General features: G+C 66.5%; 40 protein-coding genes (2 of these 40 running past the window's edge). 17 read left to right on the top strand and 23 right to left on the bottom strand.

What is annotated here, in order from left to right; translation table 11 throughout:
* Both N0D28_RS15615 and tgt read left to right on the top strand, forming a co-directional pair.
* Window positions 1–31, top strand: the 3' portion of a protein-coding gene (locus N0D28_RS15615; protein ID WP_376777645.1) for a putative immunity protein. Its footprint begins 452 nt before the window's first position; the window shows 31 of its 483 coding nt (coding positions 453–483); its start codon lies off the left edge, out of view; its stop codon occupies window positions 29–31.
* A 35-nt stretch (window positions 32–66) separates the two neighbouring features.
* Window positions 67–1,254: a tRNA guanosine(34) transglycosylase Tgt gene (tgt, locus tag N0D28_RS01690; protein ID WP_260560685.1), complete on the top strand. Its 1,188-nt coding sequence runs from the start codon at window positions 67–69 to the stop codon at window positions 1,252–1,254.
* Here the strand turns inward: tgt and N0D28_RS01685 are convergent.
* Complete coding sequence (locus N0D28_RS01685; protein WP_260560684.1) at window positions 1,175–2,152, bottom strand: DMT family transporter; 978 nt, start codon at window positions 2,150–2,152, stop codon at window positions 1,175–1,177. The genes tgt and N0D28_RS01685 overlap by 80 nt on opposite strands.
* Before the next feature lie 122 nt (window positions 2,153–2,274).
* Between N0D28_RS01685 and N0D28_RS01680 the strand changes: the two genes are divergently transcribed.
* Window positions 2,275–3,447, top strand: coding sequence for a tetratricopeptide repeat protein (locus tag N0D28_RS01680; protein WP_260560683.1), 1,173 nt, complete (start codon window positions 2,275–2,277; stop codon window positions 3,445–3,447).
* 75 nt (window positions 3,448–3,522) lie between these two features.
* On the opposite strand, the gene N0D28_RS01675 is transcribed toward N0D28_RS01680, so the two are convergent.
* The 4 genes from N0D28_RS01675 to N0D28_RS01660 form a co-directional block, all read right to left on the bottom strand.
* The gene (locus N0D28_RS01675) at window positions 3,523–4,173 is read right to left on the bottom strand and encodes a class I SAM-dependent methyltransferase (protein ID WP_260560682.1); all 651 of its coding nucleotides are present in this window, start codon (window positions 4,171–4,173) and stop codon (window positions 3,523–3,525) included.
* Between the two features lie 29 nt (window positions 4,174–4,202).
* On the bottom strand, window positions 4,203–5,138 hold the full coding sequence (locus N0D28_RS01670) for a carbon-nitrogen hydrolase family protein (protein WP_260560681.1): 936 nt from the start codon (window positions 5,136–5,138) through the stop codon (window positions 4,203–4,205).
* A 68-nt stretch (window positions 5,139–5,206) separates the two neighbouring features.
* Window positions 5,207–5,854, bottom strand: coding sequence for a lysophospholipid acyltransferase family protein (locus N0D28_RS01665; RefSeq protein ID WP_260560680.1), 648 nt, complete (start codon window positions 5,852–5,854; stop codon window positions 5,207–5,209).
* A gap of 64 nt (window positions 5,855–5,918) precedes the next feature.
* Window positions 5,919–6,893 carry a sugar-binding transcriptional regulator gene (locus N0D28_RS01660; RefSeq protein ID WP_260560679.1) on the bottom strand — a complete coding sequence of 325 codons (975 nt, stop codon included), beginning with the start codon at window positions 6,891–6,893 and terminating at the stop codon, window positions 5,919–5,921.
* A gap of 159 nt (window positions 6,894–7,052) precedes the next feature.
* Here N0D28_RS01660 and glpK point away from each other — a divergent pair, with 159 nt between their 5' ends.
* The 5 genes from glpK to N0D28_RS01635 all read left to right on the top strand — a co-directional run bounded on the left by glpK (window position 7,053) and on the right by N0D28_RS01635 (window position 14,635).
* Window positions 7,053–8,567, top strand: coding sequence for a glycerol kinase GlpK (glpK, locus tag N0D28_RS01655; protein WP_260560678.1), 1,515 nt, complete (start codon window positions 7,053–7,055; stop codon window positions 8,565–8,567).
* Window positions 8,568–8,685: 118 nt separating this feature from the next.
* Complete coding sequence (locus N0D28_RS01650) at window positions 8,686–10,248, top strand: glycerol-3-phosphate dehydrogenase/oxidase (protein ID WP_260560677.1); 1,563 nt, start codon at window positions 8,686–8,688, stop codon at window positions 10,246–10,248.
* A 260-nt stretch (window positions 10,249–10,508) separates the two neighbouring features.
* Window positions 10,509–12,854, top strand: coding sequence for a penicillin acylase family protein (locus N0D28_RS01645; RefSeq protein WP_260560676.1), 2,346 nt, complete (start codon window positions 10,509–10,511; stop codon window positions 12,852–12,854).
* A 66-nt stretch (window positions 12,855–12,920) separates the two neighbouring features.
* Window positions 12,921–13,922, top strand: a complete 1,002-nt coding sequence (locus N0D28_RS01640; RefSeq protein WP_260560675.1) for a DHH family phosphoesterase — start codon at window positions 12,921–12,923, stop codon at window positions 13,920–13,922.
* Between the two features lie 362 nt (window positions 13,923–14,284).
* Complete coding sequence (locus tag N0D28_RS01635; protein ID WP_260560674.1) at window positions 14,285–14,635, top strand: metallophosphoesterase family protein; 351 nt, start codon at window positions 14,285–14,287, stop codon at window positions 14,633–14,635.
* 121 nt (window positions 14,636–14,756) lie between these two features.
* On the opposite strand, the gene N0D28_RS01630 is transcribed toward N0D28_RS01635, so the two are convergent.
* Window positions 14,757–15,434, bottom strand: coding sequence for a hypothetical protein (locus tag N0D28_RS01630; RefSeq protein ID WP_260560673.1), 678 nt, complete (start codon window positions 15,432–15,434; stop codon window positions 14,757–14,759).
* A gap of 60 nt (window positions 15,435–15,494) precedes the next feature.
* The gene (locus N0D28_RS01625) at window positions 15,495–16,061 is read right to left on the bottom strand and encodes a GNAT family N-acetyltransferase (protein ID WP_260560672.1); all 567 of its coding nucleotides are present in this window, start codon (window positions 16,059–16,061) and stop codon (window positions 15,495–15,497) included.
* 281 nt (window positions 16,062–16,342) lie between these two features.
* On the opposite strand from N0D28_RS01625, the gene N0D28_RS01620 reads away from it, so the two are divergent.
* On the top strand, window positions 16,343–16,603 hold the full coding sequence (locus N0D28_RS01620; RefSeq protein WP_376777681.1) for a putative glycolipid-binding domain-containing protein: 261 nt from the start codon (window positions 16,343–16,345) through the stop codon (window positions 16,601–16,603).
* Between the two features lie 3 nt (window positions 16,604–16,606).
* On the opposite strand, the gene N0D28_RS01615 is transcribed toward N0D28_RS01620, so the two are convergent.
* The 7 genes from N0D28_RS01615 to clpS all read right to left on the bottom strand — a co-directional run bounded on the left by N0D28_RS01615 (window position 16,607) and on the right by clpS (window position 25,657).
* Complete coding sequence (locus N0D28_RS01615; protein WP_260560671.1) at window positions 16,607–17,998, bottom strand: YdgA family protein; 1,392 nt, start codon at window positions 17,996–17,998, stop codon at window positions 16,607–16,609.
* A gap of 219 nt (window positions 17,999–18,217) precedes the next feature.
* A complete protein-coding gene (locus N0D28_RS01610; RefSeq protein WP_260560670.1) occupies window positions 18,218–18,934 on the bottom strand; it encodes an ABC transporter ATP-binding protein in 717 nt (238 codons plus the stop codon).
* Window positions 18,931–20,694: a branched-chain amino acid ABC transporter ATP-binding protein/permease gene (locus N0D28_RS01605; RefSeq protein WP_260560669.1), complete on the bottom strand. Its 1,764-nt coding sequence runs from the start codon at window positions 20,692–20,694 to the stop codon at window positions 18,931–18,933. Before N0D28_RS01605 ends, N0D28_RS01610 begins: the two co-directional genes overlap by 4 nt.
* Window positions 20,691–21,731, bottom strand: coding sequence for a branched-chain amino acid ABC transporter permease (locus tag N0D28_RS01600; protein WP_260560668.1), 1,041 nt, complete (start codon window positions 21,729–21,731; stop codon window positions 20,691–20,693). The genes N0D28_RS01605 and N0D28_RS01600 overlap by 4 nt, the downstream gene beginning before the upstream one ends.
* 110 nt (window positions 21,732–21,841) lie before the next feature.
* On the bottom strand, window positions 21,842–22,981 hold the full coding sequence (locus N0D28_RS01595; RefSeq protein ID WP_260560667.1) for an ABC transporter substrate-binding protein: 1,140 nt from the start codon (window positions 22,979–22,981) through the stop codon (window positions 21,842–21,844).
* 116 nt (window positions 22,982–23,097) lie between these two features.
* Window positions 23,098–25,290: an AAA family ATPase gene (locus N0D28_RS01590; RefSeq protein WP_260560666.1), complete on the bottom strand. Its 2,193-nt coding sequence runs from the start codon at window positions 25,288–25,290 to the stop codon at window positions 23,098–23,100.
* 34 nt (window positions 25,291–25,324) lie between these two features.
* The gene (gene clpS / locus N0D28_RS01585; protein WP_260560665.1) at window positions 25,325–25,657 is read right to left on the bottom strand and encodes an ATP-dependent Clp protease adapter ClpS; all 333 of its coding nucleotides are present in this window, start codon (window positions 25,655–25,657) and stop codon (window positions 25,325–25,327) included.
* A 153-nt stretch (window positions 25,658–25,810) separates the two neighbouring features.
* Here clpS and N0D28_RS01580 point away from each other — a divergent pair, with 153 nt between their 5' ends.
* Complete coding sequence (locus N0D28_RS01580) at window positions 25,811–26,683, top strand: DUF4384 domain-containing protein (RefSeq protein WP_260560664.1); 873 nt, start codon at window positions 25,811–25,813, stop codon at window positions 26,681–26,683.
* A gap of 66 nt (window positions 26,684–26,749) precedes the next feature.
* Here the strand turns inward: N0D28_RS01580 and N0D28_RS01575 are convergent, their stop codons facing one another.
* From N0D28_RS01575 to def, 7 genes are all read right to left on the bottom strand, one after another.
* Window positions 26,750–27,199, bottom strand: coding sequence for a CHRD domain-containing protein (locus N0D28_RS01575; protein WP_260560663.1), 450 nt, complete (start codon window positions 27,197–27,199; stop codon window positions 26,750–26,752).
* Window positions 27,200–27,247: 48 nt separating this feature from the next.
* Entirely contained in the window at window positions 27,248–27,985 is a 738-nt protein-coding gene (locus N0D28_RS01570; protein WP_260560662.1) for a cupredoxin domain-containing protein, read from the bottom strand.
* A gap of 72 nt (window positions 27,986–28,057) precedes the next feature.
* On the bottom strand, window positions 28,058–29,497 hold the full coding sequence (locus N0D28_RS01565; protein WP_260560661.1) for an ATP-binding cassette domain-containing protein: 1,440 nt from the start codon (window positions 29,495–29,497) through the stop codon (window positions 28,058–28,060).
* A 14-nt stretch (window positions 29,498–29,511) separates the two neighbouring features.
* Window positions 29,512–30,471 carry a CdaR family protein gene (locus N0D28_RS01560; RefSeq protein ID WP_260560660.1) on the bottom strand — a complete coding sequence of 320 codons (960 nt, stop codon included), beginning with the start codon at window positions 30,469–30,471 and terminating at the stop codon, window positions 29,512–29,514.
* Complete coding sequence (gene cdaA, locus N0D28_RS01555) at window positions 30,468–31,202, bottom strand: diadenylate cyclase CdaA (RefSeq protein WP_260560659.1); 735 nt, start codon at window positions 31,200–31,202, stop codon at window positions 30,468–30,470. Before cdaA ends, N0D28_RS01560 begins: the two co-directional genes overlap by 4 nt.
* Window positions 31,203–31,319: 117 nt before the next feature.
* Window positions 31,320–32,267, bottom strand: a complete 948-nt coding sequence (gene fmt / locus N0D28_RS01550) for a methionyl-tRNA formyltransferase (RefSeq protein ID WP_260560658.1) — start codon at window positions 32,265–32,267, stop codon at window positions 31,320–31,322.
* Entirely contained in the window at window positions 32,264–32,899 is a 636-nt protein-coding gene (gene def / locus N0D28_RS01545; protein ID WP_260560657.1) for a peptide deformylase, read from the bottom strand. Before def ends, fmt begins: the two co-directional genes overlap by 4 nt.
* 83 nt (window positions 32,900–32,982) lie before the next feature.
* On the opposite strand from def, the gene N0D28_RS01540 reads away from it, so the two are divergent.
* The 4 genes from N0D28_RS01540 (at window position 32,983) to N0D28_RS01525 (ending at window position 35,927) form a co-directional block, all read left to right on the top strand.
* The gene (locus N0D28_RS01540) at window positions 32,983–33,510 is read left to right on the top strand and encodes a DcrB/PsbP domain-containing protein (RefSeq protein ID WP_260560656.1); all 528 of its coding nucleotides are present in this window, start codon (window positions 32,983–32,985) and stop codon (window positions 33,508–33,510) included.
* Between the two features lie 167 nt (window positions 33,511–33,677).
* A complete protein-coding gene (locus N0D28_RS01535) occupies window positions 33,678–34,157 on the top strand; it encodes a hypothetical protein (RefSeq protein WP_260560655.1) in 480 nt (159 codons plus the stop codon).
* A 102-nt stretch (window positions 34,158–34,259) separates the two neighbouring features.
* Window positions 34,260–35,321, top strand: coding sequence for a M20/M25/M40 family metallo-hydrolase (locus tag N0D28_RS01530; protein ID WP_260560654.1), 1,062 nt, complete (start codon window positions 34,260–34,262; stop codon window positions 35,319–35,321).
* A 225-nt stretch (window positions 35,322–35,546) separates the two neighbouring features.
* Window positions 35,547–35,927 (top strand): hypothetical protein, encoded by a 381-nt coding sequence (locus N0D28_RS01525; RefSeq protein ID WP_260560653.1) that lies wholly within the window; start codon window positions 35,547–35,549, stop codon window positions 35,925–35,927.
* A 16-nt stretch (window positions 35,928–35,943) separates the two neighbouring features.
* Here N0D28_RS01525 and ilvA read toward each other — a convergent pair whose 3' ends face one another.
* Both ilvA and N0D28_RS01515 read right to left on the bottom strand, forming a co-directional pair.
* Window positions 35,944–37,449: a threonine ammonia-lyase, biosynthetic gene (gene ilvA / locus N0D28_RS01520; RefSeq protein ID WP_376777680.1), complete on the bottom strand. Its 1,506-nt coding sequence runs from the start codon at window positions 37,447–37,449 to the stop codon at window positions 35,944–35,946.
* A gap of 202 nt (window positions 37,450–37,651) precedes the next feature.
* Window positions 37,652–38,797: an FAD-dependent oxidoreductase gene (locus N0D28_RS01515; protein WP_260560651.1), complete on the bottom strand. Its 1,146-nt coding sequence runs from the start codon at window positions 38,795–38,797 to the stop codon at window positions 37,652–37,654.
* Between the two features lie 93 nt (window positions 38,798–38,890).
* On the opposite strand from N0D28_RS01515, the gene N0D28_RS01510 reads away from it, so the two are divergent.
* The 3 genes in view from N0D28_RS01510 to N0D28_RS01500 are tightly spaced (at most 24 nt apart) and all read left to right on the top strand, a layout consistent with a single transcriptional unit that may run on beyond the window.
* Window positions 38,891–40,177, top strand: a complete 1,287-nt coding sequence (locus tag N0D28_RS01510) for a SpoIID/LytB domain-containing protein (RefSeq protein ID WP_260560650.1) — start codon at window positions 38,891–38,893, stop codon at window positions 40,175–40,177.
* Window positions 40,174–43,062, top strand: a complete 2,889-nt coding sequence (locus tag N0D28_RS01505; protein ID WP_260560649.1) for an LPS-assembly protein LptD — start codon at window positions 40,174–40,176, stop codon at window positions 43,060–43,062. Before N0D28_RS01510 ends, N0D28_RS01505 begins: the two co-directional genes overlap by 4 nt.
* Window positions 43,063–43,086: 24 nt before the next feature.
* Window positions 43,087–44,017, top strand: the 5' portion of a protein-coding gene (locus N0D28_RS01500) for a hypothetical protein (protein WP_260560648.1). 104 nt of this gene lie beyond the right edge of the window; only the first 931 of its 1,035 coding nucleotides appear in the window; the start codon lies at window positions 43,087–43,089; the stop codon falls past the right edge of the window.

Here is a 44,017-nt window from a genome sequence, read left to right as displayed (position 1 = left end):
TGGCTCGGCAGGTTCAAACGGGAAGCGGTAGCCAGATGTTTTGGCCGCCCGTGAAAGAATAGGGTAATGTCTGACCTCGCTCCTTTTGAATTTAGAATTCACAGTCGGGATGGCCATGCCCGAACGGCCACCTTCACCACGCCGCACGGCACGGTCCAGACGCCAATGTTCATGCCGGTGGGCACCCAGGGCAGCGTCAAGGGCATCAGCGCTCAGGAGCTGACCGAGATCAAGTCGCAGATGATTCTGGGCAACACCTATCACCTGATGCTGCGGCCCGGCGCTGAGATGGTGGCGGCCCACGGCGGCCTACCGGGCTTCACCGGCTACCCTGGCCCATTTCTGACCGATTCCGGCGGCTTTCAGGTGATGAGCCTGGGGCATATGCGAAAGATTTCCGAACATGGCGTGGTGTTCAAAAGTCACCTCGATGGCTCACTCGTCGAGCTGACGCCGGAGCGCAGCGTGGAGGTGCAGCAGAGCCTCGGCGCGGATGTGATCATGGCCTTTGACGAGTGCCCACCGTTTCCCGCTGAGGTGCCGTACATTCGGGCCAGCCTGGAGCGCACCGTCCGCTGGCTGGAACGGTGTCTGAATGCCAAAACCAGGGCCGATCAGGCGCTGTTCGCCATCGTGCAGGGCGGTATTCACCCCGAATTGCGCCAGCAGAGCCTGGATGCCACGCTTCCGTTTCAGACGCCGGGGTTTGCGATTGGCGGGCTGGCGGTGGGCGAAAGCAAGGACGAGATGTTTCCAGCGGTGGCCTACACGGCGCGCGGCCTGCCCGAGAACAAGCCGCGCTACCTGATGGGCGTGGGCCACCCCGAGGATCTGGTGGCAGGCATCGCGCTGGGCGTGGACATGTTCGACTGCGTGTACCCGACGCGCACAGGCCGCTTCGGCTACGCCCTGACCGACGATGGTCGGCTCAACATGAACAGCGCCGCGCCGAGGCAGCAGCTCATCCCGATTGACCCCGATTGCGACTGTTACGCCTGTACCCACCACACCCGCGCGTACCTGGCCCATCTGGTCAAGGCCGAGGAGATGCTGGCTCCCCGCCTGCTGTCGCTGCACAACCTGCGTTACCTACACCGGCTGGTGGAGCGCGCGAGAAGCGCCATCCGGGCGGGCGAGTATCAGGCGTGGGCCAGCGAGTGGGGCGAGCGCTATTTCAGGACCCAGGCGACGACCCAGACTTGGGCGGGTCCGCTTCCGGCGTGGTTTGCCCGTGCGGTGCGTGGGGAGGATTGACCAGGTCAGCCGTCTCAGGAGTCGTCTGAGAGTTGCCGCGCCACTGACTCAGCACCGTGGCGAACACCACCAGCGCGCCGCCGAACAGGCCCCGCAGGCCCACCCTTTCCCCGATCAGCACGAAGCTAAAGAGGCTGGCACTGACGGGTTCCAGGGCGTAGATGATGCTGGCCTCGGCAGCGCTGACCCAGCGTTGGCCCACGGTTTGTAGCAGGGTGGTGACGGTGGTGGCGACGATGCCCAGGTAGATCAGGCCGGACCACTGCGGGGCGGGCGGCCACAGCGCCGCGCCAGAGAGCAGCGCCCACAGCCAGGCCAGCGCCGTGACGCTGACGAGTTGCAGCAGGGTAAACGGCAGGGCAGCGTGGTGGGGCGCGGTGCGCTCCAGGGTCAGGATGAAGCCCGCGTAACTGACGGCGCAGCCCAGCGCCCAGGCGTCGCCGACGACCAGTGCCCCACCTTCCCAGGAAAGCAGGGCCAGGCCTGCCACCGCCAGCGCCGCCGCCGCCCAGAGGAACACGCCCAGCGGACGGCGGGCCACCAGTGCCTGCCACAGCGGCACCAGCACCACGCTCAGCGCCGTGATGAAGGCTGCCCGGTTGGCCGAGGTGGTTTGCAGGGCGATGGTTTGGGTGCCGTAGCCGACGATCAGCCACGCCCCCACCAGCAGACCGTCTTTCCAGAGCGAACGGGGCCGGTCTGGGCTGGCGTGTGGGGGTGCGGTCTGTCTCCAGAACAGTAGCAGCGGCAACGTCGCCAGCGTGCCGATCAGGAATCGCCAGGCGATCAACACCTGCGGCTCCAGCGTTTCGGTCAGGGTTTTGACGACGGCGAAGGTGCTGCCCCAAATCCCGGTGACCAGGATCAGCAGCAGAAGTCCGAGGGTATGGCGCGGCATTCCCGTGAGTCTAGCGGCTGTGGGCACAGTTGCCGGTTCGTTTCTTAAGGTCTGATCGGCTGGGCATCATGTGGGTCATCTGGGAGTTTCTAGACTGGCAGGAGTTTTGCCGGAGGTTTTCAATGAACAGAACCACATTCAGAATGGCGGCCCTGGTGTCGCTGGCGCTGCTGACGGCCCAGACCGCCGCCGCCCAGACGACGGATGCCCAGCCTGCCGCCCCCACGACTCAGGCCGCCCCCGCTACCCCGATGAGTGCGGCCCAGTATGCCCAGCAGGCCACCGATCTGGCGGCCCAGGCCCGCACCAAGTTGCCGAGAGCCGACTGGAACGTGGACCGTACGCCCTGGAAGCAGGCTGCCGCCGCCGCTGACCAGGCCGTGAATGCCGAGCCGAACAACCCGGATTACTTGCTGCTGCGCGCCACGATCTACACCGACGTGGGCTTCTGGAAGCAGGCCGAGCGCTCCTGGGACGCCTACCTGGCCATCAAGCCGAACGACAACGCGGCCCGCACCAAGGCCGCCACCGTGCAGTACAACATCGGTTACGCCGCCTACGTGCGCGGCGATCTGGTCAGCGCGCCGCTGTTCTTTCAGAAGTGCAGCCAGTTGCAGCCGGACAACGTGGCCTGCGTCATCTGGAACGCCCGTGTGGCCCTGGAGGGCGGCAACTATAACGACGCCACCCGTCTGTATCAGCAGGCGGCCCAGCTCGCGCCGAATGACAAGACGGTGCCGTATTTCCTGCAAGTCTCGCAGAACGCGGGCAAGTACGGCCCCGCCGCCACCACCGCCTTCAGCCGGGCTTACGAGGCAATCGACAAGGGCGACAAGGCCGGGGCACTGAAGCTCTATCAGCAGGCCACTGCCGCTGCGCCTAACTTCATTGAGGCCTGGCGCGAGCAGGGCCGCCTGGGACTGGAACTCGGCAACTTGCCCGCCGCCACTGCCGCCTACACCGCCGCGACCCAGTTGCCGGGCGCGAGCGCCGCCGACCGTTACAACCTCAGTGTGGTGCAGGAAGCCCAGGGCGTGGGCCTGCCCGCCGTGCAGGCGTTCCGGGCGGCCTACACCAAGTACGCGTCGGGCGACAAGGCAGGGGCCGAGACCGGCTTTATTCAGGCCACCCAGCTCAGTCCCAGCTACGCCAAAGCCTGGGCCTGGGCAGGCCGGGTCGCCTACGAGAACAAGGATTACCCTGCCGCCGCTTCAGCCTACGGGCAGGCCGTGTCACTCGACCCCAACGACAAGTCCAGCGCCTACTACCTGAAACTGGCCCAGCAGGGCAAATAAGCATAAGTACTGAGCAATAGCGAGCGGCGGGCCACCCTGTGAAGAGGTGCCCGCCGCTCGCTGTTTGGTCGCTTTCTATTGTGCGGCGGCGAGAACGGTGTATCTCTCTTCCCAGTAGGCCCGGCCCCGCTCCTCGGCCTCGCGTTCCCAGCGCTCCGGGTCGTGGGCTTCTCCCAGAAATTCGGAGCGGGCGCGGTCATCGTCCTCAGTGGGAAGCCAGGCGCGCACACGGGTGCGCCACTCGCCCAGCACCTGCCAGCCGATGGTGCTGAGTTTCTCCGGCACGCCGGGCACATCCAGTGCTGGGCCGACGTACAGGAAGCGGGCTTCCGGGGCGGCCACTTCCGGCAGGTGGTCAATGACGCTGGTCGGTCCCCGGCGCGACACCACCAGGTCGTAGGGGCCGCGCAGCATCAGCGAGAGTTCGCTCTTGCCGTCCCAGACCGCGAACGCCGCTTGCGGAACCTTCTGGCGGGCCAGCTTGATGAATTCTTCTTCCTGGTCATAGCCGGTCCAGGCCGCCGCGTGGCTGCTAAAGCGGGCCGCGTCCCTGCCGTCGGCGCAGCCCGCTTCCAGCACCCACATGCCGCCTGCCAGCAGATTCGAGAGCAGCGCATCGTAGATCAGCTCCGGGTCGGGGCCGTCGATGTGGCGCGTCCAGGGATGGCTGTAGGTTCCCAGTTCGCGGGCCATTTTGGCGTACCACTCGCGGGAATGAGGCTCCATCACAGTTCGGAGTCTAACAGTTCAAAACCTCACAGTCCGGCGGGTCGGTTGCTCCGCTTGTCCGGTGTGCTGTCAAAGCTCAGCCGACTCACTGCGCCCGCCGCCTGCCGCGCGGCCCAGAGATGATCGCGGGCATTGAGCACCTGGCCGCTGCGCCGCACCTCGCGGACCAGGGCCAGGTCGAGGTCATGGCACAGCCAACCGGGTGCGCCGAACTCGCCCTCGGCCACCACTCCGCTGGCCGGAAAGCCGGTGTCGGGCGGCGCGTAAACAGCGGGTGCGCCCACCGCTGTCTCGATGGCGTAGCTCCACGGCGCGTCGGCCAGGCACGGCGCGTGAACGGTATAGATCTGATTTTCCAGGGCGCGGGCCATGCTGCCCACCCGCACCCGCTGGTAGCCGTGCAGGCTGCCGGTGAAGCTGGGCACCAGCAGTACGTCGCAGCCCGCCGCCGCCTGGGCGCGGGCAAAATCGGGAAACTCGGCGTCGTAGCAGATATTGATGCCCAGGGTGCCGTAGGCCGTCTCGAAGACCTTGAGGCCCTCGCCGCTCTCGATCAACCACTCCTCGGCCTCGAAACGGGTCATGACCAGCTTGTCCTGAAAGTGGCGCTCACCGCCTGGGCCGAAAAAGTGGGCGCGGTTGACATAGCGCCCCGCCGCCGCTTCGACGATCAGGCTGGCCGCCAGCAGATAGACGCCGTGCTGCTGCGCCAGTCGGGCGTGCAGCTCCAGAAAAGCAGGCAGAAAGACCTGCAATGCGCCGCGCTGGGCCTGCACATCGTCCCACAGAGCGGCAGGCAGCAGGCCGACAAGTTCCAGGCTGGCGTACTCGGGCAGTACCAGCACCTGAGCGCCGCTGGCCACGCCTGCCGCCACGAAGTTGCTCAGCGCGGCCTCGTAGTCGTCCCAGTCAGTCGGTTGACGGCACAGATAGGCAGCGGCGGCCACGCGCAGAACGGTCATTGGCCAAGTCTAGGGTTTCCTGGGTGATCTTGACACTCAGCGCTCAAATTGCTCAATCGAGATCAATCTCAGGAACCCAGCGGTGCGCTGAGACGCAGAATTTCCTCACCGACCTGTGCCGTGAGGGCCTTGATGCTGCCTTTCGGCTCGATGACGGGGCCGAAGCGTACCAGCCAGCGTTTGCCGTCGCGTCTTAAGCCCACCGGCAACACTGGGGCGCGCCCGCGCAGGGCGATCAGGGCCACGCCGCCCTGCATCTGGCCGCCGCCGCGTGTGCCCTCAGGAAACAGGCCGAGGGTGCCGTCCTCCTTGAGAATCCTCAGGGCGGTGCGAATGGCTGCCACATCGTTGCCGCTGCGGTCTATGGGGAAGCTGCCGCCCGCCTTGATGATGTCACCCATGATCGGCTTGAACAGCTCTTTTTTGGACATGAACTGCACATGGTGGCCCGGCATGACCTTGGCGATGATGAATGGATCGAGTGCCGAGACGTGCGCCCCGGCGACCACCAGTTTGTGTCCGGGCGGCGGGATGTGTTCGCGCCCCAGCGTGTGGATGTACTCGCCGCGCAGCAGCCGGGGCATATTCATGGCCGTGACGACCAACTGGTACACCAGCGGGTTGACCGGCGGCGCGTGGAGCTCTTCGGCGTGTCCAGGCGCAGCGGGTCTGGCCGCAACGAAACTGGGCTGCGGTTCGGGCTGAGGCGCGGTCATGGCGTCAGGATACAGCGGGGCTGGGCGGCGGCCCTGCACTCCATTCTCTTCGGCCCGCTCCCGTTCAGTCCAGTTCCAGCACCGCCCGCGCCGCCCGCTCGTCAACCACCAGTGTTTTTGCCAGACCTCCCTGCAAGGCGGCGTGCAGGGCATGGGTCTTGCCGACGCCCGCCACCACGCAGATGGACTGCTCAGCGGCCCTGACTTTTTCCAGATCGGGGCCGCTGGCGCGCTCGTTGATCGGAATGCCCCGGAAGCTACCGTCAGCGCGGTAAAACACGGTGGCGAGGTCGCCCACCACGCCCTGGGCGTCCAGCTCGGCCTGCTCCTGCGCGCCCAGATAACCTGCCGTGTAGACGTGGCTCGGAGAATCGGCCTGGATGCTGCCCAGCGAGTAGAGCAGCACCTCGGCCCGGTCTTGCAGGTCCAGCACGTGCCGGACGCTGCGCTCCTGCCACATCAGATGCTTGGTCTGGGGATTGTCGAAGAAGGTCGGCACCGGAAAGAGGTGCGCCCGGCCTCCGTAGGCGCGGGCGAAGCGCAGCAGGGTGTCGGTGACGAAACCGCTGACGAAATCGTGGGCGTTGGCCGAGCCGTTGAGCTGCACAAAGGTCAGCTCAGGAATGGCGCGCGGCTTCAGGGCGCGGCTGACGGCGTCGAGGGTGTTGCCCCAGGCCAGGCCCACCGTCTGCCCAGGTTGCAGGGTATTGCCCAGCAGGTTGGCGCTGTAGGCCGCCACCCGCTCCAGGCTGAGGGCCTCGCTGCTCCCGGGCGGCACATCCACCACATGTGGCGAGAGGCCGGGAAAGCGCGCCCGCAATTCGGCTTCCAGCACCTGTGGATGCTCGGCGGGGTCGTGAATGCGGATCTCAACCAGGCCGCTGCGCCGTGCCAGCGTCAGCAGCCGCGAGACGCGCGGGCGCGAAACGCCGAGTTCGGCGGCAATCTCGCCGGTGGTCAGGCCCTGATAAAAATACAGCCGCGCCACCTGCACTGCCTGGGCTGCCTGATCGGGAGAAGCGCTGAGGTCGCTGGTCATTGCCGCTCAGCATAGCGAGGCGGCGCGGCTGGAAAGAGGAACGGCAGACTTGAACGGCTGTTCAATGGCGGCTTGACATTTGTTCAGTTGCTGCCAAGACTAGACTGAACGTCAGACCCCAGCCACAGTCTTGTTCCGCACGGCCTTCAAGGAGAACCGATGAGCGAACCCTACATTCTCGCGCTCGATCAGGGCACCACGTCCAGCCGCGCCGTCGTGTTCGACCGGGCGGGCAACATCAGGGCGCAGGCCCAAAAAGAATTTCGTCAGATCTTTCCCGAACCGGGCCAGGTTGAGCACGATGCCCAGGAACTCTGGAGTACCCAGATTGGCGTGGCACAGGAAGCCATTTCGCGGGCCGGGCTGCGTTCCAGCGACATCGCTGCCATCGGCATCACCAACCAGCGCGAAACGGTGGTGCTGTGGGACCGGGCCAGCGGCCAGCCGATCTACAACGCCATCGTCTGGCAGGACCGCCGCACGGCCAGCGAGTGTGACCGGCTGCGGGCGGCGGGCTACGAGGCGCTGATTGAGCAAAAAACCGGTCTGAGGCTCGACGCTTACTTCTCCGGAACTAAAGTCCGCTGGCTGCTCGACCACGTGCCGGGCGCGCGCGAGAAGGCCGAGCGCGGCGAACTGGCCTTCGGCACCGTCGATTCGTGGCTGGTCTACAACCTCACCGGCGGCGAGTTGCACCTCACCGACGCGTCCAACGCCTCGCGTACCCTGCTCTATAACATCCACACCGGCGAATGGGACGACGAACTGCTGGCCCTCTTCGGTGTGCCGCGTGCCGTGCTGCCGCAGGTGCGGGCCTCCAGCGAAGTCTACGGCGAGACCGCCGAGGGGCTCCTCGGCAGCCGCATCAGGATTGCCGGAATCGCCGGGGACCAGATGGCGGCCACCTTCGGTCAGGCTTGCCTGGAGCGCGGCATGGCCAAGAACACCTACGGCACTGGCTGTTTCATGTTGATGAATACGGCAGGGGAGGCGGTGCCGAGCCAGAACCGGCTGCTGACCACGGTGGCCTGGCAGTTCGGCGAGGGGGCACAGGCCCAGCGGACCTATGCGCTGGAAGGCTCGGTGTTCGTGGCGGGCGCGGTGGTGCAGTGGCTGCGCGATGGCCTGGGCATTATCCGCAGCAGCGGCGAGGTGGAGGCGCTGGCCCGCAGCGTGCCGGACAGCGGCGGGGTCTATCTGGTGCCCGCCTTCGTGGGCCTCGGTGCGCCCTACTGGGACCCCTACGCCCGCGCCGCCCTGCTGGGCATGACACGCGGCACCACTGGGGCGCATATCGCCCGCGCCGCGCTGGAGGCGGTGGCCTTTCAGAGTGCCGAGTTGCTACTGGCCATGCAGAAAGACAGCGGCGTGATGGTGAGTGAGCTGCGGGTGGACGGCGGCGGCAGCACCAACGACCTGATGATGCAGTTCCAGGCCGATCTGCTGGGCGTGCCGGTGGTGCGGCCCCGCATCACCGAAACCACCGCGCTGGGAGCAGCCTATCTGGCGGGCCTGGCGGTGGGCTACTGGCAAGATACCCAGGAGATTGCCGCCCAGTGGCAGGAGGGGAGACGCTTCGAGCCGCAGATGACGGAGGATGAGCGGGCTGCCCGCATGAACCGCTGGAAGAAGGCCGTGGAACGTTCGCGCAACTGGGCTGAGGACGACGCCTGAGCCGCCGTCTGAAGCTACTGACACTCTGTAATCCAGATCGTTGAACATCCGTTCGATAAATGAGAACATCCGTTCAAGCTTTGCTGCTACTCCTCTCGCCACTCCAAAGGATGTGCCCATGACCTCACCCGCAACAGATTCCCGCCCTCAACTTCTTCAGGCCGCCAGCCAGGACATACTCTGGGACGTGCTGGTGATCGGCGGCGGCGCTTCGGGCCTCGGCGCGGCGCTGGAGGCGGCCACGCGCGGCTACCGCACCCTGCTGCTGGAAGCCCACGACTACGCCAAGGGCACGTCGAGCCGCAGCACCAAGCTGGTGCACGGTGGGGTGCGGTATCTGGCCCAGGGCAATGTGTCGCTGGTGCGCGAGGCGCTGCACGAGCGCGGCCTCCTCAAGAAGAACGCTCCCCACCTCGTTCACGATCTGGGCTTTCTGATCGCCGCCTACACGTGGTGGTCCAAGCCCTTTTACGGCATCGGGCTGAAGATGTACGACGCGCTGGCGGGCAAGCTCAACCTGAAGCCCAGCCGCCTGGTCGGGCGAGACGAGGCGCTGTCCCTCGCGCCAACCCTCAAGAAAAGCGGACTCAGCGGCGGCGTGCTGTATTTCGACGGCCAGTTCGACGACTCGCGCCTGGCGATTACCCTGCTGCGGACCTTCGAGGACTATAGCGGTGTGGCCCTCAACGCGGCTCCGGTGGTGGGCCTGACCAAGTCCGGCGGAAAAATCTCCGGCGCGACCTTCCGGGACTCGGAAACGGGCCGCGAGTACACCGTGCGGGCCAGGACCGTCATCAATGCGACGGGTGTGTTCGTGGACAGCGTGCGCCGGATGGACGATGCCAAAGCCAAGCCGATGCTCTCGCCGAGTCAGGGCGTGCATGTGGTCGTGGACCGCCGCTTCCTGCCGGGCAACAGCGCCCTGATGGTGCCGCGTACCGACGACGGGCGGGTGCTGTTCGCGGTCCCCTGGCACGACCACGTGGTCATTGGTACCACCGACACCGCCGTGCCGGAAGTCAGCCTGGAGCCGCGCGCCCTGCCCGAGGAAATCGAATTCATTCTCCAGACGGCGGCCCAGTACCTTGACCCGGCCCCCACCCGCGCCGACGTGCGTAGCGTGTACGTGGGTCTGCGACCGCTGGTCAAGGCCGCCGAGGGCAGCGACACCAAAGCGCTCTCACGCGACCACGTTATTCGCATCTCGGAAAGTGGGTTGCTGACCCTGACCGGCGGCAAGTGGACCACTTACCGCCGGATGGGCGAGGACGCCGTGAACCGCGCCGCCGAACTGGCGGGTCTGCCGCCGCGCCTGACCCTGACGCCGGGTCTGCCGCTGCACGGCTGGAGCCAGGCCGACATTGCAGACCACTGGAAGGTCTACGGCACCGACGCCGCCAGCATTCAGGCGCTGGAGGGCGCGAAGACCCTGCTGCATCCGGAGTTGCCTTACAGCGAGGCCGAGGTGCGCTGGGCCGCCCGCATGGAGCAGGCCCGCAGCGTTGAGGATGTGCTCTCGCGCCGCCTGCGGGCGCTGCTGCTGAATGCCAGGGCCAGCGGTGAGGCCGCACCGCGCACTGCCGCACTGCTGGCTGAGGAACTGGGCAAGGACGCCACCTGGCAAGCCGAGCAGGTCAGGGCTTACCGGGAACTGGCGGCGGGCTACATGCTGCCGGGCTGAAGCGGCTCAGCGCACGGGGGCTGGGGCTGAGGCTCTGGCTCCCCATCTTGTTTCATCTGACGTGCTGGCACGGCCCAGGTCAGGGAAGGATGGCCATAAAAAATCCGCCTCACAGGCGGCTGTCGTTTGATTGATAGGAAAATTATAGCGCAGTATGCGGGCGAAGTCAAATTCATGCACCCGGTCCAAACTCCGCTCAGACGCGCTAGCTTGAGCAGCAAGGCAACTCAAGGTCAACTGTTCGTCTGGAGGAAGTGGATATGCGTATCTTGCGCGGGTTTGGCGTTTTTCTATTGGTGCTGTTTGTGGCGGTGGCAGGGGCGCTGATCTATTTCAATGGCGTCACCAACCCGAAACTGACGGGCGAACTCAGACTGCCGGGGCTGACTGGGCCGGTAACCGTCACCCGTGACCGCTGGGGCGTGCCGCACATCGTGGCTGAGAAGTCCGACGCCGACGCTGTGGAGGCGCTGGGCTTCGTTCACGGCCAGGACCGCTTGTGGCAGATGGAGTTTCAGCGCCGGGTGGCCCAGGGACGCCTGAGCGAGGTGCTGGGCAAGGCCGCGCTGGATCAGGACAAGTTCCTGCGGACCTGGGGCTTTGAGCGGGCCGCCCGGAGCATTCTCCCGGCCCTCTCGCCGCGCAGCCGCGAGCTGGTCAGTGCCTACACGCGGGGCGTCAACGCCGCCATCGCCCAGAACCGCCTGCCGCTGGAGTTCCGCATTCTGGGCTTCAGGCCCGAACCCTGGACGGACGTGGACAGCGTGTCGTGGAGCAAGCTGCTGGCCTACGACCTCGGTGGCAACTGGGACGACGAGTTGCTGGGAGCGCAGGTGGCGCAGAAACTCGGTCCGAATGCGCTGGGTGAGGTGATGCCGCCGTATCCCAAAGACGCGCCGACCATCCTCAGCGCGGACGAGCTAAAGACCGGGGCGCACCGCACCGTACCGACCGAGAGTGCCCGGCTGCCTGCGGTGACCATCCGTCAGCTCCAGGCCCAACTGGCGGCGGCCCGCTCGCTCGGCTTCGTCAATGTGCCGGGTAAGGGGAGCAACGACTGGGTCATCGGCGGGCAGCACACCGTCAGCGGCAAGCCGATTCTGGCCGACGACCCGCACCTGGCCCTCAGCGCCCCGATGCTGTGGTATCTGGCCGACCTCAAGGGGCCGACCCTGCACTCCATTGGGGCCACACTGCCGGGGCTGCCCGCCGTGGTGATTGGCCGAAATGACCGCCTGGCCTGGGGCGTCACCAACGTCAACCCCGACGTGCAGGACCTTTACATCGAGCCGCCGAGCGCCAAACTGACGACCCGCACTGAGGTCATCAAGGTGAAGGGTGAGCCGGACGTGAACCTGATAGTGGCCGAGAGCGCCCACGGCCCGATCATTTCCGGCGTGAGCGGCGACGCGGCAGCCGTCGGCCCGCGTGTGGCCCTCAAGTGGACGGCCCTCGCGCCCGGCGACACCACCCTGGACGCTTTCCTGGGCCTGAACTACGCTAAAAACTGGACCGACTTCACCAGCGCCCTCAAGTTCTACGTGGCCCCCAGCCAGAATTTCGTCTACGCCGACCTGGACGGCAATACCGGCTACTACGCCCCCGGCAGGGTGCCGATCCGCCAGGGGAAAGACTGGGACGGCAGCCTGCCGGTTCAGGATGACGGCCAGCACGAGTGGACCGGCTTTATTCCTTTTGACGCCCTGCCGCACACCTACAACCCCGTAGACGGCCTGATCGTCAGTGCCAACAACAAGGTCGTGCCGGACAGCTACCCCTATTTCCTCGCCAACATCCGCAACTGGGCCGAGCCGTACCGCGCCGAGCGCATCACCGAGTTGCTGACGGCCAAGGACAAGCTGAGTGTGGACGACGTGAAGGCGACCCAGCTCGACACCGTCAGTCTGGTATGGCGCGACCTCAAGCCGTACCTGCTGGCGGCCAGACCCGACGGCGACCTCAGTACCAGGGCGCTCGACCTCCTCAAAGGCTGGGACGGCAACGAGCGGGCTGAGGCCGTGCCGCCGCTGATCTTCGAGGCGTGGCTGATGCAGCTTCAGACGCTGGCGCAGGATGAACTCAAAAATACCGGTCACGTCAACAGTCTGGCCGTGCTGAACGCCCTCAAGACCAACAGTAAGCTGTGCGCGGTGAACGGCCAGGGCGACTGCGCGGCGTGGCTGACCCGCAGTCTCAAGGCGGCGGTGACCGACCTCAGCGCCCGTCTCGGCCCTGATCCCGCGCAGTGGGTGTACGGCAAGCTGCACCAGGTTGCCAACAACCACCAGGCCTTCGGCGGCGTCAAGGCCATCGGCTGGCTATTCAACCGCCACACACCCACGTCCGGCGGCACCGACACGGTGGACGTGGCCCGCCCCGACCCCGGCACCTATCAGCAGACCCACGCACCGAGCTACCGCCAGATTGTGGACTTCTCCGATCTCAACAAGAGTCTGTTTGTCGGCACGCTGGGGCAGGGCGGCAACCCGATTGGGCCGCACTACGCCGACCAGATGCGGATGTGGAAGGAGGGCGACTACATCCCTATGAGCAGCGATCCTGCCGACTGGGGCCGGACGCGGGTGCTGAAGCTGACGCAGCCATAAACTGAATTGACCGGGTCGGCGACACTTCTGACCGATTTCTTAAGATGGGTGCTTATACTCGGCGCTATGACCCAAAACGCCGCCGAACCCCGCTATGCCCAGCTCGTGCAGGAGGCGGCAGCCTGCCTGAAGTTGCACCCCGGCCCCATCGTGATCCTGGCGCACGTTGATCCTGACGGCGACGCACTGGGCAGTTGCCTGGGCCTCCAGCGGGCGCTGAGATCGCTCGGCCAGGACGCCCAGACCTACATGGATGTGCCGCGCTACCTGACGTTCCTGCCGCACGAGGGCGAGGTACTGCCGCGCCTGGAGGGCTGGCCTGAGGGTGCGCTGGCTGCTGTGCTGGACGTGGACAACACCGATCTGGCGCGGGTGGCTGGGGCCGATATCACGGCGTTTAAGGGGCAGGTCGTCAACATTGATCACCACGGCACCAACCGCCGCGAGGCCACTGTCAGTCTGGTGGACCCCTCGCAGGCGGCGGCGGCCATGATGATCAAGGACGTGGTAGACGCGCTGGGCGTTCCCTGGACCGGTGAGATCGCCACGCCGCTGCTGCTCGGCACCAATACTGACACCGGCTCGTTCCGTTTTTCCAACACCACTCCGCAGGTGCTGAGAACTGCCGCCGACCTCGTCGAACACGGCGCGGACCTGGCCTGGATCAACGACCAGCTGGCCCGCAACCCGCAGCGCTACTACGCCCTGCTGCGCGAGGTGCTCGATCAAATGGCCTTTTCCAGTGACGGCCTGATCGTGCGCTCGCGGGTGGACGAGGCGGCCCTGGCGCGCACCCAGGCCGAATGGGAAGATGTGGAATCGTATGTCAACACCATCCGCAACGCCGACGGCGCGGAACTGGCGGTGATGTTCAAGGATTACGGCGAGCGGGTCAAGGTGTCGCTGCGCTCACGGGGCCGGGTCAGCGCCCAGAACGTCGCGGTGGCGCTGGGCGGCGGCGGGCACGTGGCAGCAGCGGGGGCCTCGGTGGACGCACCTTACAAAGAAGCGTTCTCGCGCTTCAACGCGGCGGCGGACGCCGAACTGCGGCGGGTGGGTCTGCGCTAATAGCAAAGAGGGCGAACTGGCGCTGGCTGATCGTGGGCGCTGCCGCGGCCTCGCTATGGCTGGGCATTGAGACCCACTGGCTGCGAACCGAGCGGCTGAATGCCGGTCGTGGGCCGTGGCCGCGCCGTGCGGGTGGTGTAGCTCAGTGATCTGCATGGCCGGACCCGCTTGCCGAACGGCTGCATTTCAAATCGGGTCAATGCCCTAAGCCAGATGGGGTGTGCGCCATGGGCGATCTGGTCAGCCACCTGCGTGATCTGGAGCGGGTGCTGGCTGAGCTGGGGCGCATGACCTGCCCGCATATTTATTTCGTGCCGGGCAACTGAGCGTGCGAGACACTGGAGCGGGGCTGCAAACGCCTGATGACCCCACTGGAAACGGACGCGGTGCTGCGGCGTGTATCCGGGGTGGAGCGGGTGCTGCTCAACGCGGGCGAGAGCATCACGTTTGGTGACCTGCGCCTGCAAATCTACGGCTACGACAACAGTGTTGACGGGCTTGAGCGTCCTGAATGCTTTCGTGGCGAGGCCGATGTGCGGCTGCTGACCAGACATACCCACGGCGGACAGATTCGCCTGTTCGGCCTGACGGTAGCGCGTGGGCGGCGCTGGCACACTGGAGCGCGGCGTGAACCTGATAACGGCGTCTTCTACATCTCGCGTGGCCTGGGCAGCCCGCCGGAAGTGCTGTGCGCCGATTTGATTCCCCGCTAAGTACAACCAGATTGCCGTTTCGGGATTCTGCAAAAAGCGCTTCATCCCTATACTCTTGCCTAGTTGTACTTTTTCACCTTCTCACTCCGCTCGGTTTATCTCAAGATAAACGTTGTTCTACTTAATCCCAGTCCCACTTGCGCCAGTCGGCGGGTTTGGCCTGGCCCGTTTTCGTCCGGCCAGCCTTCTTCGCCTCCACCTCGTCAGGGTCGGGAAACCAGGTATAAACCGCTGCCAGTGCGGTGTCCAGTCGCCGCAGCAGGGCGGCGCGCAGCTCCTTTTCCTCTGACTCGGTCAGCGGTCTGGGTGTGCTGGCCTTGGGGGGCTTGCCAGACCTCGGCGCTCTGGGTTTTGCTTTTGGCGGCTCGGCGGCAAAGCCCTGTTTCATCTGGCCCAGAAACTGCTCCAGGCCGTTTAGGTAAGGTGCGCGGGCTTTTTTGACTGCGCCCTTGCGGAGCGTTTCCGGCACGATCTGAGGACGGTAGGCTTCGGCGGCGGCGTCGAGTCGGGCGGCGCGTTTGGCCTGGCGCTCAGCTCTGGCCGTTTCCAGACGTTCGCGCGCCTGCATGGCGCGGTGCTGGGCCAGCAGAAAGCGTTCCGCTCGCTCGGCCTCCTCCACCCGCGCCTCCAGATACAGCTTGACCGGCGGCAGTCGGCGGCGACCCATCATCAGGCCGTTGGGCCGGGTCTGATCGTGCTGGCCCAGAAATTCGGTGATCAGGCGCGGGGTCCAGCCCCGGTCCTTGAGGTCCTGGGTGGCCACAAAGCCTACTGGATTGAGAAACGCTCCTCGGTTCACGGCCCACCCGTCATACTCCTGAGCTTAAGCCTGCGCTGCGCCCGGCGACTTGAGCAGTTCTTAGGCGAGTGGTCCTTCAGGCTCACCGAGGTCGGCCCACTCGCGGCGCAGCAATTCCATCTGCACACTGTCGTAGCGCTGGCCCTGCCACAGCCGCGCCTCACGCACGCGGGCGCACTCATGGTAGCCGACCCGCCCGGCAGCCCGCAGCATCCGGGTGTTGCCGCTCCAGGTGCTCAGAGTCAGCAGATGCGCGTCGGTTTCCTCGAAGGTCAGCGCGCTCCAGCTTCTCAGCGCCCGCGTGCCCAGCCCGCCGCCCCAGTGCCGGGGGTCATAGATCAGAATGCCCACTTCCCACCAGCCGCCGCTGCTCGGCGCTTCCGGGCGGCGCGTCACCAGCCCAATCGGCTCCCCCTTCGTCTCAGTGCCCAGCACGATCAGGCGCTCGTGCGCCGTCTGGGGGTCCAGCTCACCTTGCCCACTGAAATCGCCCTGCCCCTGCATAAAGGGCGCGTCCCACTGCCGCCACTCGGCCTGCGGATCGGTGAGCCAGACAGCCAGGCGCAGGGCGTCTCTGGCCGTCTGGGGGCGTAGGGTCAATCCTGCCGGGTCGGTGAGGTCAGCCATCCGCGTTCAGCTTGCCACAGCTTGCCAGGCTGGGCGCTATGGCAACCTGTCGACAGCTTCTGCTGGACCGGGGACCGCTGGGTCAGCAGCACTGTGGTCGAGGTGGCCCAGGGCGCGCCATTTATCCTGGCTACCCGCTGGAAGTCGGCGCTGAGGGCGTTTTGCGGGTCGAAGTGCTGTGCGCGGTTTGGAGCAGGCATCGCTGACCCCGACCCGCATCCCGGTGGGCCGCTGCCAGGCCAACAACAGCGAGGTGCGCGACCTCAGCCGCTGCACCGACCCTGGGTGTCACGCCCTACGCCAATCCCCTGGCGCTGCGCCGCCTGAAATTGCGGCCCGGCCAGTTCGGCGAACTGCTGGCCGCCCTGATCGAGGTGCCGACCCTGACACGCCGGGTGATGCGGCAACGCTACACCCGCCTGGGCCCGCACACCTACCGCTACGAGAACCTCAGCGGCGGCAACAGCACCGACCTGACGGTGGACGACGCCCCATACGTGCGTGACGATCCGGGGGAGTTTACCCTGATCGAGAACCGCTGAGACTCAGAAACCCCCGCCCAGCGCCTCGCCGTTGACCGTGCCCTTGCCGTTCCCGAATGCCAGATCGCTGGTCAACGTGTTGCCCTGACGCTTGAGGTAGCCCGCGTCGATCAGGCTCTGGAGGCTGGCTGCCGCGTCCGGCGCGAAGCTGCCCAGGAGTTCGCGCAGGGCTGGTTCTGCGGCGCTCAGGCGGGCTTGCAGCTTGACCATGCCCAGGGCGGCCATCGGCACCTTGCTGAGCATCTGGGCCGTTTCGGCGCTCAGATCAGCCGCGCCCGGCAGCTCGGCTTTGCCGCTCAGCACGATGTCGCCGCTGGGTTGCGTCAGGCTCAGGCGGTCAACCGAGAAGACCGGCTGCGCTTTGAGCAGCGCCAGCGCGTCGTCCATGAGGGCCTGCTCCTGTGCCTTGCTCAGTTTCGCTCTTTCGGGAGCGCGACTGAGCTGTTGGTTGAGGTTAGTCAGCGTGTTCACGATTCGGGCCAGCGGCTCCCGGCTGAGGTGATTCATGCCCAGGTGAAGCTGCACGTTCCTGAAGTTCTGCGCACTGCTGCCGGGCATCTCGAAATCGAGCTGGCCAATGTCGTACTGGAGACTGCCGCCGTAAAAGCCGCCGACGAGCGTGCTCTTGCCGCCCACCTTGAGGTCACTCAGGTTGAACTTACCCTGCGTTTCGCCGGACGTTCCGGTGTAGGTCATCGATTTGAGGGTGAACATCTGCTCGCCCACGCCCAGCGGATCGCCCGCCTGCTGCTTCTGGGTGCTGCCGCTGACGCTCAGCCCGTTCATGGTCAGGCTGTCACCGTCCGAGGTAACTTTGAGTTCGGGCCAGGACATCTGGGTGGTGGCGCTCAAGCCGCCGTTGTGTACATTTCCCCTCAGCGCCTGCCAGCTCAGGGTGGTGCCGCTGTCGGTGAGCTGACCACCAGGCACCTCGATCTGCGTGTCGGTGCTGCCGCTCAGGCCCACGACGGTGCGGATGGTGGGCTTCTGGCCGCCCAGGGCGTCCTCCACCTTTTTCTGGAGCGCTGGATCGGCAAACCTGACCTCGGTGTCGATCAGGGCGTTGCCCACCGCTTTGAAGCCCGGCAGCGGCCCATGCTGGATGTGGTTGACGACAATCATCGGCACGGCGTTGGCTGCACCTTCCTTGCCGATCACCACGTTCAGGGTCTGGGTGCTGCTCAGGAAACCGCGCTGGTAGGTGCTGCTGATCACGCGGGCGTAGCCGGTAGCGTTGACCTGCGCTTTCAAGGTCTGGGCCAAGTCCTGCTGGGTCTGCACCGTCTGGCTGCCGGTGTAGGCAGTGGCCCCGGCGAGCGCGCCGACCACGATCAGAACGCCGATACCGAGGGCAGGGAGGCGGGAACGGCGCGGGCCAGTACTGGGGCGGGTCATACTTTCATCTTAACGTTAGGACGTCAAACGAATGTCAAAAATTTGGCCGCCCGAGTGTGCCCCTGAAGTCTTCAGTTGAGTCAGGAGGTTCTTTGATGCCCGTTAGACGCGGCGACCTGGGCGTTGTGGACAGCACTGATCACACTGACCGAGTGCCGCCAGACGGACGCGGTGAAGGCGGCTGAGGTACGGCGGGCTGGCGACAGTGGCGAACGACGCTCAGCTCTCCTGGCTGCCCAAGTAAGCGCTCGTCACCGCTGGGTCGTCGGCGAGTTGCTGGGCGGGGCCGCTGAGCTTCACGTCCCCCGTTTCCAGCACGTAGCCGTGATCGCTGCACGCCAGTGCCGCCCGCGCATTCTGCTCGACCAGCAAAACCGTGACGCCGCCCTCACGCAGCGACTCCACGATCTTGAAAATCTCGCGCACGATGATGGGGGCCAGGCCCAGACTCGGTTCGTCCAGCATCAGCAGCTTCGGTGAAGTCATCAACGCCCGCCCAATCGCCAGCATCTGCTGCTCGCCGCCCGACAGGGTCCCGGCCAGTTGCTTGCGGCGTTCCAGCAGCCTTGGAAAGCGGACGTATACACCGTCCAGATCAGCCCCAACGCGGCTGCGGTTGGCCCGCGAATAGGAGCCGAGCAGCAGGTTGTCGGCCACCGTCATCGAGCCGAACAGCTCGCGCTTCTCCGGCACCATCACCAGACCGCGCCGTACCCGCTCTTCCACGCTGACGCCCCGCAGGGACTCACCCTGATATGTCGCCTCGCCGCGTGAGGGCAGCACGCCCGCCAGCGCCGAGAGCAGGGTGGTTTTGCCTGCGCCGTTGGGGCCGATGACGCTGACGATCTGGCCCGCGTCCACGTCCAGCGAGACGCCGTGCAGGGCTTCCACCCGGCCATAGTTGACATGCAGATCCTGAACAGAAAGGAGCGTCACGCTGCGCCGCCCAGGTACGCCTCGCGCACGGCGGGGTGCTGCTGAATCTCGCGGGGCGTGCCCTCGGCCAGCTTCTCGCCGTAGTTCATGACGACCAGGCGGTCCACCACATTCATCACCAGGTCCATGTCATGTTCCACGATCAAGATGGTGACACCCTCGCCCTGTAACTTGCGCAGCAGCGCCGAGAGTTCGCGCTTTTCACCAACCCGCAGGCCCGCTGCCGGTTCGTCGAGTAGCAGCAACGTCGGGTCGGCCACCAGCGCCCGCGCAATCTCCAGAATGCGCTGCTGGCCCAGCGGCAGGTTGCCCGCCAGTTCGAAGACGTTGCCCAATCCCACCCGCGCCAGTTGCCGAGCCGCGTCGTGTTGCAGTGCCGCCTCCTCGCCACGTTCCAGATGCAGCAAACTGCGGGTCATTCCGGCGTGGGCGCGGGCATAGCCGCCCATCATGGCGTTGCCGAGCAGTGTCATTTCGGGAAAGAGCCGGACGTGCTGGAAGGTGCGGGCCATGCCCAGGCGAGCGATCTGGCGCGAGGCGAAGTGCGAGATGTCCTTGCCGCGCAGCGTGACTTTTCCGGACGTCGGCGGCAGCACCCCGGAAATCACGTTGAAGAGGGTGGATTTGCCCGCGCCGTTGGGACCGATCAGGCCCAGAATCTCGCCGCTTCGGAGGCTGAACGACACCTCACTGACCGCTTTGAGGCCGCCGAAATGCTTGGAAACGCCTTCCAACTTGAGCAACTCCTCGCCGGAAGCAGGTTTGGCATGCAGGGGGAGGCGTTCAGTTCCCGGCATCAGGGTTTGCGGGGGCCTGGGCAGCACCCGTTCCAGCAGCGGCCACAGTCCCTCGCGGGCCACCTGAAGCATCAGAATGACCAGAATGCCGAACACGGGGGTCACGAAGTCGCCGGATTGCCCCAGCAGTTTGGGCAGGAGGTTTTGCAACTGGTCGCGCAGCAGGGTAATCAGCCCCGCGCCCAGAATCGCCCCGCCCACCGAACCGGAACCGCCCACCACCGCCATGAACAGAAATTCGATGCCCTGCGGCAAGCCGAACGGCGTGGGATTGATGAAGCCCTGCCCGTGCGCGTAGAGCCAGCCCGCCACCGCTGCCAGCACCGCCGAGAGCAGGAAGGTCTGCACCCGCAGGGCGTAGGTGTTGACCCCGAAACTCTCGGCCACCGTGACGCCGCCCCTGAGGGCACGCATGGCCCGCCCGGTGCGGCTTTGCAATAAGTTTTGAGTGACCCAGGCGCACAGCGCCAGCACTGCCCAGACCAGCCAGTAAAAGCGGCTGGGCGTGTTGAGCGCGAGGCCAAACAGCGAGATCGGTGGCACGCCCGTCAGGCCGGTAAAGCCGCCCGCGAACGGCGCGTTGCCGAAGGTGTAGTAGAGGCTCAGGCCCCAGGCAATCGTTGCCAGTGGCAGAAAGTGGCCCTGCATCCGTAGCGTGATGGCTCCCAGAATCAGCGCCACCATCCCCGTGACGACCACTGCCGCGAACAGGGTCAGCCAGGGCGAGAGGCCGAAGCGCAGGCACAGCACGGCGCTGGTGTATGCTCCAACGCCCATGAAGGCCGCCTGTCCGAAGCTGGTGCTGCCCGCCACGCCCGTCAATAGCACCAGGCCCAGTGCCACCAGCGCGTAAATGCCGACGTTGCCGAGCAGGGTCAGGTAAAAGGTGGGCAGGAGGAAGGGCAGTAGGGCAATGACGGCGAAGAAGGCCAGGGCCAGCCAGGTGCGGGAACCTAGTCTCATTCTTCTTCCTCGGCGTGGCGGGTGGTGAGCGACCTCCACAGCAGCACCGGCAGAATCAGCCCAAAGACGATGACTTCCTTCCAGGCGCTGAAGCTGAATGAGGCGAAGCTCTCCAGCAGGCCCACCAGCACCGCGCCGAGCGCCGCCACCGGATACGACACCAGCCCACCGATAATGGCCCCCACGAAGCCCTTGAGGCCGATGATGAAGCCGCTGTCGTAGCTCAGCGGGGTGGAGGGACCGATCAGCAGGCCGCTGAGCGCGCCGATGGCAGCGGCCAGCGTGAAGCTGACGTAGCCTGCCCGCACCGGACTGATGCCGCTCAGGCGTGCCCCCAGCCGGTTAACGGCGGTGGCCCTGAGCGCCTTGCCCGCCAGGGTGCGGTCAAAGAAGAAATAGAGGGCCAGCATCAGCACCGCACTGACCAGAATGGTCACGAGGCTCTGGGCGCTGAGTTGCACCTGCCCCAGCGTGACCTGGCCCTCGGCAAAGGCAGGCGTGCGCGACCCCTCCGCTCCGAAGAAGGCCAGTCCCAGGCCGCTGAGAATCAGGTGGAGGCTGACGGCAGCGATCAGGAGAACGAGCGTGCTGGCTTCCCGCAGCGGCATGAAGGCCAGTCGGTAGGACAGCGGCCCCAGCGGCACGACCAGCAGCAGGGTGAGCAGAACTTGCAGCGGCAGCGCCAGCTTGAGCGGAGCCAGCCAGGTCAGCAGCGCCCACAGCCCTGTGCCCACCGCCACCGCCGACAGCAGCACCAGCCCGGCCCGGCGGCCCTGCCCCTGCCTCACCTGCGAAATACCCTCCACCACCGCGCTCATCGCCAGCAGCGCCAGCACCAGCCACAGCGTGCCCGGCACCCTGCCGAGTTGCAGGCTGGCGAGGGTGAGCGCTCCAAACGAGACGAACTCGCCCTGCGCCACGAAGATGACCCGCGTGACGGCGAAGACCAGCACCAGAGCGAGGCTGAGCAGCGCGTAGACCGCGCCGTTGGTCAGGCCGTCAGCGGCCAGCACGGGAAAGATGGCGGGGTCAAACATCTGGGCTAAGTCCAAGGTAGGTGGCCTCCAGGTAATGGGGTGGTGAGCAAAGCGTTGATCCAGACTCAAAAAAAGGGCGGCCCGCAAGCCGCCTCTTTTGAACCGTTGACTTACTTCAGCAGCTTCCAGGTTCCGTCCTGCACGACAACCATCACGCGGGAGCGGGCGTCGAGGCCCAGGTGGTCGGTGGCCGACATGTTGAAGATGCCGTGTACGCCGATGACGTTGCGGGTGCCCTCGATGGCCGTGCGAAGCGCCTCACGGAATTCCGGCGTGCCGGGTTTGGCGACCTTGAGCGCCTTGGGAATGGCTTTTTGCAAGATCAGTCCGGCGTCGTACATATGCCCCCCGAAGGTGCTGACCGAGTCCTTGCCGTACAGGGATTCGTACTGATTGGTATAACTCAGGCCGACTTTCTTGTCGGGGTTGGTGTCGGGGAGCTGGTCGGCCACCAGAATCGGGCCAGCGGGCAAAATCGCGCCCTCCACGTCCTTGCCGCCAACGCGCAGAAAGTCGGGATTGGCGACGCCGTGCGTCTGGTAGATCTTGCCCGCATAGCCCCGGTCACGCAGCGCCTTTTGCGGCAGCACCCCCGGCACACCCGACGCGCCGATCAGCACGGCGTCGGGTTTGGCGGCAGCCACCTTGAGGGCCTGGGCCGTCACGCTGGTGTCGGTGCGGTTGTAGCGCTCGGAGCCGACGATCTTGATGCCCTTGGCGGCGGCGTTCTTCTGCAACTCGGCAAACCAGCCCTCGCCATAAGCGTCGTTGAAGCCGATGTAGCCCACCGTCTTGACGCCGTTCTTGGCCATGTGGTCCACGATGGCAGCGGCCATGATGGCGTCGGTCTGCGGCGTCTTGAAGACCCAGCGCTTCTTGTCGTCCACCGGTTTGATGATGCTCTCGGAAGCGGCCAGGCTGATCATCGGCACCTTGGCCTGCACCACCACGTCGATCATGGCCAGGCTGGCGGGCGTGGTGGTGGTGCCCAGAATCAGGTCCACCTTGTTGTCCTGAATCAGCTTGCGGGTGTCGGTGACGGCGGTGGTGGTGTCGGACGCGTCGTCGAGGATGATGTAGGTGATGTCTTGCCCAGCGATTTTCTTGGGCAGCAGGGCCACCGTATTTTTTTCGGGAATGCCCAGGCTGGCGGCGGGGCCGGTGGCGCTGATGACCACGCCGATTCGGACTTCGGCGCTGGCCGACGAGAGCAGCAGGGCGGTCAGGGAAAAGAGCAGGGTACGCTTCATGAATCTCCTTGGGGTCAGGGCGGCTGGGAAGGGTGCGCCCACCGCTGGGTTGTGGATACGGGGAGTATAGCCTAACGGGTGTTAGGGCGTGCGGCGGGGAGCCGGATGGGTCGCCCTCAGCGCACCTCCAGCTCTCCGTCTTTGACGCCCACCGTCGCCTTGCCGCCGCTGCTGAGCCGCCCGAACAGCAGTTCGTCGGCCAGCGGGCGCTTGAGCTTTTCCTCGATGACGCGGGCCAGCGGACGCGCGCCCATCGAAGGGTCGTAGCCGAGTTTGGCGATCAGGGCGCGGGCGGCGGGCGTCACCGTGAGCGTCACGTTGCGCCCGCTGAGCTGGGCGTCCAGCTCCTTCAGGAACTTGTCGACCACCTGCGCCATCACGGTTTCGGAAAGTGGAGAAAAGGCGATCACCGCGTCCAGCCGGTTGCGGAACTCGGGCGCGAACATCCGCTTGACCGCTTCGAGCATCTCGCCCTGACGGCTGACCTTGCTGAAGCCCAGGCCGGGCCGCGAGGCGTCGGCGGCCCCGGCGTTGGTGGTAAACAGCACCATCAGGCCACGTCCATCGATCTTCTTGCCCGCATGGTCGGTCAGCGTGCCGTGGTCGAGCAGTTGCAAGAACAGGTTATAGACGTCGGGATGGGCCTTCTCGATCTCGTCGAGCAGCAGCACCGCGTTGGGCTGCCGGGCAATCGCGTCGGTCAGCAGGCCGCCCTGATCAAAACCCACGTAGCCGGGGGGCGCACCGATCAAGCGGGCCACCGTATGTGCTTCCTGGTACTCGCTCATGTCGAACCTGAGCAGTTCCACGCCCAGCCGCTCAGAGAGGGCGCGGGCCAGTTCGGTCTTGCCCACACCTGTCGGCCCGGCGAACAGAAAGGCTCCCTGCGGTTTGCGCGGGTCGCGCAGGCCAGCGCGGGCCAGCTTGACGGCGCTCGATAGGGCCTTGACGGCGGCGTCCTGGCCGTAGACACGCTGGCCCAGGTCGGCCTCCAGTGTGGCCAGCGACTGCACTTCCTCGGCCTTGACCTGCCCCACTGGCACGCGGGCAATGCGCGCCACCGTCGCCTCGATGTCGGCCCTGCTGATCTCGCCGCCCTCGCCGCGCACTGACCTCGCCGCTCCCGCCTCGTCAATGACATCAATGGCCTTGTCCGGCAAAAAGCGGTCGCGGATATAGCGGGCCGAGAGCTTCACGGCGGCGTCCAGCGCGGCGTCGGTGTAGCTGACGTGGTGGTGGTCGGCGTAACGACTTTGCAGCCCGCGCAGAATCGCCAGCGCATCTTCCTCGCTCGGCTCCGGCACATCCACCACGCCGAAACGCCGCCACAGCGCCCGGTCTTTTTCGAGGAGGCGCAACTCCTGCGGCGTGGTCGCACCCAGTACCCGCAGCCCACCGCGTGCCAGTGCCGGTTTCAGCAGGTTGGCCGCGTCCATGCTGCCGCCTTCGGTGGCTCCGGCCCCGACCAGGGTATGCAGTTCGTCGATAAACAGCACGCAGTTCTGGCTGTCCAGGGCCTTCAGCACGGCCTTGAGGCGCTGCTCGAAGTCGCCCCGGTAGCGGGTTCCGGCGATCAAGGCTCCCATGTCCAGCGCGTAGATACGTGCCCCTTTCAGGAAGCCGGGAACCTCATTGCCGATAACATGCTGCGCCAGCGCCTCGGCCAAAGCGGTTTTGCCCACGCCCGGCTCGCCCACCAGCACCGGGTTGTTCTTGGTGCGGCGGGCCAGGATATGCAGCATCCGGGTCAGTTCGTCCTGGCGGCCAATCACCGGGTCAAGTTCGCCGTCCTCAGCCTGCTGGGTCAGGTCGGCAGTGTAGGCGGCCAGCGGGTCGGGTGCGGCCTCTGCTTCGGGAGCCGTGCCCTCGATGCCCGCGACTTCCTTTTCACCGTTGCCGCCGTGACTCACATACTCCAGCAGTGCCAGCCGGGTCACGCCCTGGGCCTCCAGCGCGGCGCGGGCGAAGCTGTCGGGCTGCTCCATCAGTTCGATCAGTACCAGATCGCCGGTCACGGCCTCGCTGCCCTTGCCGCTGGCGTGGCGCTGGAGCAGGGCGTCCTGCACCACTTCCTGCACGCTGAAAGTCAGTTCCGGGGGTTCGTCCACCGTCTCGAAAGTCTCCAGCACGCCGTCCAGATCGCGCTTCAGGCGGCCCAGGTCGGTGCCGCTGGCGGTCAGGGCAGGCCGGGCGTCGGGGTCGTCGGTCAGGGCGTAGAGCAGGTGTTCGAGCGTCACGTACTCGTGGCCGCGCTCTCCGGCGAGGTCGGCGGCGCGCTGGACGGTGTCTCTGAATTGTTCGGCGATCATGGCTGTGCCCTCGTAGACGGTCTGATTGGGATGGTCACGTGCTCGGCTCCGGTTCGGCCACCACCCGCAGGGGATAGCCCTCGCTGCGGGCATGCTGCGTCACCTGCGCGACTTTGGTTTCGGCCACCTCGCGGGTATATACCCCGGCCACGCCCTGCCCCTTGCGGTGAACGGCCAGCATGATCGTCTCGGCATCATGGGCTGACTTGCGAAAATAGCGGCTGAGCACCATCACCACGAATTCCATCGGCGTGTAATCGTCGTTGAGCAGCAGCACCCTGTAGAGGCGCGGTCGCTGAATCTGGGTGCGCTCCAGGGTCTGGGTGTTGCTGCTTGGGTTGGAAGCGTCGGGCGTGCGGCGGGTCACCTGCCCATGCTAACGCCGTGCGAGCGAGCGCAAAGGAAGGGGCGGCGGATTGTGCAGGGTCGCAGGCGAACTGACGCTCCCATGAGAGTTTTCCCGCGATCCCTTGGGGCGCAGCGTCAGTTCGGCGTCAGTGCGCCGGGTCACACTGTGGACATGAAAAAGACCCTGCTCTCCGCCGCTGCCATCGGCCTCTCGCTCGGCCTCCTGAGCGCGCCCGCCCACGCCACGCCCAAGATCAGTGCCCAGAGCATTATCGTCAACCCGGTGCAGGCCTCGCTCGGGGTGCAGGTCTGGACCGACCGCGACAGCTCCGGTTCGCAGACGCCCAACTACGTGCCCGGCGACAAGATCCGCCTCTACACCCGCGTCAGCCGTGACGCCTACGTCTACCTCTTCAACGTGGACCCCAACGGTCAGGTCGACATGATCTTGCCCAACCGCTATGCGGGCGGCGCGAACTACGTCAGGGCCAACACCGTCAAGGTGTTCCCGGCGGCGGGCGATCAGTTCACCTTCGACATCGCCGCCCCCTACGGCCTCAACAAGGTACTGGCGCTGGCCAGCCTGACCCCGCTGAACACCTCCTCGATTGCGGGCTTCACCAACAGCCAGAGCAACTTCGCGGTGAGCAATGTGCAGGGTCAGCAGCAGCTCGCCCAGGCGCTGAGCATCGTGGTCAACCCGGTTCAGAATCCGATTCCGCAAAACAGCTGGATCACCGATGTGGCCTTCTACAACGTGGCTTACGGCTCGAATGGCTCGGCCCCCGTTTACGACAACTCGCCGGTGACGACGCTGCCCACCTGGAACAACCAGCAGCAGTGGCGCTCACAGTTCGAGAGCCAGCAGACCGTGGCCCAGGTCTACATCAGCTACGCCAACGAGCTGCAACGCCGGGGCTACAAGCTGGTCAACCGCGACGACCGTGGCAACACCGTCAACGCCCGCTTTCAGGGTGATGACAATGCCCAGCTGATCATCACCGTGCGCGGCGGCAAGTTCGACGTGCAGATCATTCGCCGCTAAACCAGACCCAACGTGAAAGGTGGCCTCCCACAAGCTGGGGAGGCCACCTTTCACGTTGGCGGGTGCTCAGCCCTTGGCCATCTTCACTGGCGCACACAGCGGCACGACGCTGGGGTCACTGGCATAGTGGACGTTGATGTAGGCACCCAGATCACCGGCGATCTTGCTCACGTCAGTGCTCAGCATGACCTTGGCACTCCCGGTGGCGTCAGCGGTGAAATTGGGAAACCCGACAGAAACGGGGCCGTTGGACGCGCACGGATCAGTGCTCGAATCCGGGCCGAAGGCGTGGTAGTGGGCAATGTAGGCTTTACCGGGCGTCAGACCGCTGAGGGTCAGGGTGGTTTTGCTCATGCCCATGCCGTCGGCCACCACTGCCGCCGTGCCCATCGCCGACGGATCTGCCTCTACTGCGTTGTGCTTGAAGGTGTAAGTGGTGGGCTTGGCCATCATCATGGCGCACGACCCCAGCAGCGACATGGCCGCCATTCCCAGAACAATATTGCTTCCTTTCATGATGATCTCCTCGTCTTGCTTCGAATTTGCTGCATTTGACGTCCGCTCTCAGCGGTTGGTCACAGTGATGGTCCCGCTCATGCCTTCATGATACGAGCAGTAAAACGAATACACCCCAGCCTGTTTGAAGGTGAAACTGTAGGTATCGCCGTGGTGCAGGTCTCCGGACTGGGGACCGGCGGCGGTGGTGGATTTGACGTTGTGGGTGATCTGGCCGTCGTGTGTCCAGGTCACGGTGTCGCCCACCTTGATACTGAGGGTAGAGGGGCGAAAGGCATTGTCGATGATGCTGACCTTCTGCACGCTGACCGGCGCGGGCGCGGCTTTAACATTCGGCACGGCGACCTTCAGCACGGCGGCGCACAGCGGCACGCTGGCCAGGTCGCTCGCCAGGTGGACATTCACATACGCGCCCGCGTTGCCAGCCAGCACGCCTGGCGCGGCGCTCAGCTTGACGCTGGCCCGCCCCTGCGCGTCGGACTTGAATGCAGGGAACCCCAGCGTCACCGGACCATCGGAGTCGCACACCGAAGCCCCTGGCTGAGCGCCCAGCGCGTGGTAATGAGCGGCGTAGGCGGTCTGGGGCGTCAGGCCGCTGAGACTCAGCAGTGATTCGGTGCGCCCGGAATCCAGCGTCTGCACCGTCAGCTGACCGGCGGCCTGAGGCTCAAGGCTCAAGGGCAGATTGTGACGAAATGGGTAGACGGCGGCGGGCGCGGCCAGCGAGAGGCCCAGATTCAGGGCGGCACAACCAACGAGGATACGGGCAAATAACCTGGGCAGCATAAGAGTGACCTCAGTCAGTGATACGCCTCAGTGTACTCGTCTGGATGTTGGAGCGAAAAAATAAAGCTTGTCTTAAGTGCTGGGAAGAGGTTGCGTGACCTTTCCCCCGTCCAGCTCCAGGTGGTGCGTCAGTCCCGGCGGCGCGTCTTCCTCGCGGTGGGCGATGACCAGCAGGTGCGTGCCGCCGCGCGTCCATTCGCCCAGCAGGTCCAGCACCCCGGCGCGCGTGCCCACATCCAGAAAGTCTAGCCCCTCGTCCAGAATCAGCAGCCGGGGGCGGTGAACCAGGGCGCGGCCCAGCAGCAGCCGCCGCAACTGGCCCTGCGAGAGCGTGTCGGCAGGGCGCGTCAGCAGATCGCTGGCTCCCAGGCGGGCGGCCAGCGCCTCAACCTGCTGGCGCTGCTCGCCCGTCAGCGGGTGGGCGAAACCCTCGGTGCCGCCGTAAGCCGAGCCGATGACTTCCAGCCCGGTCCAGCCCCGGCGCTGGCGAATGGCGACCTCGGCTCCCAGCAGGCCGATGTGGCGCTGACGCTCGCTGAGCAGGTCACGTTTCAGGAAAGGTCGGCTGACCCGGCCCCCCAGCGAGGGGTGAAACTCCCCGGCCACCAAGCGCGCGAAGGTGCTCTTGCCGGAGCCGTTCTCGCCCGTAACCAACCAGTGCTGGCCTTCCCGCCAGGTCCAGGTGACGGGGCCGAGGGCGTGGTGGCCGTTGCGGTAGACCTCGGCATGGTCGAGCTGCACCAGGACGGGTCCGGTGGGTGCGGGCACGCTCAGCTCGAAGCGGGCCGGGCGACTGGGCGGTGCGGGCGTCAGGGTGTCCACCGCCAGCGTTCCGGCCTCGATGCGGGCGTGCCGCCAGTTCAGCTTCGGGGCTTCCTCGGGGCGGTGCGTGACCAGCACCAGCGCCGTGCCCTGGGCCACCACCGTTTCCAGCACGCCGCGCAACTCTTTGCGGGCGGCCATGCTCAGGCCGTCGGTGAATTCGTCGAGCAGCAGCGCCTGTGGGCGGGGCATCAGAGCGCGGCCCAGCAGGGCGCGGCGGCGCTGCCCGTGGCTGAGCGTGCGGAAATCGCGTTTCAGCAGGGCGTGTAGCCCCACCTGCCCGGCCACCTCGTCCAGTCTCGCCAGCGCCTCCGGCGACGCCTCCCACAGCCGCAGGGTGTCGCCCGAAAAGCCGGAGAGCAGCACGTCCGAGACTGTCTGCACCCAGTCGCGGGTCAGGTAAAAGGCTTCCTGCTCCGGCGACACCAGGGCCAGCGCTTTCATGGCCCGCACCGCCGATGTGCGCGCCTGTCCGTCCAGGACGTAGCGCCGCGTGCCGTGCGTGGGCGAGAGTTCGCCGCGCAGCAACTTGAGAAAGGTGCTCTTGCCGCCGCCGTTGGGGCCGGAAATCAGCCACGCCTCGCCGGGCCTGAGACTGAAGGTGACGTGCTGGAGCGGCGGCAGTCCGCGCCCGGTGGCGGCGTCGGTCAGTTCGGCCAGTGGGGCGGGGGCGCTGGGCAGCTGGTCCATGCTTACATTCATGGTTATTTGGTTTCCGCCTTGATCTGCACCGTCACCCGGTCAAGCACCCGCACGCCGTCGGGCACCACCAGCGGCGGCTGGCTGCTGAAGGAGCCGCTGCGGTAGGCGACGGTGGCCGTCACGCTGCTGATGGCCGCGAGCACGTCCTCGGGGCCGATCAATCTCACAGTGGCGGGTTCGATGTTCGACGACAGGACCCGCACATTGCCGGGCGGAGTATTGAGCCTGACCGGCACGCTGCGAACCGGCAGGCTGCCGCTGTCGATGCGGGCCACCGTGGTGCTGGCCGGGGTCAGGCGCACTTTGACCGGCTGGCCCTGCGCGTCGAGGGCCAGCAAGCGGGTTTCGAGCTGGTCGCCCTGAAGCAGCGTCACCGGCACCGTCACGACCCGTGCCACGCTGTCCACGACCTGACTCGGCCCGCTGACCGTCACCTGGCGCGGCGAGAGCACGTACCTCGGCACGCTGTTGTTGGGCGGGGCGGTGACGCTCAGGATGATCGGCTGGCTGCGGCTGAGTTCGGCGTCGATGCGGCCCTGCGCCACGGTGGGCACCACCTTGAGGCTGCGGGTGCCGTCGGGGCCGACCACCCGCACGGTGCGGCTGAATTCTCCGTCGGGCAGATCGGTCACGTCCACATACGCGCCGATGTCGCTGGCATTGAGCGCGCCGAGGCGCTGGCGGCTGCCGCTGAGCGTCACGCGCACGCTGGCCGGATTCAGACCGTCAATGGCCCGCTTCTCCTGGCCCCCGGTGGTGTCGCGCACGTCGAGCGCCACGTCGTAGGTCTGCTGGATGTTGGCGCGGCGGTCCTCGGTGGCGACGAACCACAGTCCGAAGGCCAGCAGCAGGGCCAGGAATTTCTGCGGCAGGTTGTGCAGCAGCCGCTGCCACCAGTAGCGCGCCGCCTGAACCGGGCGGCTGGACGCAGGTTGATGTGGATCGGGACCGGGGCGGCTCACTCGTACACCAGTTCGCGCAGGCGGTCACGCAGCTCCGCGCCGGTCAGGTCGGCACTCAGCCGCCCGCCCGTCGCCAGCCGGATGCTGCCGCGCTCCTCGCTGACCACCAGCACCACCGCGTCGGTGAGTTCCGACAGGCCGATGGCGGCGCGGTGGCGGGTGCCGTAGCGTCGGTAGATGCCGTCACTGGCCTGCAAGGGAAAGAGGCAGGCGGCGGCCATGACCCGCCCCGACTGCACGATCATGCCGCCGTCGTGCAGCGGGGCGTTGCGGGCAAACAGGGCTTCAATAAACGGCGCGCTGATCTGGGCGTCGAGCTTGACCCCGGTGGCGGCGTACTCGCCCAGCGGGGTGCGGCGCTCGATGGCGATCAGCGCGCCGGTCTTGCGCTCGGCCATGCGCTCCATCGCCCGCGAGATGTCTTGCAGGGCCGCGCCGCTGGCCCCCACATCGCGCACACGGGTGCGTCCGATCTGCTCCAGAGCGGCGCGCAGCTCGGGCTGAAAGACCACCACCAGTGCGAACAACCCCACCGGCGCAATGCGGCCCAGCAGCGAATTGAGCGCCGCCAGTTGCAGGAAGTTGGAGACCCCCCAGGCCAGCACGAACACGCCCACGCCGCGCAGCACGTTCACGGCGCGGGTGCCGCTGAGCAGCATGTAGCCCTGATAAAACAGGGTGGCCACCAGCAGGATGTCGAGCAGGTCTTTGAGTGACGAGGTGAGCAGCACAGTTAAGACCTTTCCGCCGCCCCAGCGCGGATTGATCGGGCGGCCCTCACTATACGGGCCTGGGGTCTGAGAAGCCTGGCGGCAAAGCGTCCGGCACGGTGAAATCGGTGGGTGGTGTCAAAGAGTGAGGTCGAAGTGCTCGCCCACCTTCAGCCCGCTGCCGCGTTGCCAGTCTGCCGCCGCCATCGGCTTCTTGCCTTCCGGCTGCACGGTTTTGATGAGCAGCGCGCCCTCTCCGCAGGCCAACGTCAGGCCCGCCGGAGTGACGGCCAGCAGTTCGCCGGGCCGCCCGGACCCCTGCGCCGGGCGCATGTCCAGCACCTTCAGCCGCCTGCTGCCCACGAAGGCGCTGGTCTGCGGCCAGGCGTGGACGCCCCGGTAACGGTTGTAGATGGCCTGCGCGGGGTCGTGCCAGCGCACGTCGCCGTCCGACTTCTCCAGCATCGGGGCGTGGGTGGCCTGCTCGTTGTCCTGCGGGGTGGGCGTCAGGCTGGCTAAATTATTCAGCGCCGCCACGATCAGCCGGGCCGCCTGGGATTGCAGTGCCGCTGAGAGGTCCAGGCTGGTCCAGTCGGGCAAGATGTCCAGCGCTTCCTGAAGCAGAACCGGCCCGGTGTCCATGCCGGGGTCGGTCTGCATGATGGTGGTGCCGGTGACCCCCAGGCCCGAGATCAGCGCCCACTGGATCGGGGCCGCGCCGCGCAGTTGGGGCAGCAGGCTGGTATGGGTGTTGAGAAAGCCGAAGTGCGGCACCGCCAGCAGGGAAGCGGGCAGAATCTTGCCGTAGGCGCAGGTGACAGCCACTTCCGCGCCGGAGCTTCGCAGCGCGTCTTCAAAGTCGGTGTTCTTTTTGAGCCTGGCGGGTTGTGCGAGTGTTAAGCCCAGTTCGGCGGCGCGGGCGGCGATGGGCGGCGGGGTCAGTTTCAGGCCGCGTCCCACCGGTTTGTCGGGCTGGGCCACCACCAGCACCACGTCGTGTGCGGTCCGCACCGCTTCCAGTACCGGCAGGGCGAAGGCGGGCGAGCCAAAAAAGGCCACCTTGCGGCGCAGACCTGGGCGGCTCAACCCTCCAGCTCTTTGAGGTTGGCTTTGGCCTGGCGCTGGAGGGCGCTCAACTCCTTGCGGTACTCGTCGGTGATGCTGGCGGGCAGGTGGTCCAGGAACAGCACGCCGTTGAGGTGGTCGATCTCGTGCTGGAAGACGCGCGCCAGATAATCCTCGGCCTCGATGTGCCGGGGGTTGCCGTCCAAATCGAGGTAATCGACCCGCACGGCGCGGTTGCGCTTGACGCCCTCCTCGTAGATGTTGGGAATGGAGAGACAGCCCTCAGTCATCTGGTCGTCCTTTTTCTTGTTCAGAACCGTCAGCACCGGGTTGACGAACACGAACTCGCGCAGCATCTTGCTGCGAAGCGGCTTGTCCTGTCCCTCGTTTTCCTCCTCGTCGTCCTCGTATTCGACGGCCACGAAGAGGCGCGTCGACAAGCCGACCTGCGGGGCGGCAATGCCGACGCCGCGCGCCTCGAACATGGTTTCGAGCAGAGACTTGGCGACCTGCTTGAGGTTGACCGACTCGAAGCCCGGCACGGTCACGGGGGCCGTCACGTCGGTCACGGCGTTGGCTTTGCGGCGCAGCACCGGGTCGCCGTAGAAGCGGAGCGGGTACACGCTGGGGTGGGGGCGCAGAACTTTTGGCACAGTGGGTTCATTTTAGCGGGTTCAGGGCGGGGGTGCCCGCCAACGCTCACCCTCCGTCAGCCGGGCGCTGTTAGCCTGCCGCTATGAAACGCGCCCTCCTATCGGCCCTGCTGCCCGCCGCGCTGCTCAGCTTGTTTCCGGCAGCCCAGGCCGCCACCTTCAAGAGCAAAGCCTACCCCTACACCCTCAGCGTGCCCGACGACTGGCAGAGCAAGAAAGTGCCGGGCGTGGACGTGGCGCTGGCTGCGCCGGAAGCGGGCAAGGCCGTGCCGCCCAGCCTGAACGTCTCGGTGATCAAGGTGCTGCCTGCCCTGAAAGTCACGCTGAGCGACGTGCGGCTGCTGATGCTCAAGCAGGCCAAGGAGAATGTCAAGGACCTCAACGTGCTGGGCGACAACGACATCAGTGTCAGCGGGCTGCCGGGCCATCTGCTCAACTATCTGGGCAGCCAGCAGGTGGGTGGTCAGCCGGGGGTACCGATGCACTGGATTCAGATTTTCACCCTGAAGAACAACCAGGCCTACATCCTGACCTTCGCCGCGCCGCAGGCCACCTTCGACCAGGACAAGCAGATCGCCAACAAGATGTTCAACAGCTTCAAGATCAACTGACGCAAGATCGACGGACGGTTGGACGCCGCCGGGGCACGGGCCGGAAATGTTCGTTCAGAACACTTTAGCCTCGCCTCACGCGGCCTTGATTCGCGCAGCCTAGCGTTGAAGGGCAGGAGTGTTCCGATTCATCTCCCTTTCCCACGCACCCATCAGGAGGCAGCGACATGGCATTTGATCTCAGCAGCTTAGGCAATCTGTTCGGCGGTACCCAGAACCCCCAGGCCCAGGACATGCATCAGCGCATGGCCCAGGCCGGTGACCCGCGCGACACCAACGGCGACGGCACCGTCAGCTCCGAGGAGGCCGCCGCCTACGTGCAGTCGTATTTGCAGCAGGCCAGCCCCGAGGAGCGCAGCCGTGTGCTGGGCGGTTACTTCCAGAATATGGACCCGGATCAGCGTCAGCAGATCGGCAACGCCATCGTGCAGGACCCCAACAACCCGGTGCAGAACGTGAACGCCAACGACCCACACGACCTCGCCAACGCCTACAGTCAGGCGGCCCAGGCCCCGGCCCAGAACGGCAAAAGCCCACTTGAAGCGGCGTTCTCGCAGGGCGGCATGCTCAGCAGCCCGCTGGTGAAAGCCGGACTGGTGGGGCTGGCCGGAGTGATCGGCAGCAGCCTGCTGCGCGGCAACCGCTGAGCGCGTTCTAAGCTGAATACCTGACTGCCCGTTTCATCTGAGACACTGGTGGGCGCTTTATGTCCCGCCTCAGCGAGTGGCCCGGTGGCTTAGACTGGCACCGTGCCGCTCGCCTACCTGACCCGGATCGCCCAGACGCCCGCGCCCACCTTTCATGAGGAGGTGCGGGCGCAGCTCATCGAGGAGTTGTGGCGCGAACTCGGTTACGCTCCGCAGCGCGACGCGGTGGGCAACGTGCTGCTCAAGCTGGGACCGACGTCCGGCAAGGCGTTGCTGCTGGCCTCGCACCTCGACACCGTGTTTGGCCCCGAGACTAACGTGACGGTGCGCGAGGAGGCTGGACGACTGATCGGCCCCGGCGTGGGCGACAATTCCGCGAGTCTGGCGGTGTTGACTGCCTTCCTGCGTGACCTGGACGCGTCGCAGCTTCGCCGCCCGCTGTGGCTCTCGGCCAACGTCGCCGAGGAGGGACTGGGCGATCTGCGCGGCGCGAAGGCCCTGCTCTCGGAGTACGCGGGCGAACTGGCCGCCTTCGTGGCAGTGGACGGTTATCTGGGCGTGGCGGTGACCAAGGCGGTGGGGGTCAGGCGCTACCGGGTCGTCTTCACCGGGCAGGGCGGACACTCCTGGGGCGATCAGTCGCCCAGCGCCCTGCACGCCCTGGGGCTGGCCGTCACCGCGCTCTATTCCATACCGGTGCCGAACAGCCCGCGCACCACCCTCAACGTGGGGGTGGCCTCGGGTGGCAATAGCGTCAACAGCATCGCCAGCAGCGCTGAACTGCTGCTCGATCTGAGGTCGCTGGATGCCCAGGTGCTGGCCGACCTCGACAATAAAGCCCACCACGCGGTGCGCGGCGCAGCCCGGCAGGTGGGCGTGCAGGTGCAGCTCGAAGCGGTGGGCAACCGCCCCGGCGGCGACCTGCATTCCGACATCCTGCTGCGGCTGGCACGGCTGGCCGGACAGCCGGTGGGCCTGGAGATCAAGACCGCCGCCAGCAGCACTGACGCCAACGCTGCCGCGCCGCACGGTATTCCGGCGATGGCGCTGGGCGTCTACCGGGGTGGCAATGCCCACCGCGAGGACGAGTGGGTGCAGCCCGGTAGCCTGAGCATAGGTCTGGGCGTCTTGCAGCGCTTCGTGCGCGGCTACATGCACGAATAGAACATTCGTCATAAAAATAATCGGATTTTTATGACTGGGCACAGCCAGTGGAATACATGCCAGAGCAGGTGGGAGTGGGCAGGCGTCCATATGGGCGTCCGTTCTGTCCAAGGCAGCGGGCAAGCCCCATATGGGTGCTGTTCTGCCCAAGACAGTGAAATGGGTGGGGTATTTTTCCACAGCCATGTAACGGGCACTTGCCCTGGCGGGCGCTAAGCTGACTGCATGGCCTGGCTGAGCGCGCTCTTTCTGCTGCTGCTGGCGGTGCTCACCGGCTGGATTCCGCTGCTGGGGCCGCTGGTGCTGGGGTTCTTCGCGGCCCGCTCCACGCCGGGGCCACGCGCCCTGCTGGTCATGCTGCCGGGGGTGCTGGTCATCATCCTGGGCTGGTTGGCCCTGCGCGCCGCCGAGCAGACCGCCGAGCGCTACGGCGTGAGCGCCTGGATCTGGACGGCGGTGAGCTGGCTGATCAGCCCACTGGGAACCTGGCTGGGCCGCCCGCTGACCCAACTGATCGGCCAGAGCAGCGTCCAGACCTTTGCCCTGCTGATCGCCGCGCCGCTGCTGATGGGCCTGCTGGCCGGGGCGCTGACCCGGCGACGCTGAGCCGTTGTTCAGGCCGCTACTTCAAGAAAAGCTGGTACGCCGCGTTCTGACTCATGTCGTGGGCCGGGTAGCCGAGCGCCTGCACCGATGCGAGAAAGTCGGGCAGCTCGGCGTCCGGCACCTGAATGCCCGCCAGCACCCGTCCGTGGGCGCTGCCGTGGTTGCGGTAGTGAAACAGGCTGATGTTCCAGCGGGCCTGGAGCTGGGTCAGGAAGGCCAGCAACGCGCCGGGGCGCTCGGGGAAATCGAACGAGTACAGGCGCTCGTCCTGCGCTTCTGGCGCTCGTCCCCCCACCATGTGCCGCACATGCACCTTGGCAAGTTCGTCCTCGGTCAGGTCGGTGACGGGGTAGCCCTGCGACTCCAGCCCGGCCACCAGTTCGGGGCGCTGGTCGGGGTGACCAAGTTGCACGCCCAGAAAGATGCGGGCCTCGTCGCGCGGCGCGTAGCGGTAATTGAACTCGGTGATCTGGCGCACGCCCAGCGCGGTGCAAAATGCCTTGAAGGCCCCGGCCCGCTCGGGAATGGTGACGGCCAGAATGGCTTCGCGCTGCTCCCCGATCTCGGCCCGCTCGGCCACGTGGCGCAACCTATCGAAGTTCATGTTGGCCCCGCAGGTCAGCGCCACCAGTGTCTCGCCCTGCAACTTGTGCTGACGGGCGTACTTCTTGAGACCCGCCACCGACAGCGCTCCGGCAGGTTCCATCACGGCACGGGCGTCGTCGTATACGTCCTTGATGGCCGCGCAGACTTCATCAGTGCTGACGGTGACCCACTCGTCCACATACTGACGGGCCAGCGCGAAGGTGTGTTCGCCGACCATCTTCACCGCCACGCCGTCCACGAAGAGGCCCACCGTCTCCAGTCGCACCCGCTCCCCGGCCCGCACGCTCCGGGTCATGGCGTCGGAGTCGTCGGGTTCGACGCCGATGATTCGCACGCCCGGCTTGAGCGCCTTGAGAAAGGCCGCCACACCCGCGATCAGCCCGCCGCCGCCCACCGGGACGAACACGGTGTAGGTATCGGCCTTGACCTGTGAGAGCAGTTCCAGGCCCACCGTGCCCTGCCCGGCAATCACGTCGGGGTCGTCGTAGGGATGCACGAAGGTGAGGCCGAGTTCGCGCTGGAGCTGGTAGGCGTGCGCCTCGGCGTCGCTGAACGAGTCGCCGAACAGCACCACCTCGGCTCCCCGTGCCCGGCAGGCCCGCACCTTGATCTCTGGCGTCGTCACCGGCATCACGATCACGGCCCGCACACCGAGTTTCTGGGCGCTGAAGGCCACCCCCTGCGCGTGGTTGCCCGCCGACGCGGTGATGACGCCGCGTGCCTGTTCGTCGGCGCTGAGCTGGGCCATCTTGTTGTAAGCGCCTCTGAGCTTGAACGAGAACACCGGCTGCTGATCCTCACGCTTGAGCAGCACGGTGTTGCCGAGGCGCTGAGAGAGCTGCGGGGCGGGCTGCAAGTCGGTTTCGACAGCCACGTCGTAGACCCGGCTGGTCAGCACCTGGCGTACCAGTTCCATGCCGGTAGGGGTCGTGGGGGCGTGTGGGGAAGGCGGGACAGTGGGTTCGGTCATGGGCGAATCTCCTTTGGGGCGAACAAAAAAAGCCCCCAACACGAGGTCAGGGGTCAACGGTGGGCGCGAACAATGGCCCCGGTTTACCCGGTGGTGAAAATAATTCGCGCCTGCATGGCAGGAGCATACGCTTTCGGGAATGCCAGCGTCAGCGGCCCGACTGCACAACCTGCGCTGCCAACTCCCGCGCCACGCCCGCCCCCACCGCGTCAGCCCGCTCGCCACCCAGCAGCAGCCAGTGGCGCTCGCTGAGGAGTTGATAGCACGGCCAGCCGCCTTCTGGCAGGGCCAGCCACGTGCCCGGCACGTCGCTGACGCTGCGGCCCAGTTCCAGCGCCTCGGTGCCCAGGGCGGGCAGGGCGTCCAGCGCTGAGAGCACGTCCTCCAGGGTCTCGCGGCGCAGGCCCACCGGCACGCCGCTCAGCCTGCCGCCCGTCGGCAGGTAGCCGTGCGGGTCGCGGTGGTGAATGGGGGGAATGACGGTGAAGCCCCCAGCATGGGGCCGCAGCGTCAGGCCCGCCGCCCGGATGATCGGAGTTGCGTCGCTGGTCGGCAGGTTCAGCCTCGGCCCCTGCCGGTAAGCTCGGGCATGGTGTGTCACCGTGCCCAGTGTGTTCTCGGCCAGGGCCGGTCCCCCCGCGCCTGCCGCCACGATGACCTGGGAGGCCTCCAGTTGGTGCGTTTCGTGAACGACGATTCTATGCGTGTTGGTCACGCTCAGGCGGCGAAGTTCTACACCGGTGGGCGTGGGCCGCGCTTCCACGTTCAGCATCAGATCGGCCCCGGCCCGCACGGCGCTCTGGGCGGCGCGGGTGGTCAGCGAGGCGGGGCTGAAGGTGAGGGCGTCGGGATGCAGGCGGGCGTATGGAAGGAGAACCGGATCAAAGAGGCCGGGGGGCAGGTTGCCCAGGGTTGAGACGGCCACGCTTCCCGCCGCTGCCTCCGGCAGCAGTTCCACCAGGCCGCGCGGCAGGGTTGGGGCGTCGTTGGGGCCGCTCAATCCCAGGCCGCCCTCGGCCCCGCTCAGCTCGCCGGTGATCAGGCGGCGGGTGAAGTCAGCCTGCCCACGCTTTTCTCCCGGCACGCCCAGTCCCGACCAGATGCCGGGAGCCAGAATGGTCGCGCCCTCCTCGTTGGGCAGGCCGCCCTGGTCAAGCAGGAGGAGCCGCAAGTCAGGCCATCTCAGCATCAGAAAGTGCGCCGCCAGAGTACCCATCCGGCCCGCGCCCAGCACCACCACGTCGTAGGGCGTGGGCGTGAAGGCTTGTCCGACGTGTGCGTAGACCTGATTCATGTCCGGCAGTATGCCCTCTGGCCCCCTGCGCTCTCACCGGCCTGGGCGGGGTTCTCACGTCCCGTGCCAGAGAAATTGGTTAAGCTAGCCTTCATGCGTCTTTTGCCCGCGCTGCTTTCCGCCTTCGCCGCCCTCGCTGCCGCGCCGCTGTGTGCTGCCCAGAACGTGCGGGTGCTGATTGCCAGCAAGGCGACGCTGAGTGTCAACACCGCGCCGACCTCAGCCGGGCCCGGCAGCGCCAGTGCGCCGACCATCTGGAACATCGGGGTGCGCGGCGGCAAGCTGACCCTGGGCGGTCAGGACACCGGCAACGCGCTGCTGAGCTTGCCCGCCAATGTGGGCGGCACCCTGGAAGTCGCCGGACACCGCTACCGGGGCGGGCTGATTCTGCGGGCCACGCCGGGCGGTGTGCAGGCCATCAACGTCGTTGACCTGGAAGATTACCTGCGCGGCGTGGTGCCCGCCGAGATGCCGCCCCTGTGGGCCGCTGCGGCGGTGCGCGCCCAGGCCATCATCGCCCGGACCTACGCTGCCGCGCGCATCAACCCGGCGGCTCCCTACGACCTGTGCGCCACCACCCAGTGCCAGGTCTACGAGGGCGTTGCCAAAGAGCATCCCCTCTCGGACGCTGCCGTCCTGGAGACCCGCGCCGAGGTGGTCAGCAGCGGCGGCAAGCTGGCCGACACCTACTTCTCGGCGGATTCGGGCGGCTACACCGCCAGCAGCCTGGAAGCCTGGGGCCGCGATATTCCTTACCTGAAGGCCCAGCCGGACCCGACGTCGCCCACAGCCCAGAAACCCTGGGTCATCACGGCCCCGCTGGGCGATGTGGAAGAGGTGGCAGCCCGCTACGGCGTCAAGCTCGGTCCATTGAGCAGCGTGAGTGTCAGCAAGGCCAGCACCTCCGGGCGGGTCATCCAGCTGAGTTTCAGCGGCGAAAACGGTACCCAGACCCTCGCCGGGGCCGACGCGGGCGGCTTCGTGCGCTCGCTGGGGGCCAAGTCGTCCAGGGTGAAGCTGAGCGTGGACGGTGGGCTGCTCACCCTGACGGGCAGCGGCTCCGGGCATGGCGTGGGGCTGTCGCAGTGGGGAGCCAGGGGCCTGGCCGAGAGCGGCAAGAGCGATCTGGCGCTGCTCGCCTTCTACTACCCCGGCGCGCAGATCAGCGTGCTGACCGAGGCCCAGGCCAATACCCGTCCGCAGCTCGGCCCCACCCTGCCGCTGGCGGTGGCGGCGCGGCAGGGCAGTGCGCCCGGACAGCCCGCGCGGACTGAATTGACTGCCGAAGTGACCCCCGACCTGCTGCTGGAACCTGACCTTTTCCCTGCTCTCATTGCTGATCTGCTGATTCCCGGTCCAGCGGCCCGCCTGACGTTGTGAGCCGGACCACAGCTGCTGTCTCCCGCGCTCCGGCGCTCTTCCAGCCGCGCCGCCAGCGCCTGGGCGGGGCCGTGCTGCTCGCTGGACTGCTGGCGCTGTGCCTCGGAAGCGCTCAGGCCCGCACTGTCCGCATCATCCAGGCCGACCGGCTCGAACTCAACAAGGTCGACGACCAGGAGATCGTCGTCATCAGCGGCGAGCGGGTGGAACTGCGCATCGACAACGACGTGGTGGTGGCGACCCGCGTGGAGTTTAACCGCAGCCGCCGCACCCTGACCCTGATCGGGCCGGGCCGCTACGACGCGGTGGATGACAAGGGCGCGGTGCAGCATCTGGTCGGCTCGGACCTGGTGGTCAACCTCGGCAACCAGGCGGTGAGCGGCGAGGACGTGATCATCAGTGACGCCGACCTGGAAATTCGCGGCGAGGCCGTCGAGCGGGTGCCGGGGCAGCTCAGCGCCCAGAACAGCTATTTCACGCCCTGCGCCAAGTGCGGACGCACCCCCAACGACTACGCTTTCAAGGCCAAACGGCTGCTGCTCTACCCCGGTGACCGCCTGATTGGCTACCAGGTCACCCTGCTGCTGGCGGGCGTGCCGGTGCTGTACCTGCCCATCGTGGCGCTGCCGCTCAACGAGCCGTCGCGCCAGCCCAAGCTGAGTTACACCAACGACGCCGTGGACGGGCGCACCTTCAAGGCCGATCTGCCGTTCGCCTTCAGCGACAACGTGCTGGGCACCACCTTTTTGCGCTACTACCAGAACCGCTCACCCAGTTTCGGCGGCGGCGGCGAGTTCACCGTCTACGCGCCGCTGCCGAGTCTTGACCGCCTGAGCGTTTCCGGGCTGGCCGAACCCAACCCGGTCAATCCGGACGGCACGTTCACTTCCGGCTACGCCGTCAATTACAGCCTCACGGCCAGGGGGCACGCCGACCTTGAGAACACCGCGCCCGGCGGCCTGACCTACAGCGTCTCGGCGGTGCGCCAGGACATCGGGCTGGATCCCACCAACCCCAACAAGGGCGTCACCACCATCAACGGTCAGGCCGACGTGACCCTCACCAACGTCAAGACCTTCGGCAACGTCAAGTTGAGCGTGACGGTGGCCGACCTGCGCGGCCCGGAGCCGACCACCGCCCTGGGCGCGCCGCTCAAGAAGCCGGAAGTGGTGATCGATCCCGGTGCGTACCTGGTGACCTACCGCAACGGCAGCACCCTCAGCGCCAACTTCAAGTTCACGGTGGGCAATTACGTGGCGGCCAGCAACCCGCTGAGCCGCGCCGCCAGCCTGCAAGGCCCCAACTACGCCACCGCCCGCTTGCAGGAGGAACACCAGATCACCTACCTGGCGCGGCCCTGGACGAACGCCGACCTGAACGTGACCAACACCTTCACGGGCCGCTACTACCTCAGCGGGCAGCGGGTGGTGGACCTCAGCCTGTCCGCCAGCCTGACCCAGGCGTTCGGGGTGCGCGTTCTCAGCGGCGGGTACACACCCACTTACAATGCCTACGGCACGGCGCTGAATTTGCCGAGCAGCGCGGGCAGCTTCACGGTGGGCTACAAGTACCTGCGCCGCGAGGGCGTCAGCCCGTTCGCCTTCGACCGCATCGACAGCAAGCTGCTCAGCGCGCCGCTGGGCGTGGCCCTCAATCTGACGCCCGGCTCCGGGGTGGCGGTGCAGCTCTCGCAGAATTACGACCTGATTCTGCCCGCCGACCAGCAGTCCGCCGCCGATTTGAACGTCAGCGTGTCGCAGGAACCGGTGCAGCTCAGCCTCGATGTCAGGAACAATTTCTTCAAGGGCACATTGGAGAGCGTGACCGCCAGCGGTTCGTTCGGGGCATCGGCGGCGCGTGGCCTGAACGTCTCGTTTGCGGGCAGCTATACCAGTCTGGCCGGTCCTGGCCCTTTTACCACCAGCGTCAAGGCGATTGGCGGCGTGCGGACCAACACCTTCGGGGTGTCGCTGGTGCAAGACCTCCAGAAGCGGGTGCTGCAAAGCGTGACGGTCAGCGCGGCGGCGGTGGCGACCCGCGACGCGGTGATCAACCCGGTGACGCTAAGCCTGAGCGAGACCGTCAATCTGCAAAGTCCCCACCTCGACGGCAGCCTCAACGTCAACTGGCGCGGCTACGCCTTTTCCAGCACCCACAGCCTGACCCTGCCCAAAGGCAGTTTGCAAAACGCCAGTTCTCAAAACACCTTCACCAACGACACGCTGTATTTCAGTGTGGGCAACGTGCCGGGCGGGTACGCGCAGAACTACGGTGCGGCCACCCAGATCTCGCCCAGCAGCCTGACCTGGAATCTCCAGTACGGCGGTCCCTATGACCTGGGCACAACGGGCTGGACCCGCCCGACGCTCACGGGGGCGCTCACAGCGGCCCGCCCGGCCCAGCGCATCAGCGCCCAGGCGACCCTGGCCATGCCCGGTAGCCAGCAGAAGGACGCTCTTTATGTGCAGAGTGCCAGCCTCAGCGGCGACTGGCAGTTTGGCCGCCGGGTGGCGCTCAGCGGGCTGGCCAGCTACACCCGCGCGCCCGTCTACGGCCCCGATCAGCCGCTGAACGAGACGCTGAGCCTGCAACCGCTGGCCTTCAACTTCACCTTTGGCCGGAATGACCGGCCCGACGCCTCGCTGACCGCCACCTTCCAGCAGACGCTGACCTGGGTCAACGGAGTCCGCACCGACACCACGCCGCTGCAACCGGTGCTGCTGCTCACGGTGGACCGCTGCTGCTGGGCGTTTCAGGCCGAGATCAACCCGATTGCCAGACGCTTCCGGGTCGGGCTGGTCATTCCCGGCTCGGGCAACGTCTCGGCCTTCGAGAACACCGCCGGGGTCAGCAAGTTCCCGATTTTCAACCTCAACAACAAGTAACCTCGATACCTCAAGGAGCCGATCATGCGCCGACTGACCTACCTGCTCACCCTGAGCCTGCTGCCCGCGCTGCTGGCGGCCTGCACCGGCACCACCGAGGATGCGGTGACGATCCGGCTGGCGGTCCTGTCGGGCACCGGCAGCGCGGCGATGATCAGCGCGGTTGATGTGGGCCAGCCCGACCCGCAGCTCAGCGCCAGTGTGCCGGGGGCGGTGGACCTGGAAGCCCTGCCGGGCGGCACGGGGTTGGCCCTGCTCTACGGCGACCATCTGGAAGTCCGCACTCCCAACCTGGCCGCCCCGACCAACTGGCCCAATCCCAGCGATCTGGCCTTCAAGCCCTGCTACGTCAAGCTGGAGGCCAGTGTGGCGCGTGACCGGCTGGCGGCCCTATCGGACTGCGGCAACGGGGCGCTGCAACAGGTGGTGGTGTGGCGCAGCGACGGCAGCGTCTCGATGAGCGCCAGCCTGCCCGCGCCCACCCCCAGTACGCCGCTGCAAACCCAGCTGGCAGTGCAGGGCGATGTGGTATGGGCGGTGCATCCGGCAGTGGGTGGCGGCTCGGAGCTGATCCGCGTTCTTCGCAATATCGACGGCAGCAGCAGCCTCAGCACGCCCATCACACTGCCCACCATCAACGACCTGGCCTTTTACAAGGGCGCGGTCTATGTCGCCACCGAAACTGGCGTCCAGACGCTGAGCGACACCGGTACCCTCACGGCCCTGCCTGCCGCCGCCCAGCTTGGCAGCGCCGCTTCGAGCCTCTACACCAATGACCGCTTGCTGGGAAGTTGGCGCAGCACCTCCAGCGCCCCGCTGCTGATCTGGAACGGCACCACGACGGGCGTTCCGGCCTACTTCAGCGATCTGCGCGATTTGACCTACGCGCCCGACGGTACCCTCTACGCCCTCAGCGACACCACCCTCAGCCAGTACGACAGCGCCTACGGCCTGG

This window comes from Deinococcus rubellus (assembly GCF_025244745.1).
GTDB classification, from domain to species: Bacteria; Deinococcota; Deinococci; order Deinococcales; family Deinococcaceae; genus Deinococcus; species Deinococcus rubellus.
Note: the sequence above shows the minus strand (reverse complement) of the source record. Positions and strands in the feature narration are given on the sequence as shown.

Excerpts from the sequence above, each read along its gene's own strand:
- tgt (WP_260560685.1), top strand. The coding sequence starts at position 67 with ATGTCTGACCTCGCTCCTTTTGAATTTAGAATTCACAGTCGGGATGGC.
- N0D28_RS01685 (WP_260560684.1), bottom strand. The coding sequence starts at position 2,152 with ATGCCGCGCCATACCCTCGGACTTCTGCTGCTGATCCTGGTCACCGGG.
- N0D28_RS01680 (WP_260560683.1), top strand. The coding sequence starts at position 2,275 with ATGAACAGAACCACATTCAGAATGGCGGCCCTGGTGTCGCTGGCGCTG.
- N0D28_RS01675 (WP_260560682.1), bottom strand. The coding sequence starts at position 4,173 with ATGGAGCCTCATTCCCGCGAGTGGTACGCCAAAATGGCCCGCGAACTG.
- N0D28_RS01670 (WP_260560681.1), bottom strand. The coding sequence starts at position 5,138 with ATGACCGTTCTGCGCGTGGCCGCCGCTGCCTATCTGTGCCGTCAACCG.
- N0D28_RS01665 (WP_260560680.1), bottom strand. The coding sequence starts at position 5,854 with ATGACCGCGCCTCAGCCCGAACCGCAGCCCAGTTTCGTTGCGGCCAGA.
- N0D28_RS01660 (WP_260560679.1), bottom strand. The coding sequence starts at position 6,893 with ATGACCAGCGACCTCAGCGCTTCTCCCGATCAGGCAGCCCAGGCAGTG.
- glpK (WP_260560678.1), top strand. The coding sequence starts at position 7,053 with ATGAGCGAACCCTACATTCTCGCGCTCGATCAGGGCACCACGTCCAGC.
- N0D28_RS01650 (WP_260560677.1), top strand. The coding sequence starts at position 8,686 with ATGACCTCACCCGCAACAGATTCCCGCCCTCAACTTCTTCAGGCCGCC.
- N0D28_RS01645 (WP_260560676.1), top strand. The coding sequence starts at position 10,509 with ATGCGTATCTTGCGCGGGTTTGGCGTTTTTCTATTGGTGCTGTTTGTG.
- N0D28_RS01640 (WP_260560675.1), top strand. The coding sequence starts at position 12,921 with ATGACCCAAAACGCCGCCGAACCCCGCTATGCCCAGCTCGTGCAGGAG.
- N0D28_RS01635 (WP_260560674.1), top strand. The coding sequence starts at position 14,285 with ATGACCCCACTGGAAACGGACGCGGTGCTGCGGCGTGTATCCGGGGTG.
- N0D28_RS01625 (WP_260560672.1), bottom strand. The coding sequence starts at position 16,061 with ATGGCTGACCTCACCGACCCGGCAGGATTGACCCTACGCCCCCAGACG.
- N0D28_RS01615 (WP_260560671.1), bottom strand. The coding sequence starts at position 17,998 with ATGACCCGCCCCAGTACTGGCCCGCGCCGTTCCCGCCTCCCTGCCCTC.
- N0D28_RS01605 (WP_260560669.1), bottom strand. The coding sequence starts at position 20,694 with ATGAGACTAGGTTCCCGCACCTGGCTGGCCCTGGCCTTCTTCGCCGTC.
- N0D28_RS01600 (WP_260560668.1), bottom strand. The coding sequence starts at position 21,731 with ATGTTTGACCCCGCCATCTTTCCCGTGCTGGCCGCTGACGGCCTGACC.
- N0D28_RS01595 (WP_260560667.1), bottom strand. The coding sequence starts at position 22,981 with ATGAAGCGTACCCTGCTCTTTTCCCTGACCGCCCTGCTGCTCTCGTCG.
- N0D28_RS01590 (WP_260560666.1), bottom strand. The coding sequence starts at position 25,290 with ATGATCGCCGAACAATTCAGAGACACCGTCCAGCGCGCCGCCGACCTC.
- N0D28_RS01580 (WP_260560664.1), top strand. The coding sequence starts at position 25,811 with ATGAAAAAGACCCTGCTCTCCGCCGCTGCCATCGGCCTCTCGCTCGGC.
- N0D28_RS01575 (WP_260560663.1), bottom strand. The coding sequence starts at position 27,199 with ATGAAAGGAAGCAATATTGTTCTGGGAATGGCGGCCATGTCGCTGCTG.
- N0D28_RS01570 (WP_260560662.1), bottom strand. The coding sequence starts at position 27,985 with ATGCTGCCCAGGTTATTTGCCCGTATCCTCGTTGGTTGTGCCGCCCTG.
- N0D28_RS01565 (WP_260560661.1), bottom strand. The coding sequence starts at position 29,497 with ATGGACCAGCTGCCCAGCGCCCCCGCCCCACTGGCCGAACTGACCGAC.
- N0D28_RS01540 (WP_260560656.1), top strand. The coding sequence starts at position 32,983 with ATGAAACGCGCCCTCCTATCGGCCCTGCTGCCCGCCGCGCTGCTCAGC.
- N0D28_RS01535 (WP_260560655.1), top strand. The coding sequence starts at position 33,678 with ATGGCATTTGATCTCAGCAGCTTAGGCAATCTGTTCGGCGGTACCCAG.
- N0D28_RS01525 (WP_260560653.1), top strand. The coding sequence starts at position 35,547 with ATGGCCTGGCTGAGCGCGCTCTTTCTGCTGCTGCTGGCGGTGCTCACC.
- ilvA (WP_376777680.1), bottom strand. The coding sequence starts at position 37,449 with ATGGAACTGGTACGCCAGGTGCTGACCAGCCGGGTCTACGACGTGGCT.
- N0D28_RS01515 (WP_260560651.1), bottom strand. The coding sequence starts at position 38,797 with ATGAATCAGGTCTACGCACACGTCGGACAAGCCTTCACGCCCACGCCC.
- N0D28_RS01510 (WP_260560650.1), top strand. The coding sequence starts at position 38,891 with ATGCGTCTTTTGCCCGCGCTGCTTTCCGCCTTCGCCGCCCTCGCTGCC.